Raw genomic sequence first — 52,055 nt, 5'->3', positions numbered from 1 at the left:
ATGTGGGAAATGTCGGGCCTGTTCGAGAACATCGGCACGGTGCAGGACGGCATCGCCTCGATCTCGCTGCCGCGCCTTGTCGAGGACAGGCCGGACGCGAAGGAGATCAGCGTTTCCAGGGGTGAGATCCGCTTCGAGGACATCCGCTTCCACTACGGCAAGCAGAAGGGTGTGATCGAAGGCTTGTCACTGGCGGTGAAGCCGGGCGAAAAGGTCGGCATCGTCGGCCGTTCCGGCGCCGGCAAGTCGACGCTGGTCAACCTGTTGCTACGCTTCTATGACCTCGAAGCCGGCCGGATTCTGATCGATGGCCAGGAGATCGCCGGTGTGAAGCAGGATTCGCTGCGTGCGCAGATCGGCATGGTCACGCAGGACACCTCGCTGCTGCATCGTTCGGTGCGCGAGAACATCCTGTATGGCCGGCCCGATGCCTCGGAAGAGCTGCTTGTCGAGGCAGCGGGGCGCGCCGAGGCGCTGGACTTCATATCAGGGCTTTCGGATGCCAGTGGCCGGAAGGGCTTCGATGCCCATGTCGGCGACCGCGGGGTCAAATTGTCCGGCGGCCAGCGTCAACGCATCGCCATTGCTCGCGTTATGTTGAAGGATGCGCCAATACTTATCCTTGACGAAGCGACCTCGGCGCTTGATTCCGAAGCCGAGGCGGCGATTCAGGAGAACCTCTACAAGCTCATGCAAGGCAAGACCGTCATCGCCATCGCGCACCGGCTCTCAACCATCGCGGCGATGGACAGGCTGGTGGTGATGGACAAAGGCCGTGTCATCGAGGAAGGTTCGCACGAGGAACTCGTCGCCCGAGGCGGGCTTTACGCCCAGCTCTGGCAGCGCCAGTCGGGCGGGTTCCTGCTTGAGGGCGGTCCCGCCGACCCCGCCAACGATGCACTTGCAAAGGGGCAAGCCGCAGAATGATGGCCGCCGCATGATGACTGCCGTCTATCGCTGGTTCGAGAACTGGGTCTATCCGTTCAGGGAGCCAGCGAATCTTCGGCCACCGACCAGCGTCGGCGGTTTCCTCTGGCACTATGTCGGCCAGGCGAAGTTCGCCTTCTTCGCCATGCTGGTCATCGGCGGCATCGCGCCGCTGGTCGAGGCCGGCCTGTTCTACTTCGTCGGGCGGCTCGTCGATATTCTCGACCAGCTTCCCGCCGAGCGCAGCTGGCACGCACTGTGGGCCGCCGCCGGTCCTGAACTGGTTTTCATGGCCGTGGTGGTGCTGGTCATCCGCACCGTCGTCGTCGGCCTGTCGGCGCTGGTCGATGAACAGACCATCACGCCGGGCTTCTACAATCTGGTGCGCTGGCAGGCACACCGGCATGTCTCGCGCCAGTCCTACGCCTTTTTCCAGAACGATTTCGCCGGCCGCATCGCGACAAAGGTCTGGCAGGCGGGGCAAGCCACCGGCGACCTGATGGAAAGCTTCATCGAAGTCGTCTGGTTCATGATCGTCTACACGGTGACGACGCTGGCGCTGGTCGCAGGCCTCGATCTCAGGCTGGCGGTGCTGGTGGTGATCTGGATTTCCGCTTTCGCTTGGCTGGCCAAGCTCTACTTGCCGGCAATCCGCAAGCATGCCGAGGAAACCGCCGAGGCCGGCTCGATGATCACCGGCCGCATCGTCGATTCCTATTCCAACGTGCAGACGCTGAAACTGTTCTCGGCCGACGGCGACGACCGCTACATCAGGAACGGTTTCGACATCTACCTCGACGCATTGCGCCCGTTCACCCGCCGGCTGACCGGCGTGCGCATGGCGCTGACGACGCTGTCGGGCATCATGATCACGGCGATCGGCTGCTTTGCTGTCTATCTCTGGGTCGAGGGCTCGATCACCGTCGGCGCGGTCGCCTTCACGCTGTCGCTGGTGCTGCGGCTCAACATGCTGCTCGGCCGGCTGATGATGCAGCTCAACAGCATCTTGCGAAACCTCGGCGTGCTGGAAAATTCCAAGGCACTGATTTCGCAGCCGCTCGGCCTCACCGATGCCCCCGACGCCAAGGAACTTGTGGTGGCAGGCGGGCGTATCGAGGTGAAGAACGTCGAGTTCCATTACGGCAAAGGGTTCGGCGTGCTGAACGGCATCGACCTTGTCGTCAAGCCGGGCGAGAAGGTCGGGCTGGTCGGACCGTCGGGCGCCGGCAAGACGACGCTCGCGAACCTGATCCTGCGGCTCTACGATCTGGAGGGCGGCTCCATCATGATCGATGGCCAGGACGTCTCCGATGTCACGCAAAATTCGCTGCGCGCCAATATCGGCGTCGTCAGCCAGGACACGGCGCTGTTCCACCGTTCACTGCGCGACAACATCAAGCTCGGCATGCCAGATGCGACCGATGCGGAGGTGATCGCGGCGGCGAAAAAGGCCGAGGCGCACGAGTTCATCCTGACCTTGCGCGACAACAGGGACCGCGCCGGCTACGAAGCCTTTGTCGGCGAGCGCGGCGTCAAACTGTCGGGCGGCCAGCGCCAGCGCGTGGCGATCGCCCGCGTGTTTCTCAAGGATGCGCCGATCCTGATCCTCGACGAAGCGACCTCCGCACTCGATTCCGACATCGAGGCGGCGATCCAGGAGAATCTGATGCGGCTGATGGAAAACAAGACGGTCATCGCCATCGCCCACCGGCTGTCGACGATCGCGGCACTCGACCGACTGGTGGTGCTCGACGGCGGCCGCATCGTCGAACAGGGCATGCATGACGAGTTGGTAGCACTCGATGGGCTCTATGCGCGGCTGTGGAAGCGGCAGTCCGGCGGTTTTCTCTATCACGAGGACAGCGTGCTCGAAGAGACACGCCCGGCGGAGTAGCTCCATGGGTGGATCAACAGGCGCCATCTCAGAGGTCGGCTACGTGCTCAAGCGGCTCCGGCCGACCATGCCGGCTTTCGACACGCTGAAGGAAGAGAGCCGGCAGGAAGGCTACTGGATGCTGGTGCGCCTGGCGGATGGCTGGGCAAGTGGCCGCAACAAGTTCCTGAAACGGGGCGAGGCGCTGTACGGAGCCTGGGATGGAAGGGAACTCGCCGGCGTGTGCGGGTTGAACATCGATCCCTATTTCGAGGCCAGGGACCACGGCCGGGTCCGGCACCTGTTCGTCAGTGCGCGTCACCGTCGCGCCGGCCTTGGCCGGATGCTGATCGAAACCGTTATCGACAGGGCACGTCACCATTTCGCCGCGCTGAACACCCGCGCGCCGCAAGAGGCTTTTGGTTTTTACGCACGGCTTGGATTTACGCACGTGGAAGGCGAAGAATTCGTCACTCACCGCATGATTTTCGGGAAAGGAGGCTGAAATGTCCTTGCGTCCGCCGTCCCATCTTGCCGGCGCCTCGGCCGCTGAAGCCGCCTTCGACGCGCTCGGCCATGAAATATTGGCGGAAAAGGCGGCAGCACTTGGCCGCGCCGGCCAGCGGGTAGAGGAAACGCTGGCCAGGCTGCGCGACAATGCCGACGAGCAACTGCGCCCCCGGCTGCTCAAGGATGCCGCCGAGGCGGTGCATGGCTATTTCATCCAGCGCGAGCTGTGCGGCTTGCGCAAGCACGATGCCGTCATTCGTGAATACAACATCCCGAAAGCGGTGCTGGCCAGGCTCGGCGCGAAATAGAGATCACTCCAGCCATTCGGTGATGAAGCTGCCGTTCTCGTGGATGTCGGTCGTCTCCAGCGGGCCTGGGCCGAGATTGGTGAATTTGTGCGGCGTGTTGGGCGGCACGATCAGGATCTGGCCGGCGGATGCCTCGATCTCCTGGTCGCCGACAGTGAACAGGCCGGTGCCCTGGCGGATGATGAAGATCTCCGCGTAGGGATGCGTGTGCAGGCGGGGGCCGCCGCCGACGCCAGGCAAATAGTTGAAGATCAGGCAGGAGTTGGAGCCGTAGGCGCCACATTGCAATTCGCCCTTCCAATGGTCGGAGCGAACAGACCAGGTGTCGCGGTCTATGACGTGTGCCATGATGGCAAGGATAGACCCGGCTGGCGCCTTGTGTCGAGCCGAACAGGGGCGTCGGATTTGCGGTTGTTTCCCGGTTGTTTAGCGATGTTTGGCGGCTATCCGGCGTCGCGTTGAGCGGTGGCGGATTTTGTCCCCGCGACAATCTGCCCTTGTGCCTTCACCCGTCTGGACAAAAACGGGCTTCACGCATAAACCGAAGTCCAAATGCCGGAGGAATTCGCAAGCCTGTTCGCCATGCGCTGTCGGGTTGGCGTAATTGAGCGGGGACAAGGCTCAGCCACCGGCACGGAAGAGGCGAAAGGATCAGGCACCCGTGAGCGCAACCGACACCCAGGATCCCAACCGTCGTGATTTTCTCTACGTCGCCACCGGCATGGCCGCAGTGGTCGGCGCGGGTGCCTTCGCGTGGCCGTTCATCGACCAGATGCGCCCCGATGCCTCGACGCTGGCGCTCGCTTCCGTCGAAGTCGACGTCGCCTCGCTGACGCCGGGCATGTCGCTGATCGTCAAATGGCGCGGCAAGCCGGTCGTGGTCCGCAACCGCACCGAACAGGAAATGAAGGACGGCGAGGCCGTCAAGCTGGCCGATCTCAAGGACCCGATCGCCCGCAACGCCAATCTGCCGGCCGATGCACCGGCGACCGACGCCAACCGCACCACACCCGGCAAGGAAGCCTGGATGGTGATGGTTCAGGTCTGCACCCATCTCGGCTGCATTCCGCTCGGCCAGGAAGGCGATTTCGGCGGCTGGTTCTGCCCATGCCACGGCTCGGTCTACGACACGGCCGGACGCATCCGCCAAGGCCCGGCGCCTGAGAACATGGCGGTGCCGGTGTTCAAGTTCATTTCCGATACCAAGATCCTTATCGGTTGAGGCAGGGGACATTTCGATGAGCGAGGGACACTCGACCTATACGCCCAAAACCGGTCTCGGACGCTGGTTCGACGCCCGTATGCCGCTGCCGCGGCTGGTCTATGACAGCTTCGTCGCCTATCCGGTGCCGCGCAACCTCAACTACGCTTGGACGTTTGGCGGCATCCTGTCGATCATGCTGGTGGCGCAGATGCTGACCGGCATCGTGCTGGCCATGCACTACACGGCCGACACCAATCTCGCCTTCGGCTCGGTCGAGAAGATCATGCGCGACGTGAATTCGGGCTGGCTGCTGCGCTACATGCATTCGAACGGCGCCTCGTTCTTCTTCGTCGCCGTCTACATCCACATCTTCCGTGGCCTCTATTACGGCTCCTACAAGGCGCCGCGCGAGCTGCTGTGGATCCTCGGCTGCATCATCTATCTCCTGATGATGGCGACCGGCTTCATGGGCTACGTGCTGCCATGGGGCCAGATGAGCTTCTGGGGTGCCACCGTCATCACGGGTTTCTTCAGCGCCATTCCGCTGGTCGGCGACTGGATCCAGCAGCTGCTGCTCGGCGGCTTTGCCGTCGACAACCCGACGCTGAACCGCTTCTTTGCGCTGCACTATCTGTTGCCGTTCATGATTGCCGGCGTCGTCGTTTTGCACATCTGGGCGCTGCATGTCGTGGGCCAGTCGAACCCGACGGGTATCGAGGTCAAGTCGAAGACCGACACTGTCGCCTTCACCCCCTACGCGACCATCAAGGACGCGTTCGGCATGATCGTGTTTCTGTTCTTCTTCGCCTATTTCGTCTTCTACCTGCCGAACTATCTCGGCCATCCCGACAACTACATCGTCGCCAACCCGCTGAAGACGCCGGCCCACATCGTGCCCGAATGGTACTTCCTGCCGTTCTACGCGATCCTGCGCGCCATCACCTTCAATGTCGGGCCGATCAACTCCAAGCTCGGCGGCGTGCTGTGCATGTTCGGCGCCATCGTCATGTTGTTCCTGGTGCCGTGGCTCGACACTTCGAAGGTACGCTCGGCCGTTTACCGGCCCTGGTACAAGCTGTTCTTCTGGCTGTTCGTGGCCGATGCCATCCTGCTTGGCTGGCTGGGCTCGCAGCCGGCCGAAGGCAGCTATGTGTTCATGGCGCAGATGGCGACATTGTTCTACTTCGCCTTCTTCCTGATCGCGCTGCCGGTGCTCGGCCTGATTGAGACGCCGCGACGGCTGCCGAACTCGATCACCGAGGCGGTCCTCGAGAAGAACAAGGGCGGCAGCGGACATCCGGCGGGCGCTACGGCGGCGCCGGAAACCAAAGGCTGAGCGGGTAGAGAATCTAAGGGGATTTGGCATGAAAAAGATTCTCACCTCGCTGGCGCTGGTCGGCCTCGTGGCCGTCGGCATCGGGTCGGCGGGCACTTGGGCGATCGCCGCCGAAGAATCGCACAACGCCGCCGCGCCGACGCATTTCCCGATCCACGAGCCGAAGGAAATGGACTGGAGCTTCACCGGCCCGTTTGGCACCTATGACAAGGCGCAGCTGCAGCGCGGCCTCAAGGTCTACAAGGAAGTCTGCGCGGCCTGCCATTCGATGAACATGGTGGCGTTCCGCACGCTGTCGGACCTCGGCTATTCCGATGCGCAGATCAAGACGCTGTCGGCCGAGTACACGATCCATGACGGTCCCAACGATGCCGGCGACATGTTCGACCGTCCCGGCAAGCCGTCCGACCACTTCCCGCCACCGTTCGCAAACGACGAAGCGGCCGCCGCTTCCAATGGTGGTGCTGCTCCGCCCGACATGTCGCTGCTGGCCAAGGCGCGCGGCGTCGAGCGCGGCTTTCCGCAATTCGTCTTCGACATCTTCACCCAGTATGACGCGGGCGGGCCCGACTATATCCACTCGCTGCTGACAGGCTATAACGAGACACCGCCTGCCGGCATGGTCATCCCGGAAGGCACCCACTACAACCCCTATTTCATGTCGGGCGTGTCGCTGAAGATGCCCAACCCGCTGTCCGACGGCCAGGTGACCTATGATGACGGCGCGCCGCAGACAGTCGACCAGTACTCCCGCGACGTTTCCGCCTTCCTGATGTGGGCGGCCGAGCCGCATATGGAAGACCGCAAGAAGACCGGTTTTCGCGTGCTGGTGTTCCTGCTTCTGTTCGGCGCGCTGGTCTATCTCACCAAGCGCAAGGTGTGGGAAGGCGCGGCGCATTGAGCCACACAATCAAGTGATCGCGAAGGGCGCCGAGAGGCGCCCTTTTGCATTTCCGGAGGCTGGTCATGTCACATGGCCGTCACCGCATCCGGCGATCCTGTGCTGCTCTCATCAAAGGATCGCATTCATGAAAAGATACGCATCGCTCGCGGCAGGCCTGTTGCTGCTCATCGTCGGCTCGGCCGCGCAAGCGGAAGACGCCCAGCCCTTCATCACCAACAAGGATGTCGACCTGACGATGATCCTGCCGCCGCCGCCGGCAAACGATTCGGCACAAACCAAGGCCGAACTCGGCGAGGTGCTGACTTTGCAGGTCACGCGCACCCCGGAGATGGTCGCCAGCGCGGTGGCCGATGCCGAGGAGAATGTCTGGCGCTTTGCCGACGTGATGGGGCCGAAATTCAACAAGGAAACGCTGCCGAAATTCAGCGCCTTCTTCGATCGCGTGGTGGCTACCGAAGGCGCTGTCGTCGATCCGGCCAAGGATGTCTGGAAGCGCCCGCGCCCGCATCAGCTCAGCGATCTCGTCAAGCCTGCGGTCAAGCTGTCGAACTCCGGTTCCTGGCCTTCCGGACACGCCACCGTCGGCACGATGATGGGCATCATTCTGTCCGACATGGTTCCGGAAAAGCGCGCCGAGATCATGGCACGCGCGAGCAAATACGCTCACAACCGCGTGGTTGGCGGCATCCATTTTGCGTCCGATGTCACGATGGGCAGGATTTCCGGCAGCGTCATTGCCGCGGTCCTGCTCAACCGGGACGACTTCAAGGCTGAATATGAAGTGGCCAGGGCCGAGCTTCGTTCCGATCTCGGCATGTAATCCTCGTCAGCCGGATTTAGACGGGAAGGGGCGCTCAAGGCGCTCCTTTCTTGTCTGCGCCATTGCTTAGGCGGAAGTTCGGCAATTAGTCCGTTGGCATGGCGGCATGAGGTTGATATTCGACGCATCGAACGGTGGCGAGAAGCTCGTCCCGCCATGGCTTTTGGATTTCGATGATGCGGCTCAGCGACTGTCACAACTTTTCCGATTTCCGCCACATGGCGCAGCGGCGGCTGCCGGGGCCGATCTTCAATTACATCGACGGCGCGGCGGACGACGAGGTCACCTACCGCCGCAACACCGAAAGCTTCGAGACCTGCGATCTGGTTCCCAATGTGCTGCGCGGGGTGAGCGAGGTCGACATGTCGGTGACGGTCATGGGCCAGAAGCTGGCGATGCCGTTCTATTGCTCGCCGACCGCCTTGCAGCGCCTGTTCCACCATCAGGGCGAGCGCGCGGTCGCCAAGGCCGCGGCCAAGTATGGCACCATGTTCGGCGTCTCGTCGCTTGGCACCGTCAGCCTCGAGGAGGCGCGCAGCATCAGCAGCAGCCCGCAGGTCTACCAGTTCTATTTCCATCGGGACCGCGGTCTTAACCGGGCGATGATGCAGCGCGCCAAGGCGGTCGGCGTCGAGGTGATGATGCTGACCGTCGACAGCATCACCGGAGGAAATCGCGAGCGCGACAAACGCACCGGCTTTGCCATTCCCTTCAAGCTCAACCTTGCCGGAATGGCGCAGTTCGCGCTCAAGCCAGCCTGGGCGATCAATTATTTCACGCATGAGGGGTTCAAGCTGCCGCAGCTCGACGAGCATGTCGACATGGGCGGCGGCACGATGTCGATCAGCCGCTACTTCACCGAGATGCTAGACCCGTCGATGACGTGGGACGATGTCGCCGAGATGGTCAAGCTTTGGTCGGGTCCGTTCTGTCTCAAGGGCGTTATGTCGGTGGAGGACGCAAGACGCGCCGTCGACATCGGCTGCAGCGGCATCGTGCTGTCGAACCATGGCGGGCGGCAGCTGGATGGCTCGCGGGCGGCGTTCGACCAGCTTGCCGAGATCGTCGATGCCGTTGGCGACAGGATCGACGTCATCATGGATGGCGGCGTGCAGCGCGGCACGCATGTGCTGAAGGCGCTGTCGCTCGGTGCCAAGGCCGTCGGCGTCGGACGCTACTATCTGTTCCCGCTCGCGGCGGCGGGCCAGCCCGGCGTCGAACGGGCCCTTGAGCAGATGCGGGTCGAGATCGAACGCGGCATGAAGCTGATGGGCTGCAGTTCGATCGAACAATTGTCGCGCAAGAACCTCCGTTTCAGGTAATCTCGACCCATGAAATCCTCCCTCGAAGACACATTGCTCGCCGCCATCCGTACCATTCCGGACTATCCCAAGCCAGGCATCCTGTTTCGCGACATCACCACGCTGCTCGGCAATGCGCGCGCCTTCCGCCGCGCCATCGACGAACTGGTGCATCCCTACGCCGGCCAGAAGATCGACAAGATCGCCGGCATCGAGGCACGCGGGTTCATCCTTGGCGGCGCCGTCGCCCATCAGCTCTCGGCCGGCTTCGTGCCGATCCGCAAGAAAGGCAAGCTGCCCTACGAGACGGTGCGCGTCGCCTATAGTCTGGAATATGGGCTGGACGAGATGGAGATGCACAAGGACGGCGTTGCTCCGGGCGAGAAGGTGATCCTTGTCGACGATCTGATCGCCACCGGCGGCACCGCGGAAGCGGCGGTCAAGCTGCTGCGCCAGATCGGCGCCGACATCCTCGCCGCCTGTTTTGTCATCGACCTACCGGACCTCGGCGGTCGCGCCAAGCTCGAAGCCCTCGGTGTGCCGGTCAGGACGCTGATAGGATTCGAAGGGCATTGAGGAGCGCTTGCTCCTTCTCCCCCTGTGGGAGAAGGTGGCCTCGCGAAGCGAGGTCGCATGAGGGGTGTTCCAGGGAAAGCCAACGCCTCACTTCGCTGGAGCACCCCTCATCCGTCTTGCCGCTTCGCGGCAATCCACCTTCTCCCACAGGGGGAGAAGGAAGGGCGCTCACTCCACCTTCACCAGCACGGCGCTTTCGAACTCGAGCACCTTGTCGCCGGTGGAATCGAAAGCTTCCGAACGCAGCGCCAGAAGCCGCCAGCCGGGGCGTGAGGCAATCGGGCGGTGCGACAGCGCGGTGCGCGTGAAGGTGATGGCTTGCCCGGCATAGACCGGCTTCAGCCATTTCAGGTTCTTGAAGCCGGGCGAGGGGCCGAATTCCGGCACCGGACCGGGACCGCTCCACGCAGCGATCTCGGCGTCCATACGGTTTTCCAGATTGAGTTTCATCCAGGTCGCGGCCGTGTGCCAGCCAGACGCGCAGAGGCCGCCGAGCACGCTTTTCTTCGCGGCCTCCTCGTCGATATGGAAGATTTGCGGGTCGTATTTGCGGGCGAAGGCCTTGATCGCCTCGGGCTCGAATGTGTGCGAGCCGAGCGTGACGGTAGTGCCGATACGGAAGAACTCGTCCAGTGTCATGCTTGGCTCCCCGCGGCATCGCGCGTGAGGAACATGACGGAGTTCTCGAGCTCGAAGACGCTTTCGCCACGCTGGTTGAACAACTCGCTGCGCATGGTGACGAAGCCGAGTTGCGGCTTCGATTTCGACAGGCGCTTGGCAACAACCATCAGGGTGCCGGTCAGTTGGTCGCCGGCCAGGACCGGTTTCTTCCATTTGACCTGATCGACGCCGGGCGCGCCCTGGCAGGTCGAGTCCAGCAGGAACGCATCGCAGAGCATGCGCATGAACATGGCGCAGGTGTGCCAGCCCGACGCGGCCAGCCCGCCGAGGATGCTGGCCTTGCCGGCTTCCTCGTCGAGATGCATTGGCTGCGGGTCGAATTCTCCGGCAAATTCGACGATCTCGGCGGCACTCACGAGCTTCGAGCCGAGGTCGATCGATGCGCCCTCGATGAAGTCCTCATAGGCCCATGTTTTTATCTCTGCAGTCATGGTCTGGAATCCGGCTTGTCGACCCACGATCCCCAGGATCGGGGCTTCCGGATGCAGGCCGGCGTTCATTTGGTCAAGCGATTTTTACTGCGCCAGCCTGTGGCAGCCGATCGACAAGGCCACTCAGAGCCAGCCGCGGCGGCGGAAGTACCAGAAGGGCAGGATCGCCGACAGCACCATCATGGCGATGGCGAAGGGATAGCCAAGTTGCCATTTCAACTCGGGGATGATGTCGAAATTCATGCCGTAGATCGAGGCGACCAAAGTCGGCGGCAGGAAGATGACGGCGGCGACCGAGAAGATCTTGATGATGGCGTTCTGCTCGATCGAGATCATGCCGAGCGTGGCGTCTAGCAGGAAGGAGATCTTCAGCGACAGGAAGGTGGCGTGGTCGGCGAGCGACAGCACGTCGCGAGACAGCGTCTTGATGCGCGCCTTGGTGTCCTTGCTCATCTTGGTGCGGGTCGAGGCATGGGCGAAGAAGCCTGCCAGGCGCTGCAGCGAGATCAGGCTGTCGCGGATCGAGGAGGCAATGTCCTCCTTGCGGCCGATGGCTTTCAGCAACTCCTGGAAATCACGGTTGCGCTTGGAAACCTTGGTCGACCGCGCCTCGAAGATATCGCGCGAGATCGCCTCGATGTCGCGGCCGGCGCGTTCCAGAATGTCGGCGAGACGGTCGACGATCGCCTCCAGCAAGCCGATCAGGATGGTGTCGCCGCTGGTGCAGCCGGTCGCCACCTTCTCGGCGCGCTGCGGAAAGGTCTTGAAGGCCTTCGGCTCGTGGTAGCGCACCGTGATCAGCCTTGTGCCGGCCAGCACGAAGGTAACTGGCGACATCAAGGGATCGTCGATTTCGGTCTGGGCGGGCAGGGTGGCGGTCATGAAATAGGCGCCGTCCTCGACATAGAGGCGGCTCGAAATCTCGATCTCCTCCATCTCCTCGCGCGTCGGAATGGCAACGCCGAGCCAGCTCTCGATCGTCGCTTCCTCTTCCTTGGTCGGGTTGAACAGGTCCGCCCAGACGATGGTCTCGCTGTTTGCCAGGAGATCGTCGACGACGCGCAGGCGGTCATTGTCCACGACGAAGGCCTTGATCATCGCCTGGTATCCCTTGCTGGGGCCAAAGGGTGCGTTCGGATTGACGCGTCGTGTTGGATTGCACGGGTTCTCGACGTCAGCGCCGACCGTGCGTCTGCCGCTTAGACCTGTGACGTGACAAAATCAAGACAAGTGGCGACCCCGTGGATCACCACCGGCCGGATCGGAAAAATTCGCGTAGCAGTCGGTATTAGGAGAACTGAGCCTATTTCCGTCAAGCTAGGCGTGATACAGCGAGCTACAAGCCTCGTTGTGAACAAATTCCTATCGTAGAATTTAGAAAGACGTTACAATGTCTATGCCACTCTTCCATCAACACGGAAGGTGATGTGATGGCCGAAACATCAATCGAATGGACAGATGCAACCTGGAACCCAGTCGCCGGCTGCACAATCCTTACCGCCGGATGCACAAATTGTTACGCGATGAGGATGGCTGCTCGACTGGAGGCTATGGGAGTCGACAAGTATAGGGGGGTAACACGCAAGAGCGGCGGCAGAGCGAAATGGTCGGGAAAGATTAAGCTCGACCGCTCATCGCTTTCCATTCCGCGAGAATGGAAGAAGCCTAGGCGTGTCTTCGTAAACTCAATGTCTGATCTCTTTCATACGGAAGTGCCAACCGCCTTCATCGGTGAGATATGGCAGGTCATGGCATCCACGCCTCACCACACCTATCAGGTTCTGACAAAGCGGCCCGATAGAATGTCGGAGGTACTTTCGTCCCCCGGGTTCAATGTGCTTCCAAATGTCTGGCTCGGTACCAGTGTCGAAGATAGTCGGGTACTGTACAGGCTGGATGATCTCCGTAAGGTTCCTGCGGCCGTGAGATTTGTCTCATTCGAACCTCTAATTGGCTCCGTGGCTGGCGCGAATCTTCAAAGCATCCATTGGGCAATCGTCGGCGGCGAAAGTGGGCCACAGGCTAGGCCGCTAGATACGCGATGGGTGGACGAGATTTTCGACCAGTGCACCGACGCGGACACAGCGTTCTTCTTCAAACAGTGGGGCGGCAAGAACAAGAAGGTGACAGGCCGCACTTATCGCGATCGGCTTTGGGACAATCTTCCCGATCTGAGAATATGAGAGGCCATCTTTGTCGCTAGTGCGACGGCAGCCGGACTGGTGTTTGACACAGCGAAAAACAGTGAAGCCAGCGGTGCGCCTCCTTTGTGATGAAGGCGAACTGGGTCCAAAACAGCCCCTTTGAAGACTGTGCGCAGGCGCTCCTTCACGTAGGATTCGATAGCGTTCACATCCGCTCGCCGAACTGCTTGTCCGTTCGTTTCGAATAGGTCTTGGCGAGTACTTTCGTGGCTGTACCAACGCTCGCGCCAATCGGTTGCTCCTAGAACGCGATCCAGGCTTGCCTGCTTGCTCGGATCGAGCTTTGCCGGGTCATGGGGAGCATTTCGGTAGAGGCCTGATAGCGGAAAGAAATACCAGCAGTCCAAGGCTTCTGTAGCTGCGATGGCCTTTACCGTCTCCCAGGAGACCTCCATGCCATAAGGGTCGAGGAAGACAACGCCACGAATTCCACGACCGACTGTTTCCGGCCCACGCCAATTTGTGCGGTTGCAAAGGCGTTGGACAAGGTCGTTAGCATCCCCGTTCCGAGCAATTATCTTGCGATTGGGATACTCGGAGATCAGTTGCTCAAGCTGCGCAAAACGGGAGCTATCCTGTTCGATTAGCACGATAGAATGCATCGGTGGGTCGACTTCGATTGCAATCCTAGCCGACCCCTGTGTGGTTACTTCTTCGGGTTCTGCCACTTCTGAACCGAAGAGAGGAAGACCGGGGCGAACTTCTGTACGGGTCCCGGAACCGGCAAAAGCATCGATGTAAACGCAAGCGAATTCCTGATCGCGCAAAGCGATTGCAAAGGCTCTGAGATATTCCTGTAAGCAACGGAGCTTCTTCGGGGTGTCTGGCCCCCCAAAGACGTGTGTCACCATCGTCGCCATCCTCCACCCCGGTACATCGATACGCAGAATGAGTGGGGTGTCTAGGAGGATTTATGTCATAGCGATGTATTTATCACGCAACAGATGCTGAGTGATTCTGTCGACCTCAGATATCGGTCGCATTGCGATACGCTTTACAGTATCGAGGCTGCCATCTCGTGCCCGCTGCGGCCATGCAAACGCTGCCTTCGCCTACATGGCAGCGCTGCCATGCGCGTCGTGCTTCGAGAAATCAGGTGTTGAACTTGAACAACAGCACGTCGCCGTCCTGGACGACATATTCCTTGCCTTCGTCGCGCGCCTTGCCGGCTTCCTTGGCCGCCACTTCGCCGCCCAGTGTGACGAAGTCGTTGTAGGAGATGGTCTGGGCGCGGATGAAGCCGCGTTCGAAATCGGTGTGGATGACACCGGCGGCTTGGGGGGCCTTGTCGCCCTTATGAATGGTCCAGGCGCGCGTCTCCTTCGGCCCGGCGGTGAAATAGGTGATGAGATGCAACAGGTCGTAGCCGGCGCGGATGACCTTGTTGAGGCCGGGCTCGTCGAGGCCAAGCGAGGACAGGAATTCCATCTCTTCCTCGTCCGAGAGCTGCGCGACCTCGGCTTCGATCGCCGCCGAGATGACGACGGTGCCGGCGCCCTGGGCGGTGGCCATCTTTTCCACGGCCCTGGTGTGCTCGTTGCCGGTGGCGGCGTCGGCCTCGGCGACATTGCAGACATAGAGCACGGGATGCGAGGTCAGAAGGTTCAGGCCCTGCAGGATGCGCAGATCTTCGGCCGAAATACCCTTGAGCAGAATGCGGGTCGGTTTGCCGGCCTGCAGCAGTTCGAGCGCTGCCTCCATCAAAGGCAACACGGTCGTTGCTTCCTTGTCCTTGCTGCCGGCGCGCTTGCGGAATTGCACGATGCGGCGCTCGAGGCTGTCGAGGTCGGCGAGCATCAGCTCGGTCTCGACCGTCTCGGCATCGGCGACGGGGTCGATGCGGCCCTCGACATGGGTGATGTCGTCATCCTCGAAGCAGCGCAACACATGCACGATGGCGTCGACCTCGCGGATGTTGGCGAGGAACTGGTTGCCCAGCCCTTCGCCTTTCGAGGCACCGCGCACCAGGCCGGCAATGTCGACGAAGGATATGCGGGTCGGGATGATCTCCTTCGACCTGGCGATCGCCGCGATCTTCTGCAGGCGCGGATCTGGCACCGCCACTTCGCCGGTGTTCGGTTCGATGGTGCAGAATGGATAGTTGGCGGCTTGCGCCGCAGCCGTTCTGGTCAACGCGTTGAAAAGCGTCGACTTGCCGACGTTGGGCAAGCCAACGATGCCGCATTTGAAACCCATTTTTGTTCGGTCCTATCGGGAAAATAGAAATTTGATCAGGGCTATGGGCGATAGGGGTGATCAACGTCAAGCCCTTCGGTCCCCTTGATGCTCAGTCCTTGCCGCCGAACAGCTTCTTCAGCATGGCGGCCATTGGACCGCTTTCCGGCAGCTTGACCACCGGCTGTTGAGGCCGTGCTTGGCGGACATGACTTTGCTGCTTCTGCGCCGACTGCTTCTGCGCTGGCTTTTCGGGCTCCGGCCCGGCCTTGCCCTGGACGGCGAGACTGGCCTTATTCATGAAGCCGGATTCGTCGCCCTTGACGATCATGGCGGCATTGTCGGCGATCGCGTCGAGCAGCGGGTCGAGCCATTCGCGGTCGGCTTTGGCGAAATTGCCGAGCACATGGTGCTGGACCATTTCCTTGACGCCGGGATGGCCGACGCCGATGCGCACGCGGCGATAGCCATTGCCGATATGGCCGTCGATCGACCGGATGCCGTTGTGGCCGCCGGCGCCGCCACCGGTCTTGATGCGCAGCTTGCCTTCGGCAAGGTCGATCTCGTCATAGAAGACGGTGAGCGCGGAAAGCTCGAGCTTGTAGAAGCGCAGTGCTTCGCCGACCGACTGGCCGGACAGGTTCATGAAGGTCTGCGGCTTGATCAGGACGATTTTTTCGCCGCCGAGCGTGCCCTCGGAAATGAGGCCCTGGAATTTCTTCGACCAGGGCGAAAAGGAATGGCGGCGGGCGATTGCGTCCGCCGCCATGAAACCGACATTGTGGCGGTTGTCAGCGTATTTCGCGCCCGGATTGCCGAGACCTGCAAACAGCAGCATCGCCTGCTCCGGGCGTGAAAGAGTTACTTCTCGTCGGCGGCAGGAGCCGCTTCAGGTGCAGCTGCTTCAGCCGTCTCTTCCGTCTCCGGCTTCATCGCCGACGAACCGGCAATGGTCGCGATGGTGAAGTCGCGGTCGGAGATCACAGGCTTGACGCCAGCCGGCAGCTTGACCGCCGAGATGTGGATCGAGTCGCCGATGTTGGCGCCGGTGAGATCGACGGTGATGAACTCCGGGATCGCATTGGCCGGGCAGTGGAACTCGACTTCGTGACGCACGATGTTGAGCACACCGCCGCGCTTGATGCCGGGCGACTTGTCCTCGTTGATGAAGTGGACAGGCACGTCGACATTGACTTCGGTGTCCTTGCCGATGCGCAGGAAGTCGACATGGACAGGGAAATCCTTGACCGGGTCGAGCTGGAAGTCCTTCGGCAGGACCTGGATCTTCTTGCCGTCGACATCGATCGTGGCGATCGTGGTCAGAAACCCACCGCCATGGATCTTGTAGTAGATATCCTTGTAGGTGAGCGCGATAGCCAGGGGAGGCTGCTTGTCACCATAGATTACTGCAGGCACTTTACCGTTGCGGCGAACTGCACGGGCGGACCCCTTACCGACCTGTTCGCGTGCTTCGGCCTTGAGCTCGTAAGTGTCGTGGCTCATGGCATTTCCTTTCGGTTTGTTCTGGAGCGCTCACGGTGGGCAGAGTGCCTGGACCGTAAACGTCGAAAGCCGATATACCCATGCATGATCTGGTCCGAAAACTGGAATCCACTTTTCGGGATCATGCGGGAAGGCGGCCTTCCGCCGCGTTGCCTCCAAGGGTGTCTACGCGGGTGGCGGCTCTATAGCGGAAGGCGGCCGGAGGTGCAAGCCAAAGGCACGCCCAGGCTGGTGCAGTCCAGGCGGTCGCTATCCGCGCTTTTCGATGACGGCATAAAGCACGTTGCGGTTCTCGCCGAAGAACACCCGCGCCTCGACGGTGTTGCGGTCGACGCTGGCATTGACGATGTTCCACATATCGACCTCCGATCGCAGCAGCAACACCCAGTCCATGAATGTCTCCCGGTAGCCGGCGTCAGGCGTGCCCTCGGCGTAGTTGGCAAACAGGAACGTCCCGTTCGGCTTCAGCATCTGCAGGCATGTCTTCGTGAGTTTCACCGCGACGTTGTGGGCGAGGTAGTCGTAAAGGCCGGAGGCATAGATGAAATCGAACTTGCCGAGCTTGTGACCCCGCGTGAGCACGGTTCGCACCGAGCCGTCGATGGCTTCGACCGCAGTGCCCTGGAAGTCGCGCGCGATCAGCCCAACGCTCTGGGGATCCTGATCGAGCGCAACCCAGCGCTTGAGACGGCCCTCCGTCAAGGCGACCGAGCGATTGGCCTCCCGCAAATGGCCGGCCGCGATCGCCAGGACCTCGGTTTGGGGCCCATTCTTGACCGCAATCTCGTCGACATATCGGGTCAGGAGGTCGCGTCGTTCCCGTGCCGCGACGCATGAGGGTACGTTCTGGGTATGGCTATAGAGCGCCTTGCCGATCTCCGAGGCATTGGCCACGCTCTCTGCCACGTGTGGGTCGCAATAGATGTAATCAAGCAACTGCGCGTCGCCGGAATAGCCCCTGGGCTTGGTGAAGGACCAGTGCGTCAGCGGATCCTCGAGAAAATACTTCAGGATCGGATGGTTCTGCGCCACCGGTATCAACGCATGCCAGACGTCGGGATGAACCTTGGAATGCAGACCATTCAGGAAGGACAGCAAGCGACCGACGATCTCGGCGGGGTTCTTGTCCTGTTCGATCTGCTGCTGTGTCGCGTGAAGAATGAGCGCCAGCTCCGCGCGCGCGGTTTCGAACGCTTCCCCATGATGCTCGAGCTTTCCCCGAGGCAGCGTGCCGGCGAGCATCGCGGCAGTAATCAAGCTTTTGCCATCAAGAACGGTCTGCACGCCATCACTCCATAGTTAACAGTCGGTTAACTTATTGCGTAGAATGCTCCATTTGCCAATGTCGGGCTGACGGCATTTTATCGTTATGATTAATTTCCCGCCAACCATGTTCCTCTTTAGACGGCTTCCGGCCCGAATTCCGGGTTCGAGTTAACGGAAACTTGTCTTGCGCGATTGCATTTGTTTGCCCGGCGTCGCAATCGCCGTCGCGTCCCAAAGGAGCCGGCCCGCGTGGGGGCAGAAGCTGGAAATGAGTTCGGAAAACAAAATCCCTTTCAAACGGGGTCTATTGTGATGAACGAACACCTGTCCTCCGTATTGGTCGATACGGTTGATGCGGAGCCGTACGAGCCGCGCTATGAACTGAGCGCCGACGAGCTCCGCACCCTTTACCGCACCGAAGCGCAGGCGACGCGAAGAGGAGAAGCCAGGCCAGGGCTCTGGATTGCGGTTGCGATCTATCTCTTGTTTTCGGCAACGGATCTGCTGCTGATCCCGGATGTTGCCGCCTACACGATCACGGCGCGCTTCGCAGTCGGCTTGAGCGCGCTTTTGATCCTCGAAGCACAGCTTCGCCGGGGGATTGGAACGGAATGGCTCGACGTGACCTGCGCCGGAGCCATCATCTTCGGCTATGTTGGTTGGTTGTGCCCAGCGGTTCTTGGCGCGGACAAGGAAAGCGTCTCTTACTACATGGTCTTTGGGACCATATTCATGATGAGCGCAAATCTTTTCTTTACGTTCAATTTCAAGCTTTCTATCGTAACCTCGGCAATAATATTGTGTATACTTTACATCGTGAATTATTTCGTTCCTTCAACCCTTACATACAAAATGGTATTCGGGGCTTTCTATATATCCTGTTTCACGTTCACCTCGTATGTGAACTGGAAACTGAATGAGGAACGCTACAACGTCTTTCTGAATGCCCTGGAAGCCAAGATCCAGCACAATGAGGCGACCGAACGCGGCAAGGCCCTGCTGAGGTTGTCGCGGACCGATCCGCTGACGGGTCTGGAGAACCGGCGCGCGATCGACGAGAAGCTGCGGGACTACTGGAGCGATTGGCAAAAGGTCGGTACCAGCTTCGGGGCGATCCTCATCGACGTGGACTTCTTCAAGAAATTCAACGACTGCTACGGCCATCAGGAAGGCGACCGCTGCCTGATCCATGTCGCCAATGCCCTTAGCGACATGATCAAGCAGTATAATGGCTCCATCGGCCGCTATGGCGGTGAAGAGTTCATCGTCCTGGCTCGCATGGAGAAAAAAGAGCAGATCCTGGATATAGCGGAAGCCATTTGCAGCACGGTCGAGAACCTGGCGCTGACGCACGAACTGCGGCGCGACGGCGTCTCGATCGTAACGGTGAGCGTTGGCGCCGCATTCACCAGGACGCAGACCGGCGCCAAGCTGGAGAAGATCATCCACGAGGCCGATCGCGCTCTCTATCTGGCAAAAGCCGGCGGCCGAAATTGTGCCCGGCTGTTCGATCCAACCGATCCGCAAAGCAGCGACGAGAGCGAGAACATCGCGGCCTTGCTGAAGATCGCGATCGGCCAGAATCTCGTTTCACTGGTTTATCAGCCTATCCAGGATGTCAAATCGGACCGGGTTGAAGCGGTGGAGGCTCTGATGCGCCTCAAAATGCTGGACGGCACATCGGTTCCGCCGAGCCTGTTCATTCCCGTCGCCGAGCGAACCGGCGCGATCCTGGAACTCGGGCGCTGGGCGATAAGGACGGTGTGCGCCGAACTCCTGGCTGACGACCACGTCCGTGTCGTCAGCGTCAACGTCTCCCCGATCCAGCTTAAGACACCTGGCTTCGCAACGTCTGTCGCGACCATTCTGGGCGAAACCGGCGTCGCCGGCAGCAGGCTGGCCTTCGAGATCACCGAAGGGCTGGAGATGGAGATGCACTCGGACATTCTGCGCTGCATCAGCGACCTGAAGCTGCTCGGGATCAAGATATGGCTTGATGATTTCGGGACGGGCTTTGCGGGCCTTTCGTGGCTTCGCCTGATCGATTTCGACACGGTGAAGATCGACCGATCGTTTCTGCACGACTGCAGCTCCCTGAGCGGCAAGGCGATGCTGCAGGACATCATCACCCTGGTTCGAAATCGCGGCCACAAGATCCTGGTCGAAGGGGTGGAAACCGACGAACAGATGGCTTTGATGCGCGAATTCGGCATAGACAAGATCCAGGGCTTCCATGTCGGCCGCCCCGCTCCCGCCGCCAGTTTCCAGGCAAAGCGGGCCATGCGCAAACGGTCATTTGCCGTGCTTAAGTCCGCATGATGGTGGCCTCTTTCCGACGTTTGGCTTAGCCGCCCTCAAAAGCCGTACTGATTGCAATCAACCCATGACTGGGCCAAGCGGCTACGTAGGGGCTACCGGTCGCCGGTCAACGCGTTGCGTAGCGCCTGGATCTGCCGGTTCAAGGCATCGAGCTCGGCCAGCGTCATGCCCGAGCGTTCGACCAAGGTCTCGTTCAGACAGTTGCACTGGACCAGCAGCGCGCGTCCGGCTGATGTCAGGTCGACCTGCACCTGGCGTTCGTCGGTCTGGCTGCGCTGGCGGGTCACCAGCCCGGCTTGCTCCATTCGCTTCACCAGCGGCGTGACGGTGCTCGATTCCAAAGCCAACCGGTTGGCGATGGTGCCGACCGACATCCCATCGGCCTCTCCAAGCGCGTTCAGCACCAGGTACTGCGGATAGGTGATGCCCATTTCGTCCAGCATCGGCTTGTAGGTGCGGTTTATCGCCATGCTGGTGGCATAGAGCGTGAAACAGAGCTGATTGTCCAACGGGAGAGGCACGGCGCATTCCTTTTGCCAATATGGGCATCAATTCGATACCACGAAAAATGATATCGCGATATATATTTTTGTGGACAAGGGTTTTGTGCCGCGCTAGCTATATGGTTATCGCGATATTGTTTATCGCGGAAATAACCACAAGGAGATTGAGATGACCTCGCAAACCAAGCCCAGCTCCGGCAGCGGTACGATCACCACCAAGGACGGAACGCAGATTTACTACAAGGACTGGGGGACCGGGCAGCCTGTCGTCTTCCATCATGGCTGGCCGTTGAGCAGCGACGATTGGGACGCCCAGATGCTGTTCTTCTTGGCACAAGGCTACCGTGTCATTGCCCATGATCGGCGTGGCCATGGGCGCTCGACCCAGACGGATATCGGCAACGAAATGGACACCTATGCCGCCGATGTCGCGGAACTCGCCGCTTATCTCGACCTCAAGAATGCCATTCACGTCGGACATTCGACCGGCGGCGGCGAAGTGGCCCGCTATGTTGCCAACTATGGCGCCGGCGGCCGTGTCGCCAAGGCGGTGCTGATCGGCGCGGTGCCGCCAATCATGCTCAAGACTGCCGCCAATCCCGGCGGCCTGCCGATCGAAGTGTTCGACGGCTTCCGCTCCGCCCAGGCAGCCAATCGCGCCCAGTTCTTCCGCGACGTTCCATCAGGTCCGTTCTACGGGTTCAACCGTCCGGGCGCGGACATCTCGCAGGGCGTCATCGACAATTGGTGGCGCCAGGGCATGATGGGCGGCACCAAGGCGCATTATGATTGTATCAAGGCCTTCTCGGAAACCGACTTCACCGAGGATCTGAAGGCAATCGACGTGCCTGTCCTGGTCATGCACGGAGACGACGACCAGATCGTTCCGATCGCCGATTCGGCGCTGCTGACGATCAAGCTGCTCAAGAAGGGCGAGCTCAAGGTCTACAAGGGCTTCCCGCACGGCATGGCCACGACCCATGCAGACATCATCAACGCCGACCTGCTGGCCTTCTTCAAGGCTTAAGGCCATGGCCCACAAAAATGCACCCGTCATCAGGCGGGTGCATTTTTGTGACAGCGGCAGACCCGCCTGATCTAGGCGGCCGCCTGCGCTTTGCGCGCTTCCTTCATGTTTGGCAGGAACACGGTGAGCAATCCAAGAAACGGCAAATACGAGCAGATCTGGAAGACGAAATCGATGCCCTTCATATCGGCGACGATACCGAGCACGGCCGCCGCGATGCCGCCCATGCCGAAAGCGAAGCCGAAGAAGATGCCGGCGATCATGCCGACGCGGCCCGGCACGAGTTCCTGCGCAAAGACGACGATGTTCGAGAAGGCAGAGGACAGGATCAGGCCGATCAGCACCGTCAGCACCATCGTCCATTCCAGATTGGCGTAGGGCAAGGCGAGCGTGAAGGGCAGCACGCCGACGATGGAGAACCAGATCATCGCCTTCTGCCCGTAGCGGTCGCCGAACGGGCCGCCGAGCAGGATGCCCAGCGCCGAGGCACCGAGGAACAGGAACAGCATGACTTGGCTCATCTGCACCGAAACGCCGAACTTATGCATGGAATAGAAGGTGTAGTAGCTGGCGAGGCTGGCGATGTAGGCATTCTTGCTCAGCACCAGCAGGGTCAGCACGATCAATGCGTTCATCACCTTGCGGCGCGGGAAGGGCGAAACGAAGCTCGCCGCCTTGCGGGTGCCCTGTGCGGCACGCAGCCGGCTGTACCAGCCGCCGACCTGCCACAAAACGATGATGCCGATCAGCGAGCCGACGGCGAACCAGGAAATGCTGGTCTGGCCGAACGGCACGACGATGAAGGCTGCCAGCAGCGGCCCCATGGACTGTCCGAAATTGCCGCCAACCTGGAACAGCGACTGCGCCAGGCCGAAGCGGCCGCCGGAGGCGAAGCGGGCGATGCGCGAGGATTCCGGATGGAAGATCGCCGAGCCGATGCCGATCAGCGAGGCGCCGATCAGGAGCAGCGAATAGTGCCCGGCATAGGCGAGCACAATCAGGCCGATCAGCGATGACGCCATGCCGTAGGGCAGCGAATAGGGCATCGGCCGTTTGTCGGTGATCATGCCGATCACAGGCTGCAGCAACGACGCGGTCACCTGGAAGGTGAAGGTCAACAAGCCGATCTGCCAGAAATCGAGGCCATAATTCTCTTTCAGGAGCGGGTAAATGGCCGACAGCAGCGACTGCATGATGTCGTTGATGCAGTGGCAGAAGCTCACCGCCAGGATGACGGTGAAGGCCGTCGCCTGGGCTGAAGCGTGACTGGTGGTCGCCGGTGGGGCGACGCTGGCGGCTATCGTATCGGTCAAGGTAGGCTCCGTGGTCTTTTTGGCGGGCAGGCCCGCAGGCAGTTGACGGACGCACCTGCGGCCGCCTTGTCGGACGCTCCTGTGGAGCGCTTGGGACCGGTGCCTTATAAGCTGCTTGCGGGATGACTTCTTTCGTGGTTTGGTCCAATAGTTTCGCAAGTGGGCCATATCGGATGCCGCACGGCAAAGAAGTCTTTCACGCTGGCAACGCCAATCTCGGCCAGTTGCACGAGAGCCGCTGGCAGTGGCTTGAGCAAGTGGCAGGGCCGGCGGTGGCATTGCCGACCGAATATCCCGATGGCTACCGTGTGCCGCAGCACCGCCACAGCCGCAGCCAGCTCTTGCATGCGCTTGTCGGCGTGGTGCTGGTGACGACGCGCTACGGACGCTGGATGGTGCCGCCCGACCACGCGATGTGGATTCCAGCCGGCACCGAGCATTCCGTCGAGATGCTGGGCGATGTCTCGATGCGTTCGGTCTATGTCATGCCACAGGCGATCCCCGGGCTGCCCGAAGGCTTGCGCGTCGTCGGCGTCACCGACCTGATGCACAGCCTGATCGTGGAATCGGAAAAGCTGCCGCAAGGCGGCGTTCTGGAAGGACGTGGTGGGCTGATCATGAACCTTTTGCTGCACGAAATCCCGACCTTGCCGGAACGGCCGCTCGGCCTGCCATTCCCGTCCGATCCAAGGCTGTCGGCGCTCTGCCGGCGCTTCGTCGCGGCACCGTCGCCGCATGCGACGATCGATGAATGGGCGGATGCCGCCGGCATGAGCCGCCGCTCCTTCACCCGCGCCTTCCAGCGCCAGACCGGCCTGTCGCTGTCGACATGGCGCCAGCAGGCCTGCCTGTTCGCGGCGCTGCCCAGGCTGGCGGACGGCGAGCCGATCACCAGGGTGGCGCTCGATCTCGGCTATGACAGCGTGCCGGCCTTCATCACCATGTTCAAGCGCATGCTGGGGACCTCGCCGCGCGGCTATATGCGCGGCGCACGAGAAAGCGTCGAGGTCGCTCGTCGCCTGGTCGGCCCGGTTCGGTTGGAAAGCCCTGCGCCGTAACGGCAGGTGCTGTTCTAGAGCATTTCACCGTAAAACGGCGATCTGCTCTAACTCTTTGTTTTGACGTAATTCTCTAGGGAAAGCGCTACGCGCTTTTCCCGGGAAAACCGCTTCACACTTTTCCTAGAATTGCTCTAGCTAGAATTGCTCTAGTCGAACAGGCTCGACACCGATTCCTCGGTCGCGGTGCGCGAAATGGCTTCGCCCATGAGGTCGGCGATCGAGATGACGCGGATGTTGGGCGCGTCGAGCACGCCCTGGGTGGGCTGGATGGAATCGGTGATCACCAGTTCCTGCAGCTTCGAGCCGCTGATGCGGGCAACCGCACCGCCCGACAGCACACCGTGGGTGATATAGGCGGTGACACTGGTGGCGCCGTTGGCCAGCAGTGCATCGGCGGCGTTGCACAGCGTGCCGCCGGAATCGACGATGTCGTCGATCAGCAGGCAATCCTTGCCGGCGACCGCGCCGATGATGTTCATGACTTCCGATTCGCCGGGCCGTTCGCGGCGCTTGTCGACGATGGCCAGTTGCGCATCGAAGCGCTTGGCCAGCGCACGGGCGCGGACCACGCCGCCAATGTCGGGCGAGACCACCACGACGTTGCCGAGTTGCTTGTATTTGGCCTTCACGTCGCGGGCCATCACCGGCACGGAAAACAGATTGTCGGTCGGAATATCGAAGAAGCCCTGGATCTGGCCGGCATGCAGGTCAAGTGTCAGAACGCGGTCGACACCGGCGCGGGTGATCATGTTGGCGACCAGCTTGGCCGAGATCGGCGTGCGGCCGGAGGCGCGGCGGTCCTGCCTGGCGTAGCCGAAATAGGGGATGACCGCCGTGATGCGCTTGGCCGAGGAACGCATGAAGGCATCGATCATGATGAGCAATTCCATCAAATGATCGTTGGTCGGGAACGAGGTCGATTGCAGGATGAAGACATCCTCGCCGCGCACGTTTTCCTGGATTTCGACGAAGATTTCCTGGTCGGCGAAGCGCCTGACCGTGGCTTTGCCCAGCGGGACGTTGAGGTACCGGGCGACCGCTTCGGCCAGCACCCTGTTGGAATTGCCCGCGAAGAGTTTCATGCACGGTTCCTGGTGGAGGATGATGAGACCTGACGGACTCGCTTGCGCCCTTTAACCGGGCTTTTAGCGGCCCGCGCCGGTATTGCAAGCGCCGAGATCGGGAATCCGCCGGCTAAACTCAAGAAAGCTCCGCGCCATCGCCGGGCTGCAACAGGGAGCAGCGGACTTGCGCTGCTCCTTCTTCTCGTTGGGCATCGGATTTTCCCAAAACCGTCTCCACTTTTTGGGTCCGATGCCTCTAGCCCGCCTTGCCGCCGAGCCAGGCCGCGAATTGGTCGATAGTCTGGTCGGCGATCGTCTGCATGGTGGCCGGCGAGACCCCCTTCCAGCTGTCGCCGCCCGCGCTGGCGCCGGAATTGACCGACGGAGCCTTCTGCTGACCATTGATGCGGTGCAGCCGGTTGCCGGCGGGGTCATAGACATCCCAGACATAGATGACGGTGGTGTCGGCGCCTTCCGACATCGTCGAGAAATAGCCCTTCAGCACATGTGTCACGGTCTGGTCGGCGCTGCCGGCGAGCGTGATACCGCGCTGCCTGGCGCGGGTCTGCAACTCCGCCGTCAGAGGTGTCGCGGCTTCCACCGAAGCGCCGACGATCGGCGCGATCTGCAGGCGGGTCTTCGACAGGATGGCAGCGCTTTGGGCTGATGTGACCGGTGCGGCGGTGGTTGCGGGAGCGCCCGCCGTGCTGGTGGCGGGCAGCGTCTGGGTCGACGTCGCCGGCGGAGTGATCGCCGACGGTTCGAGCACGTCCTTTGCGTTGGTGCAGGCGGCAAGAGCCAATGCCACAAGCAATGACACGGTCGTCACATGCGATCGTCTCATTTGCCTTCTAACTCCTTGGCGAAGAACGCCTCCCATTGTGGATTCACTGTACGATCAAGTCGAGATCATGGCGGGACAGCGGCTTGGGCTGGGATTCGGTGGTCAGGTAGGTGCGGCCCAGCGTCATCGCCGTCTCGGTATCGGAGTCCATGATGATCATATGGGCGAACAGCGTCATGTTGGGCGCGATCGGTTCGGGATTGCCCTGGTAGAACATCGGCATGTCCATCCAGGACGGAGTGAAGCGGGCGCCGACCGAATAGCCGCAGGCGTTCAGCCGGTGCTTGGTCAGGCCGTGCGCCTCCATGGTGCGGGCATGCGCATCGAAGACGTCGCCGAAGCTGTTGCCCGGCGTCATCGCCTTTTCGACAGCCAGGAGTGCCGCGCGGGCGGCGTCGAACAGTTCCTGATGGCGCTTCGACACCTTGCCGGTCAGCACCGTGCGCATCATCGGTGCGTGGTAGTGGTTGAAGACGCCGGCCCATTCGAGCGTCAGCTGGTCATTTTTGGTGAGCTTGCGGCGGCCGGCCTTGTAGCGGCACAGCAGCGCATCGACGCCGGAGCCGATGATGAATTCGTTGGCCGGATAGTCGCCGCCGCCGGCAAAGATCGCACCCTGCATGGCGGCCAGGATCAGGGCTTCGTCGCCGCCTTGCTTGATCAGCGGCAGCGCCGCGTCGAGCGCATCGTCGGAGAGATTGGCGGCCTTCTCGGCCTTGGCGATCTCGGCCGGGCTCTTGAACAGGCGCAGGCGGCCGACAATGCCGGACGCATCGGCGATCTGGCCGAAGGTCTGCAACTGTTCGTCGAGCCGTCGGCCATTGAACGCGGTCAGGCCATGGGTGTCGTATTCGACACCGATGCGGGCTCCGAGCAGGTCGAGTTCGTTGAGCAGATTACGCAGGTCTACCGCCGGATTGGCGTCATTACGGTCCGTCCACAAGACGATGTTGTCGATAATCGAGGTCTGACGCGCCTGGCGCAGGTCGGCCGAGCGGGTCAGCAGCACCATCGAACCGTCGGCTTTCACCACCAGGCACTGGAAGAAGCAGAAGCCGAACGTGTCGTAGCCGGTCAGCCAGTACATGCTTTCCTGCGCGAACAGCAGGATGGCGTCGAGCTTCTTTTCGGCCATCTCGATGATCAGCCGGTCGCGCCGCGCGTCAAATTCAGATCGTTCAAAATGCAGCGCCATTATTCCCTCTCCAAGACGATTGCCGAAACCTGCCGGCCGTAATCGGGCTCCTTGCGATGCGTGGTGCGCCGGTAGGAGTAGAACAGGCCTTCCTCGGCGTAAGTGCAGCGGTCGAGGCCCTCAGCCGTCACGCCGGCCTCGGCCAGCCGGTCAACCGTGTAGCGGTTGAGGTCGAACATGGCATGGCCGGCATTGGCGGACGGCGCGAAATAGAGGATGTTTTCGGCGTCGGCATCGACAAAGCGGGCGACGAATTCCGGGCCGACCTCGTAGTTATCAGGGCCGATGGAGGGGCCCAGCACGGCGACGATGTTTTGACGCCGGGCACCGAGGCTTTCCATTGCCAGGATGGTGTTTTCGAGCACGCCGGTGAACGCGCCTTTCCAGCCGGCATGCGCGGCGCCGATGATGCGCGCCTCAGCATCCGCGAACAGCACGGGACCGCAATCGGCGGTCGAAGCGCCGATGGCGATGCCCGGCCGGTCGGTGACGATGGCGTCTGCCTTGGGCCGCTCGCCGGCAAAGGGCTCCCTGGCGATGATGACGTCGGGCGAATGGATTTGCCAGGCGGTCAACAGATGGTTCGCCGGCACGCCCATCCAGGCGGCGACGCGGCCGCGGTTCTCTGCGACCAGCGCCTGGTCGTCATTCGATCCGGTGCCGATGTTGAGGCCCTGGTAGATGCCGCCGGAGACACCGCCGATGCGGGTGAAATAGCCGTGGCGGATGCCTTGTGCCTGCGCCTTGTCCAGCAGCGGCGACCGAACGGGATCCGGTTTGGTCTGATTCAGCATGCGGGCGTTGTTGTCCGTGTGGGCGGTTTCGTCAAGAAGAAGGTGCTTGGTCGAGAACAGGCGCTGCAAAGCGCGGACGAGAGATTGGGAGGGGCGGCGGTAAAAAGTCAATCCGCCCCGGCGAAGGGCCGAACCGCCACGCCGCGAGGCAGTACCGCAAGCACCTTGAACAGCTCGCCCATGGCTTGCGGCCCTGCGAGGCGCTCGACGTCGCCGGCGATCCTTTCGCGCGCCGCCTGGCCGGCATCGGCGCCAAGCCGGCCGGCGCGCTCGAGGATGCCCATGCCGAGCAGGAAGTCGCCCTGTGTCGTCAGATGGGCTTCGAGGCCATGTGCACGCACGATCGCGGCCAGGGCGGCGAAATCGACATGGGAGGTGAGGTCGGCCTCACCGGGATTGGCCAGCACATCTTCGTGATCGTGGCTGCGCAAGGCCTGCAGCGTGTCCCCGACACCCGGCTGGAGATGGCCATAGTCGAGAAACAGGCCAGCGCCGCCATGCCTGGATATGCGCTCGGCGATCGTTGCCATGAGCGCGGTCCGGGCAGGCGCCACTTCGGCGATCGAACCTTGCGGCGCTTGGGTGGCATCGGCGGGCAGCAGCGTCGGGTCGACCGAGCCGGCGCCGGCGAAGAAGCAAAGGTCGTTGGTCTCGTCGAGGCCGACCACGCGCTCGCGCCAGCCGGCGCCGGCGCGGAGGAACTGGCGGATGGGCACGGCGTCGAACAGTTCGTTGCCGACGATGAACAGCGGTTGCTGCGGCAAGGTCTCGATGGTTTCATGCCAGCCAACCGCGAAGGGTGTGGCGCCAAGCGTCTGCTTTTGCACCTCGGTCAGGCGCGGGCTGGTCTCGATCATGGCGAAGGTGGCGCCGCTGGCCAGATCAGGATCGAGCCGCGACAGCGTACGCAGCATGTCCTTCATCAGCGTGCCGCGGCCGGGGCCGATCTCGGCGATGGTGGCCGGCAGCGGCCGGCCGCTCGCCTGCCACGCCTGGTACATCCACACGGCGACCAATTCGCCGAACATTTGGCTGATCTCCGGCGCGGTGATGAAGTCGCCGGCCGCACCAAAAGGCTCGCGCGTCGTGTAGTAGCCGTCCGCCGGGTCGAACAGGCACAGCGCCATATATTCGTTGATCGGTATCGGCCCCAGGGCCTCGATCAGGTCGACGATGCGGGTCTTCAGCCGTGTCATGCCGGCTGCGGCTGCGTCACCGGCTTGGCGGTCAGCATCGCCCAGATGCCGGCCAGCACCATCGGCGTCGACAGGATCATGCCCATGGTCAGCCAGTTGGTGCCGAGGAGATAGCCGAGCTGCTGGTCGGGCTCGCGGAAGAACTCGACGAAGATGCGCGACAGGCCGTAGCCGCAGATGAAGGCGCCGCCGACGAAGCGCGGCGTCGTCAGCTTGAGGCGCGAATGGGTGAGAATGCGCAGCACGAGGAACAGCACCACGCCTTCGAGAAGCGCCTCGTAGAGCTGGCTCGGGTGACGGGCAAACGGCCCGCCATTGGGGAATTCGAAAGCCCAGGGCACGTCGGTTGGGCGCCCCCACAGCTCGGAGTTGATGAAGTTGGCGACGCGCACCAGGCCAAGGCCGACCGGCACGCCGGCCGCCACGACGTCAAACAGCGACCAGGTGCGGATGCCGCGCTTGATGGAAAACAGCGTCATGGCGAGGATGACGCCAAGCAGGCCGCCATGGAACGACATACCGCCTTGCCAGACCGCCAAGATATCGAGCGGGTGGGCGATGTAGCGTGGCAGATCATAGAACAGCACATAGCCGGTGCGGCCGCCGAGCACGACGCCGATGGCCGCCCAGACGATGAAGTCGTCGAGATCCTCCGGCTTCATCGGCAGGACGCCGTTCGGCCACAGCCTGGCATTGCTGGCAAGCCGCTTGGCATACCACCAGGCGAACAGGATACCGACGATATAGCCGACGCCATACCAGTGCACCGCCAGCGGCCCGATCTGGATGAGGATCGGGTTGATGTTGGGGAAGGGCAAGGAGGCCAGCGGCAGCAGGAAATATTCGTTCAACGGGGAACTCTCATTGCGAAACGCGTTTGCGCGCGGACCATGCGGCAGGGTTTTGGCAGGGTCAAGGCAAGGTGGGCGCCCTCGACTTGATGCCGCAGCGCGGCGCAACATGCTTGCATTCGACGCGCAGCGCCACTACGTCAATTTGTGCAAGCGCGAGGATTTGCCATGTCGACCGGACCGAACCGCATTCTCGATGAATTCGCCAAGCTGATGACCGACGCCGCCGGCGCCGCCCAGGGCGTGCGCCGGGAGGTGGAGACGGCCTTCAAGGGGCAGGCCGAACGCATTCTCAACACCATGGACGTGGTGCAGCGCGAAGAGTTCGAAGCCGCGCGCGAGATGGCCGCCAAGGCGCGGGAAGAAAACACTCGCCTTGCCGCCCGCATCGAGGCGCTCGAGGCGAAGCTTGCCGAACTGGCCGGCGACGCCACACCAGCGACGGCGGCCAAGCCGCGCACAAAAAAAAATAATCGTTAAACTTTTCCACATAGCCCGATCCTGAAAAGCGCTTTGCCGTGAATCGCTTAACGGCATTGCATGAATCTTTGTGACAGCGGCTTTCCACATGCGAATGACGCAGTGCGAAAAATTGGGCTGTTCACGCGACTCCCGATCAATAGACTGAATTTGTTGCATGATTCGGAGCAGGGTCATGCGACCGGGCGGTGGGGTCCGGTCTGGGGTCTTTGCGTCGAGAAGGTAGTCTTTTGCGCGAAGAAAGTCCTGGCCGTCCGAGTTCTAGACAAGATTGTTCGTTGTGTGTGCCCTCCCGCGGAGCGTGTGGCGGCGCTCGTACAGAACGACAGGAAGCATTCCATGGAACTTCTCGAACTCGAATTCTCCCGCGAAATCCATCCGGTGGATGTTATCGAGCAGGTGGCCCACAACAACGACTGGTCCTTTGAGCGGGCCGGCGACGACGAGATTTCGATCTCGGTTGCCGGAAGCTGGACCGACTATCACGTCTCCTTCTCGTGGATGGAGGATTTCGAGGCGCTGCACCTGGCCTGCGCCTTCGACATCAAGGTGCCGGAGACCCGCGCGCTGGAAGTGATGCGGCTCTTGTCGCTGATCAACGAGCAGATGCTGTTTGGCCATTTCGACCTCTGGGAGCAGGAGGGCGCGATCATGTTCCGCCAGTCGCTGCTGCTGGCCGGCGGGGTCGAGCCGTCGAGCCAGCAGGTCGAGGTGTTGCTGTCGTCGGCGCTGGAAGCCTGCGAATGCTATTTCCAGGCGTTCCAGTTCGTCGTCTGGTCGGGAACCTCGGCCAAGGACGCCCTGGCCGGCGTGCTGTTCGAGACCTACGGCAACGCCTGAGTCCCCGCAAGGCAGACAAGAACCAAGATGAGTTCGAACAGCGAGCGCAAGCCCGAGATCAGTTTTGCCGATTTCGATCGTGTCGACATCCGCGCCGGCACGATCGTCGAGGCCGAGCCGTTTCCCGAGGCGCGCAAGCCCGCATTCAAGCTGAAGATCGATTTCGGCGCCGGCATCGGCATCAAGAAATCGTCGGCGCAGATCACCAAATATTATACACCGGAGACGCTGATCGGCCGACAGGTGTTCGCGGTGGTCAATTTCCCGCCGCGCCAGATCGGTCCATTCATGTCGGAAGTGCTGACGCTCGGCTTTCCCGACGAAGAGGGCGCGGTGGTGCTCGGCGCGATCGAGCGCAAGGTGCCGGATGGCGGCAGGTTGTTTTAGGCCGCCAGCTTGCGCGTCGTTCCCAGCGCTTCCTCGACCGTGTCGAGGAACATCTCTGCACAAGCCTTCCAGCTGTAGCGCATGGCGCGTTCGCGTGCTTCGGCACGGTCTACATTGAGCGCGGCAAGCGAGGCCTCGCGCAGATCGTTGGAGACCGCGCCGCCACAGCCGTCGCCGACAATGTCGATCGGCCCGGTCACCGGATAGGCGGCAACCGGCGTGCCGCTGGCCAATGCCTCGATGATGACGTTGCCGAACGTGTCGGTGCGGCTCGGGAAGACGAAGACATCAGCCGAGGCATAGATCTCGGCCAGTTCATCGTTGGGGCGATGGCCGAGGAAATGCGCTTGCGGATATTTTGCCTTCAGCCTGGCAAGCTCGGGGCCTTCGCCGACGATCACCTTGCTGCCCGGCAGGTCGAGGTCGAGGAAGGCGGAGAGGTTCTTTTCGATGGCGACCCGGCCGACGCAGAGGAAGACAGGACCGGGAAAGCCGAGATCCTTCTTCTTGTCGGGCCGGAAATGGTCGGTGTCGACGCCGCGCGTCCACGGCCGCAGCTTGGTGAAGCCGCGCGCCGAGAGGTCGTCGGCGAGCGACTGGGTGGCGACCAGCGTGCCTTGGCCGGAATTGTGGAAATCGCGCAGCCAGCGATAGGCCCAGCTTTCCGGCACCGGCAGCCGTGCGCTGAGATATTCGGGGAAGCGCGTGTGATAGCTGGTGGTGAACGGCCGGCCGGCATTGCGGCAATAGCGCCGCGCCATGATGCCGAGCGGTCCTTCGGTGACGATGTGGATGTGGTCGGCCTTGCCTGCGTCGATCAGGCGCGCGACATGGCCGGGCGTGGTCAGCGCCAGCCTGATGTCGGGATATGTCGGCAAGGGCAGGGTGCGAAAGATGTTCGGCGTCAGGAAATCCACGGCGACATCGAAAGATTTCAGCGTCTCGGTGAGCCGCTCCAGCGTGTGGACAACGCCGTTAACCTGCGGCCGCCAGGCATCGGTGACCATCAATATGCGCATGGCGGCCCTTTGCAGGAAAGGTCGACGGTTGCCTTGAGACGATGCCGGAACGGCGACCAGCCCGCTGCTCTCGCTTCGCTCCAGCGCACCCGGACGGGCACGGGGTCGAAGTGAGGCGGCAAGGCCGAATCAATTGAGGTCGCGCGCTTCATGCGCGTTCTTGATCATGGTTTCATGACGGGCGGATGAAGCCGGTTTCCACTTTTCGGTATCGTGCCGGTTATGCGGGAACCTTGATGATAGCGCGCAGTCCGCCGAGCGGGCTGTCTTCAAGGGTGATGTCGCCGCCATGGGAACGGGCGATGTCGCGGGCGATCGACAGGCCGAGCCCGGTGCCGCTGGCATCGAGGTTGCGGGCCTCGTCGAGCCGCACGAAGGGTTTGAACACGTCTTCGCGTCGGTCGGCGGGGATGCCCGGACCATCGTCGTCGATGGTGACCAGCAGCGAGCCGCGGCCATGGGTGGCGTTGACCTCCACCGTCTTGGCATAGCGGAAGGCGTTGCCGATGACGTTGGACATCAATCGGGCAAAGGCGTTCGGCCGCACATGCACATCGGGGTCTCCGGCAAGCGTCGTCGACAGCTTGCGCTTGCGCAGCCTAGCTTCCTCGCCGAGCTTTTCGAAATAGGCCTCGAGATCGAACCGTCCGGCGTCTTCCGAAGCCTCGCCGCGGGCAAAGGCGAGATAGCCTTCGAGCATCGACTGCATGTCGTCGATGTCCTGGTCGAGCGCGGCCTTGGTCTCGGCCTTGCCGCCGGAAAGCGCCAACTGCAGCTTGAAGCGGGTGAGGATGGTTCGCAGGTCATGGCTGACACCGGTCAGCATGGCGGTGCGCTGCTCGATCTGGCGCTCGATGCGCTCGCGCATCTGCATGAAGGCAAAGCCGGCGCGGCGAACCTCCTCGGCGCCGCGCGGCCGGAAGTCACGCGGCATCGGCCGGCCCTTGCCGAAGCTTTCGGCGGCTTCGGCAAGCATCAGGATCGGCCGGATCTGGTTGCGCAGGAAGGGAATGGCGATCATCAGGAGCACCAGCGAGGTGCCGACCATCCAGATCAGGAAGATGTGGGTGTTGGAGGCATAGGCCTGGCTGCGGCGCACGAAGACGCGCAGCACCTTGCCCTCGAGCTGCACGCGCACCTCGACGATGTTGGAGTTGCCGACCGTGTCGATCCAGAACGGGCGGTTAATCTGGCGGGTGATCTCCGACGAGAGAACATCATCCAAAATCGAGAAAAACGGTTTTGGGCCAGGCGCGGGCAGCGGGTCGGGCGGCAAGAGGTCGACCTTCAACTGCATGCGGTCCTGGGCGATGCGTATGATGTTGGTGTAGTCGGCATCGCGCGGATAGGTTTCGATCAGGTCGATGATGGCGGCGATGTCGCGCACGGTGGCCTGCGACAGGCGCTGCGTCACGGTTGCCCAATGACGTTCCATGAAGACGAAGGCGACGACCGATTGCAGCAGGATCATCGGCGCGATGACTATGATCAGCGAGCGAGCATAGAGCCGCTTGGGCATATACAGCGAGACGAGGCGCCAGAAGCGGTTCCAGGCGCGCGGCACCGCCTTCAGCGTCCGCGCGGCGCGTACGCTCAAGCCGCCATTGCCCGGCTGTTCCAGTTCCGTGGTTGCCATTCGCTCATTTCGCTTGCCCGCAGCCGCTCAGCAGGCCGCAGGCGGCATTCTATTCCACGCTGAGCCGATACCCAATACCGCGCACGGTCTGCAGCCAGACCGGGTTGGACGGATCGCGCTCGATCTTGCGGCGCAGCCGGTTGATCTGGACGTCGATGGTGCGCTCGCCGACCTCCGAATCGTCACCGACAAGCTCGTGGCGGGGTATCGTCTCGCCGGCCCTTGCCGCGAAGATCGCCAGGATCTCCTGCTCGCGATCGGTCAGCTTCAGCGCCTCGCCGCCACGCTTCAACTCGCGCCGGGCGATCTGGAAGGTGTAGGGGCCGAAGACCAACTGCTCGACCTTGGGCGTGGTCGCCGGGCCACCACGGCGAAGGATGTTGTTGATGCGCAGGATCAGCTCGCGCGGATCGAACGGCTTCGGCAGGTAGTCGTCGGCGCCGGCCTCAAGCCCTGAGATGCGGCTGTCGGTCTCCGACAGGGCCGTCAGCATCAGGATCGGTACGTTCTTTTCGGCTCGCAGCGACTTGGTCAGGTCGACGCCCGTTTCACCGGGCATCATGACGTCCAGCACCAGAAGGTCGAAGTCGAGGCCGGCAAGCTTGCGCCTGGCTTCGCCGGCATTGCCGGCGACGGTGACGCGAAAGCCGTTTTCGGTCAGATACTGCTTGAGAAGATTGCGGATGCGGGTGTCGTCGTCGACGACAAGCAGATGCGGCGCGTCGTCGTCCGGCGCGGCCGCGTGATCGACCCGTTCAGTGCTCTCCATGGCTTTTCCCTGACATTTTTGCGGACCCAACGTCGATCTGCGCCCTCAGTTCCGGATTGACCATCGCTTCGAGGAACCGTTCCACCAAGGTCCGTTCGGTTACTCCGGAATCCCCCAATGCAGCATGGATGCGGCGCGACTGTGGCCGCGCCAGCGCCAGCGCCAGCGCACGGCCTTTGGCGGTCGGATAAAGTTCGCGCTGTCGGCGGTCGCGCGGACCTTGCAACTGCACGACATGGTCGGTGTCGATCAACTGCTTGAGCACACGGGCCAAGCTCTGTTTGGTGATCTTCAGCACGTCGAGCAGTTCGGCTACCGTCAGGCCCGGCCTGCGGTTGACGAAATGCAGCACCCGGTGGTGGGCCCGGCCAAAGCCGTAGTCGGCCAGGATCTGGTCCGGATCGGAGGTGAAGTCACGATAGGCAAAGAAGAGCAGCTCGATAATGGCGAAGTCGATGCCGTCCTCGACCGACATCGCGGTCCTGATCGGTTTTCCTGCGGCTGGGCTTCGATCCGTCATTATTTCTCCGTGGGAAAGAGAGATTATGTCAGTACTATTGACGTAATTTCCCTGCAATGGTAATTTTTGACAAGCTTTTGGGCGGATTGCGAACGAAAAGGCAAGGGAAGCCGGTTTTTCCGGAATTTCCTAAGTTTGCCAGAGCGCAATTATCCGCCTACGCTCCACCATAAAAGCCGCTTTGGGCGGCCGACACGAAACACACAACGATACAACTATCCGGGCTGCCGCCCGTGGGAGGTTACCATGGCATCCGTTCCCTTCGATCAACTCGATGGCTCCATCTGGATGAACGGCGAATTCGTCCAATGGGGTGACGCCAAGATCCATGTGCTGACGCACGGGCTGCATTACGCCAGCGCCGTTTTCGAGGGAGAGCGCGCCTATGGCGGCGAGATCTTCAAGCTCAACGAACACACCGAGCGCCTGCATGAATCGGCACGCCTGCTCGGTTTCAATATCCCCTATACGGTGGCCGAGCTCAACGACGCCTCATCCACGCTTCTCAAGAAGCAGGGTTTCCAGGACGCCTATGTCCGGCCGATTGCCTGGCGCGGCAGTGAGCAGATGGGCGTCTCGGCGCAGAACAACCGCATCAACTGTGCCATCGCCATCTGGCAATGGCCGAGCTATTTCGATCCTGCACAGAAGCTGAAAGGCATCCGTCTCGATGTGGCGGAATGGCGACGGCCCGACCCGCGCACCGCGCCTTCCAGGTCGAAGGCCGCCGGCCTCTACATGATCTGCACCATGTCCAAGCACGCCGCCGAGGCCAAGGGCTATGCCGACGCCATGATGCTCGACTGGCGTGGCCAGGTCGCCGAAGCGACCGGAGCCAACATCTTCTTCGTCAAGGAGGGCAAGATCCACACACCAAAGCCCGACTGCTTCCTCGACGGCATCACCCGCCGCACGGTCATTGGGCTGGCCAAGGATCGCGGCCTGGAGGTGATTGAACGCGCCATCCTGCCGGAAGAGCTGGAAAGCTTCGAGCAGTGCTTCCTGACCGGGACGGCGGCGGAAGTGACGCCGGTTTCCGAGATCGGGCCTTACCGATTCGAGGTCGGCGAAATAGCCAAGAATCTTATGAATGACTATTCTGCGGCCGTTCAGCCCAAGCACGCGATCGCCGCAGAATAACGAAAGTCACAGCTTTTTTAGGAAGTAGGGGCGGTTTTCGGGCCGCCCCTTTTATTTCAGCGTTTCTGCATTTGACTTTCGTCCAATTCGGCGTCTCATGATGGTGTCGGCCCGGGAGGCTGACAGCTATGGAGGGACTAATCATATGGACATGAACACGCTTCTTCCGATCATCATACAGGTGATTACTGGCGTCATCGGTGGTCAGGCGGTCGGTGCGGCGCTCAAGACGGCGGCGATGGGTCAGCTTCCCAAAATCCTGGGCGGAGCCATTGGCGGCGTCGGCGGTGCGGCGATCCTCGGCAGCCTGCTGGGTGGCGGTGCGGTCGATCCGGCGGCTGCGGCAGCAGCAACGAGCGGTCTCGGCAGCGCGCTGAACCTGCAGAACATCGTCGGCGGCGCCGGCGGCGGCGCGATCCTGACCGCCATTCTCGGCGCGGTCATGGGCGCCATGAAGAAGTAGGCGGGCCGTTTCGGTCTTTTCAAATGGGCGGCTTCGGCCGCCCATTTCCGTTTTCGGAGCTACCGATTGTTCGTCTTTCGAGGGTGGACGCCCTTTGTCCGCGCCTCTACATCACCCGTGAACATCGAAAGGACGATCATGGGTCAGCTCAATGCCGGCATCGTGCCGGTCACACCGTTCCAGCAGAATTGCACCATCCTGTTCGACATGGATGACAAGCATGGCGTCGTCGTCGATCCTGGCGGCGATATCGACAAGGTGCTGGCGGTGCTGAAGGACAATGCGATCTCAGCCGGGGCGATCTGGATAACGCATGGCCACATCGACCATGCCGGCGGCGCAATGGAGTTGAAGGAGGCGCTCGGCGTCGAGATCATCGGTCCGCATGAGGCCGACAAGTCGCTGCTCGACAATCTGGAAAACCAGGGCAAGCGCTACGGCATCGCCGGAGCGCGCAACTGCGTGCCCGACCGGTTCCTGTCCGAAGGCGAGACCGTGTCGTTCGGCGGCCATGTGTTCGAGGTGCTGCACTGCCCCGGCCATGCACCAGGTCACGTCGTCTATTACAACCGCGCGGCCAAGTTCGCCCATGTCGGCGACGTGCTGTTCCGCGGCTCGGTCGGCCGCACCGACCTGCCGGGTGGCGACCATGCGGCACTGATCGCTTCGATCAAGGACAAACTCCTGCCGCTCGGCGACGACATCGGCTTCATCTGCGGCCACGGTCCCGGCGGACGTTTTGGCGAGGAGAGGCGGACCAATCCTTTTCTCGTTTAGAGCAATTCACCATTTCACGGAAACGGCGGGGCTGCTCTGACCCTTTGTTCTGACTCAATTCCCAAGGGAAAACGCTTTGCGCTTTTCCCGGGAAAACGTTTCACACTTTTCCTGGAATTGCTGTAGGGCGTGCCGATATTCGCCTGCCCCAATCCTGTGATGCTCCAAACAAAAAAGCGCTGGCCTTGCGGTCAGCGCTTTTCTGTTGGGGCAGGGAAGCCCTGGTTTAGTTCGCCGTGCAGAAATGCTGTTCGCCGTCATTGCCGGTGAACGTGCCGGTGCGGGAATTGAAGGTGCGGTAGCGGTCCGAGCAGTATTCGTACCAATCACGCGTCCACGGCTCGGCATAACGATCAGCGTAGACCACCCGCGGCTCCGCATAGTAGCGGCGGACCGGGGCCGGGCGCACCACCACGTCACGATCGTAGTAACCGTCATCGTAGTAGCGGTCAGCGTCGGGCGGCGGGCGGTCATTGGCCAATGCGCCGCCGATCAGCGCACCGGCCGCGAGGCCGAGCACGCCGGCGGCAATGGCATCGCCGTTGCCATGATGGCCATGATGACGGCGCCAATCACGTGCGTTGGCGGCGGGCAAGGCCGAAAGCGTGGTGGCGACCACGGCAGCGGCCAGGACGGCGGTCTTGAAAATTCGGTTCATCTCGGTCTCCTTCGTGCCGGCCCGTGTAGTTTCGGGGATGCGGTCCGGCTTTACCAAAGACTAATATGCAACCGTGGCTGAACGGGGGCTGAACGGATTTCGACGAACTTATTCAAAACAGGCGTCAAAGGTCACACGCCCTCCAGGGAGCGAAAACCATCGCCGGTCCAGCCGGCTCAGCCGACCGACAGGTTGACGGCCTTGGGTCCCTTGCCGCGCTTGTCCGGCTCGGTGTCGAACGACACTTTCTGGCCATCCTCCAGGCCGGGAAGGCCGGACGCCTGCACGGCTGAAATATGGACGAAAACATCCTTCGCGCCATCATCGGGCGTGATGAAGCCGAAGCCCTTGGCATGGTTGAAGAATTTGACGGTGCCGGTCTGCGGCATGGGAAGCTCCTTTGTCCCATAAACTCCAGTCTCGGGCCGGCAAATGCCCGAGTGGAAATTTGTCCTTTATTTTAGCGTCATCGGCAAGAGAAAGTTTTGCGGGCGTCTAAAGCACGTTGCGGCACGCTTTGGGTCTTTGTTTTATGCAAGTCGTTGCCCAGAACCTGGCGGCTTGGGCGACATCACCGGCCCGCGCCTTCGATAAGGAAAAGGCGCGACGAAGATCGCCGCGCCTTTCAAATTCAGATCCCTCTCCAGGCCAGGTGCAGGCATGGAGCCTCCGTCGCACGTCCGAGTGACATGCGGCGCGCCGATGGCTCAGGCTGCGCGGAGGTTGACGGCCTTGGGGCCCTTGCCCATGCGGTCCGGCTCGACGTCGAAGGTGACCTTCTGGCCGTCGACGAGCGTGCGCAAGCCGGAGGCTTCGATCGCGGAGATATGGACGAACACATCCTTGGCGCCACCATCGGGCGTGATGAAACCGAAGCCTTTGGTCGCGTTGAAGAATTTAACGGTGCCGGTCTGGGCCATTGGGGAAACTCCTTCACCCGTTCAGTCTTTGGTGGTCCCGCCCGCCGCCTGGCGCAAAGGGCAGTTCCCGGTGGTTGCTTCGGCAGTCATGCATTGGCGCATGGTCAAACCCCCCGCCGAAAACGGGGCCGTCAGAGATTCACAGTATCGGGGAAAGGTCGTCCAAAACGTTCCGCTCTCCGGGTCGCAAATGCCCGAACACGGAATTTATCGCACGGAAACGTGATGGTTGCAAGATACCGCCGCGGGCCGCCGTACTGGCGCATCCCGACGCATCAATCGACTGACCTGAGCATCGATGGGCTCGGCATAGGCTTGCTTGCCGGCCGGGTCATCGGCCAGAGCCGGGCCACGAATGGGCCAGACATCGCGGCGCGCGGACCTCCCTTTCGGTCCAGGCGCCGTTGTCGGTTGCCGAGCTCAAACGGGGGTTGCATTTGGCAAGGGAATGGCGAGGATCGGTAACCGGGGACCGATCGTGGGAGATCATCATGAAATTTCTGGCGGCAATCTTTTCGCGGCAGGGTTTTGTCATCTTGTTGCTGTCGGCAATTCTTGCCGCCTGCACCGTTGTCGTCGATGAGGGACCAGGGCCACGCCCGCGTCCGCCACGGCCCGAGCCGCAATATTGCAGCAAGCAGTACGAGCCGGTCTGTGCCCGGCGCGGCGGCGACCGCCAGACCTTCGCCAATTCCTGTCTCGCCGACCGGGCTGGCTACCGCATCGTGCGCGACGGTCCGTGCCGCGACAGCGGCGGTGGCGGTGGCGGTGGCGGTGGCGGGGAAGAGCAGACGTTCTGCACCCGCGAATATGCTCCGGTCTGCGGCCGCCGGCATGGCGAGATGCGCACCTTCCCCAATTCCTGCGAAGCCCGCGCCGCGGACTATCGCGTCGTTGGCGACGGGCCGTGCTGAGAACGCTGCGCCTTGTTGAGGACGACAGGCGTCAAGCCGTCGGCTTCACCTGGCGACAGTAGGCGATGAACTCGGACGCAGGCATGGGTCTGGCGAAAAGCCAGCCCTGGCCGTAGTCGACGTCGCGCTCGGCGAGATAGTCAGCCTGCGCCTGCGTCTCCACGCCTTCGGCAACGATCTTCAGCTTCAGTGTCTTGGCCATGTCGATGATATGCGGGGTGACGGAACTGGTGGCGGAATTCGTGCTGATCGTATCGATGAACGATTTGTCGATCTTGAGCGCATCGAGCGGCAGCCCCTCGAGATAGGACAGGCTGGAATAGCCGGTGCCGAAGTCGTCGATTGCCACTGCGTGCCCCAGTTCGCGGGCACGAATGAGCGTCGAACGCGCCGAGTTGATATCGACGAAACCTCGCTCCGTGGCCTCGAGCCAGATTTGCTGGGGCCGGATTCCGGTGTGCTGCAACGCCTTTTCGATAATAGGCAGGACCCGCGCGGTGCCGACATCGGTTGCGCTGAGATTGATGGCGATGTGAAGCGAGCGATCGGCGACCAGGAGCCTGTTCAGGTCGAACACAACCATCGCAATGACCTGATCGGTGATCGCCGTGATCAGGCCGCTCTCTTCCGCCAGCGGAATGAAAAGATCGGGCCGGACCAGGGAGCCATTCGGCCGCTTCCAGCGCACCAGCGCTTCCGCGCCGATGCAATTGCCGGTCCTGAGCTCGACGATCGGCTGATAGTGGACGATGAATTCGTGCTTGCGCACGGCGATCTGCAATTCTCCCAAGGGCGAAAGCCGCCTTCGTGACAGCCACACAACCACGCCGATGATGAAGGCAGCCATGAAGGCACCGAGCGGGAGCAGCATGAATTGCTGCTTGCGAACGCTGCCCAGGATCTGGCTTGTCGGTTCGGTGGCGACAGCAATCCAGTCCGTCCCGCGCGCCGTGGCAAACAAGAGATCGTCATCGATGCCTTCGCCGGGACCGGCGATGATCTTCTCGATACGAGCAGGATTCGGGCCGTTCAATGCGCCAAGCAGGATGCCCGTTTGCGTCGTCAAGGCGAGCTGGACACCAGGATCGACGATGACGTCGACAAAGCGTACCGGATCGACAAGGACGTTGTGATCCCTGTATCGCAGCGCCATCAGAAAATGGTCATCGCTCATCACCGGCTGCATGCGGGCGGTCCCTGGTGGTGAAGTCAGGGGTGGATTGCGCAACGCACCCTTCGGTTGGTCCCCAGGAAGAGCATTTGAGCAGGCCGTTTTCGAAATAGCCCATTTCTTCGATCGGGCGCGTGTTGATGGTGAGTTGCCGCATACGGGCTATATGGTCCGCCGAACAGCGGATGCCGGTGAACTGGTCGATCTGCCGCAAGGCGGCGGTCGCATCGTTGAGCGAGATGTCGGCCCTAGCGATGGCGCGGCTGGCGAACAGCTGCAGCCGCCCATGTTCCTTTTGGACGGCCTGAATCCAAGCGAGATGAAACATAGCCGCTATCGGCACGATGGCGCCCAGCATGGCCAACACCACCGCCGTCACGATGATGCGCGACCTGTCCATGCGCCTCCTGCTTTCGAGTATGAGCGGCGATCGTGGGTGGTCGCCCGCAACGTCTCGGCCACCAATCGCGGCAGCGGCCCGGTTCAGGCGGATATTAGGGCCTCGATCTTACGTGAACTTTAATGGAGTCGTGGGGCAGCACCGCTGCTCTAAACCGGATAGGCGCCGTCGGCCGGGCCGGCATAGAGCTCGCTGCCACTGTCGTCGCATGTGCGCAGGCGATCGGGGATTTGCGGCATCGCCAGCGTGTGGAACAGCGCGGTGGCGTCCTGCAGCGCGGCGCGCAGGTTCGGCGCCTCCAGCGATACCTTGTCGAGAGTGGCTTCGTCGGCGTCGCGCAACCGGTAGAACTCGATGACGAAATTCAAGCGCGCCTCCGTGGCAGAGCATTGCGCAGGCCTGTCCAGTCACCTCACAGAGGACGACGGAAAGGGCGCACGAGGCGCGCCCTCCAGTTTGTCAGCCTTTCGACTTCGGCTTCAAGCTGCTCTCCGCCTGCTTGACCGACGAACCGAACGGGGAGGCGGGCTTTGCCACGACCTTGTCCTTCTTCGGCTTGCGTGTCTCGCGGTTGCTACGCTGTTGACCTTTGGACATGTCGTGCTCCTGCTTCAGTGTTGGCTTGGCGGTGGGGTCTCAGACGAGCGGGTTGCTGGCAGCAACAGGGTTGTCGGCAACAACCGGATCTGCCGGTTCGAGATTGTCTTCGGTGGTGACCCGCTCATAGGTCTCCTGCTCGCTGCGGATGCGGTATTGCGGCGAACCATCCTTGACCGGCAGCCTGCTCTTGATCTGGAACAGTTCGGCGGTCTTCTGGACGAGGCCGGTGCGGCTCTTCATGCGCACGGTCTGACCGATTGCAAACTGGTGCGCGGGCGTGTCGGTGCGCGGGCGCGCATTCTGCTGGAAACGGATCATGCTGCATTCTCCCTGTCGCGCTTCAGCGCTGTTTCGAGTTCGAGGTAATCGATGGCGACAAGCTGGCTGGTGGGCGGGTTTTTCGCTGCCCTTGCCGGCAGATGGATGAAAGTGGCGACGCGGCGCCAGGCAAGCCGCGACATGCCCTCGATCAGCTCTTCGTCGTGGTCGATGTCGTAGTCGCCGGCCGGCAGCTGCCCTTCAAGTCCGCCGAGCACGAAAGGTGCGGTGAAGTGCGCGATGGAGTGGGTGGTGCGGTCCGGCATTGTCTTACCTATGCAAAGCAGCGGTCCTGAAAACAAAAAAGCAGGGACGAGCCCCGCTTTCCTATTTCCGGCAGTCGCTGGAAATAAGCCTCTTTCGAGAGCTGCCAGTACATCCGTGGTCAGCGTTCATCGAATTCGGCCGGATCAGATCAATTGCAAATTGGCGGCCGACTCGCGGCCCTTGGTGTCACGCTCCAACTCGAACTGCAGCTTCTGGCCTTCGGCGAGGCCGGGGAAGCCGGCGCGCTCCAGTGCGCTGACATGGACAAAGACGTCCTTGCCGCCATCGGTCGGCTGAATGAAGTCGGTCCGGCCATTGTAGAACTTCACGGTTCCGGTGTTCATGTCGGTCTTTCGAAGAATGAGAATGGTCGCGCGGAGCGAACATGCCGCGCGCCCGGTATCGATGATTTGGAATGAGATTGGCGGGTCGAGAACCTCTGACGCCGCGAGATGCCAATTCTGGCCCAAAGCGATCCTGTACAGATAGGCCTTTGTTGTAATTTAATCAAGGCGTTTTAAAATAAAATTGGGCTTCATTCAAAAAATTGCGCGCTGTAACTATCAGAAAAATGATGATACAAATTCATAAAATTCAAAAACTGTTTGAAGCTTAGCGGGAATAATTCTCCCGGTATTTTCATTTTTCTTGTGATTTGAAGAAGGAGACCTCGAGATGTCCGTAAAGACGCCAACAGGCACCCCCGTAACGATCACGCCGGTCGCAAAGCCGGTAATGGCAAAGCCGATGGTTGTCCTGTCGCCGCGGCTGACTGTCAGAAGTGACGAGGCGGCAAAGCGAAGGATCGCCGACACCGATGGAACGGTTCGGCGTGCCAGGCAGGTTGCCGAGACCAATCGCCTGATTTGATCTTTCCGCACGACGAAAGGACGAGACAGCAAGCGAAGCCTTGAACCTGGCGCGCCAATGGCCTAGATCGCCACAGGCGGATAAAACACGGCAGGTTTCCCATCAACAGAGATCAAAGACGAGCGGCGGGTGCGGGAGCCAGGTCTGGCGCAGGCGGACAGCCGCCGCTGGGCCTCGACCAGTATGTGCAGCAGGCGTTGCAACTGCATCAGGCGGGGCGCCGGCAAGAGGCTGAGACGATCTACCGGCAGGTGCTGGCGCGTCAGCCCAAGCATGCGGCCGCGGCGCATTTCCTGGGACTGCTGCTGCACCAGACCAGGCGCAGCGAAGAAGGGCTGGATCTCATCGAACGGTCGGTGAGCCTGCAGCCGACGAATCCCGATTTCCTCAACAATTTCGGTACGGTGATGCGCGACCTCGGCCGCCCTGCTGCGGCCATCGATTTCTTCCGCGGTGCGGTGGATCTGCGGCCGGACCAGCTCGCGGCGCGCGACAATCTCGGCTCATCGCTGAAGCAGGTCGGCCAGTTCGAAGAGGCCGAAGAGATTTATCGCGGCACGGTTGCACGCAACCCATTTCACGTGCGCGCCCGCATCGGGCTTGCCGAAACCCTGCAGGAAGCAGGGCGGCTGGATGAGGCGCTCGCCGTCTTCCGCGAAGCGCTGGCGATACGCCCCAAGGATGCCGACCTGCTGCACGGGCTCGGCGTCGGGCTGATGGAAAAGGGCAAGCTCGACGAGGCGGCCGACCTGTTCCGGCAGGCGTTGGCGATCAACCCCGCCATGGCCACAGCCTGGCTGATGCTGACGCAGGTCAAGCGCCAGAAGGAGCGCGACAGCGAGCTTGGGGGCATGGAAGCCCAGCATGCCAAGGCGCCGCAGGACAGCCTGGCACGCATGCAGCTGTCCTTCGGACTCGGCAAGGCGAATGACGATCTCAGGGATTATGGCCGGGCCTTCGACTATTTCGCCGAAGGCAATGCGATCCGCCGCAAAGGCATCAACTACGACCAGGCCAGGACGCGGGCCGAGTTCGAGGCGATGAAGGCCACCTTCGATGCCGGCTTCTTCGAGAAGCACAGGCCCAGCTCAATCAGCGACGACACGCCGATCTTCATTGTCGGCATGCCGCGTTCGGGCACGACGCTGGTCGAGCAGATCATAGCCAGCCATCCGCAGGTCTACGGCGCAGGCGAGCTCAGCATCTTGAAGAAGGCGGTCGGCAAGCAGTTCCCGGCGACCATGCCGGGTGGCTTCCCATGGGGCGTATCGGATATGGGCGATGCGGATTTTGCCGAGGCAGGCCAAGCCTATCTCGACATGCTGCATGCCCGCTATCCGAACATGCGTCACGTCACCGACAAAATGCCAGGCAACTTCCTGCTTGTCGGCTTCATCCACATGATGATGCCGAAGGCCAGGATCATCCACTGCGCGCGCGATGCGGCGGCCACCTGCCTGTCGATCTACAAGGTGCATTTCCGCGGCGACAGCCATCGCTATGGCTACGATCTCGGCGAACTCGCCGACTTCCACAATCTCTACACCGACATCATGAAACATTGGCACACGGTGCTGCCGGGCGTCGTGCATGATGTACGCTACGAGGATTTTGTCGCCGACCAGGAAGGACAGACGCGGGCATTGATCGCTCATCTCGGCCTGCCCTGGGACGACGCGGCTCTATCGTTCCACGAGACCGACCGACCGGTTCGCACGGCTTCAGCCGCACAGGTGCGCCAGCCGATGTATCAAGGGTCGGTCGATCTGTGGAAGCGCTATGGAGACCGGCTGAAGCCGCTGCTCGACAAGCTGGATTAGCGCAACGCTATCTAGCTGATCGTGGCCTTAGCGATGGCCTAAGCACCCGCGTCGTCATCCTAGGGTCTTCGCGACGGAGCTTCGCTCCTGCTTCGCCTAGGATGACGAAGCTGAGAGGCTTCTTCTAATCTGCTACCGGCTGCTCAAAGCTCAATGAATGGCTTGAAGCCACCGAAGATCATGCGCTTGCCGTCGAACGGCATGTCCGCCCAATCGGCCTTCAAGCGGGGATCTGCCATCACCTTGGCCATGACGGCATCGCGGCTCTCCCGCGACTCATAGACGGCCCAGGCGAAGACGACGATCTCGTCGTCCTTGGCCTGCACGGCACGCGGGAAGGACGTGACCTCGCCATAGGGCACGTCGTCGCCGATGCATTCGACATAGGCGAGCGCGCCATGTTCCCTCCAGATAGGCCCTGCGAGGTTGGCCAGCTTCTTGTAGTCATCGAGTTTTGCCTTGGATACGGCAAGTACGAAACCATCGACATAGGACATTTTGGATCTCCTCCTGGAAGTTCACAGGGCCTCACCGGCGCCGGCCGGTGAGGGGCTCGGGCCATCGGCGGCAGATCAGGCTTTCTTCACCGGCGCGTTCATCGCCCATTCGACCCCGAACGGGTCGCGCATATTGCCCCACTGATCGCCCCAGAACATGACTTGGAGCGGCACGGCGACTTCGCAGCCGGCATCGACGGCGCGCTTCCACCAGGCTTCGATGTCGTCGCTGCCGAGGTGAAGCTGCATGGTGTAACCCTGCGGCTTGATGGCGGGCATTCCGTTTTCCGGATAGAAATCGGAGAGCATGAGGGTCGAGCCATTGATGTGGAGGTGAATGTGCATGGTGCGGCCTTTTTCGTCCGCCGGGTAGGCAAAGACCTGCTCCGCGCCGAAGGCCTTCTTGTAGAATTCGGCAGCCTTTAAGGCGCCATCCAGCTGCAGATAAGGGGTCAATCCGCCGAGCACTTTGGCCGCGGGCTGAACGGGGGTCTGATCAGTCATTTGTTGTTCCTCTTTGCGTTTGGCCTTGCGAGCCATAGGACGGATCGGACGGCGGCGATCCTACATGGCGGCGAAATTTTTTTGGCGGTCGGCCCTTGATAATCCCGGACAGCCGCGGGCTCGAGCGAGAGGCGTGAAACGAACTTGCGTCGTCGGCCCCCAATCAGAGCGCAATTCTCTCGGCTCGCAGGCTAGAACAGATGGATCACGCGAACGCCTCTTCAACCCCGGGACGACAATGATCCTCTACTATCAGACCCACTCACCCTTCGCGCGCAAGGCGCTCGTCTTTGCCCATGAGGCCGGCATTGCCGATCGGCTGGAGGTCATTCATCACGAGACCAGTCCGACCCTGCGCAACGCCGATGTCTACGCCGAAAATCCGCTTGGCAAGGTGCCGGTGCTGTTGCGGCCAAATGCGTCGCCGATCTTCGATTCCGATGTCATCTGCGCCTATCTCGACACACTGCATGACGGCCGCAAGCTGCTGCCGCAGGACGGCGAGGCGCGCTGGCAGGCGTTGCGGCTTCAGTCGGTCGCCCAGGGCCTCGCGCAGACAGGCATCGCTTTGCGCTGGGAGACGGAAAGGAGACCCGAAAAGCTGCGCTATGGTGCTCTCGCCGACGGATACCGGGAAAAGATCGAGGCGAGCTACGACTGGATCGAAAGCACGCTGGACGACGAGGCACCGCTCCATGTCGGCCACATCGCCTTGGCCACCACGCTGTCCTGGATGGCGTTCCGCCACCTGCCGCCTTTTCGCTCGCGGGCGCGGCTGACGCACTGGTTCGAGGCTTTCGAAAAACGCGTATCGATGCAGGCGACACCGCTTTCAGGTGATACGCATGACTGACTGGCGCCTCGCGAGGTCAGGGGCGGCGGCCGTTCTGCGCGTCGAAGACGTCCGGAAAGCCGATATCCTTGCGCAGCGAGGCCGGCAGCGAAAGCAGGATGCGCTCGCTGCGGTGACGAGCGCGCGCTGCCGCATACCGGGTTGCGACGCGACCGATGGATGAAAGAACCGACATGATAATTCTCCCTGGGTTGGCGCCGGCATCATCGTGTCGGCATCCCAAGGACGCGACGGGCTGAGGCTATCCGACAGACCGTCGAGATTTTTTTATCGCGGCGTCTGATGGTCTGTCCGAATGCTGCCGTGCGGACCTCCTGAGCGTAGGGATCGCTGAAACATCAACTTCACGCTCTGCGTGCCAAGCATCGAAAGCCGCTTGCATTCGAAGCCAGATCGCGGCGCCGTCGCCGAACAGCTTCCCGAGGCGAGCGGCCACAGCCGGCGAAACCGGCTTCTTTTCGCGGATGATGTCATAGAGCTGCTGCCGGGAGATCCCGAGCAGATTTGCAATTTCCACCTTGGTCTTTCCAGTTGCAGGGATAATGTCCTCAAGCAGCGCTCCCGGGTGGGAGGGACAACGCTCAATAGGACGCGTGGGCTCGTGCACGGTCATAAGTCGAACTTCTCCAGTCTGGCCGCCTCAGTGATATTGCTCGAAATCGACGCGGGCAGCGTCCTTGCCGTCGAACTCGAATGTGATGCACCACGGACCGTTGACGTGGACCGTGTAGCGGATTGGATCGAAGCCTTTCAGCGGGTGGAAATCGAAGCCGGGAAGGTTCATTTCCTCCGGCTTCTCCGAAGCTTCCAGGCGGTCAAGCCGGACAAGAATGCGCTTGTGCATCTTGGCGTCGATCTTGCCGGTCTTTCCAGTTTGAAAGAGGTCCGACAGCGCCTTGTTCTTGAAGGACTTGATCATCGATATATGTAAACAGATTGCTTACAAAAAACAAGGTCTGTAAGCAAATAATTTACATGCCAGTCGACCTCCGTTGGCCTCATCCTGCCGTTTCGGCCACTGAGCGGAAGAACTCCTCGGGGTCCTCGACTTCGGTCAGCTTTCGTTTGTCGATCAGCCAGAAGCGGTTGCCGATGGCGCGGATGAAGGAGCGGTCGTGCGAGGCGAGCAAGCAGCTTGCCTGATGTGCCAGCAGTTCCGCTTCCAGTGCTTCCTGGCCGTCGATGTCGAGATGGTTGGTCGGCTCGTCGAGCAGATAGAAGTTGGGATCGGCGAGCCTGAGCGCCAGCATCATCAGACGCGCCTTCTGGCCACCGGACAGCACGCCGATCTTTTTCTCCTGCATCTCGATGACCACGCCAGCACCGGCCAGCAACGACCGTGCGCGCTGCTCGCCGACATCGTAGCGCCGCGAGACCATCGCCAGCGGCGTGTCGTCGCCGCTGATGCCCGACAGCGCCTGGTCGCTGTAGCCGAGCACCGTCGACGGCGTCACCTTCACATTCCGCACCGTGTCCGGTTCGACAATGGCATTGCGGATCAGGGTGACGAAGCGCGACTTGCCGACGCCGTTGCGGCCTAGCAGCACGATGCGGTCGCCCTGGCAAATGTGGCGCTTGCCGGTCCGAAACAGCAGCGTGCCATCGGGTGTTTCGACAGCCGCGTCATCGAGCGTGATCAGCACTTTGGCGTGGGTGCCGCGATTGGCCAGTTTTATGGCACCCGCCGACTTCTCGCGATGCGCCGGGTTCGCCGCTTCCTCCAGTTTTTCGGCCCGCTGGCTGAGTTGCCTGGTCTTGACCGTCAGCAGGTCGCTGCCTGAATTGATGCCGATGTTGTTGAGCTTGGCCGCCTGCCGGCGCAATTGCTGCGCCACCTTCATGTCGCGCTGGAACTTGCGCTCGGTCGAGGCGTCGACCTCGTCGAGCGCCCGCCTGGCGCGGGAATAGGGCAAGGCAAACACAGGCGACTGTTCAGGGCGCAGGAACAGCGTCCGGTTGGTGGTGGCGTCGAGGAAGGCCCGGTCGTGACTAGCGATGACGACCGGCACCTCGCGCGGCAGCGTGTTCAGCCAGGTTTCGAGCTGGCTGATGCGGGCCAGATCGAGATGGTTGGTTGGTTCGTCGAGCAGCAGCACGTCCGGATCGGTGACCCAGACGCGGGCGATCAGCGCCAGCCTCTGCCAGCCACCGCTCAGCGCCTGCATTTGCCGCTCGCGCATAGGCTCCGGCACATCGAGCGAATCGAGAACCACGTCGACACGCCACATCTCGCTGTCGGCCTGCTCGGCCGGCAAGGCATCCGCCACCACCTGGTGGAACGTCCGGCTGAGGAGGGCCGGGGCAACCGACTGTTCGACATGACCGACGCGTAGGCCGCGCGTGCGGGTGATGTCACCGGAGGTCGGCTCCATCTCGCCGGTCAGGCATTTCAGCAAGGTCGACTTGCCGCGACCATTGGCGGCGACAATGCCGAGCCGGTCGCCGGAGCCGATGGTGAGGTCGAGATTGGCAAACAGCGGCGCACTCATGGTGACGCCGAGGGATTTGAGGCTGATCAGGGCCATTTTGATTTCTCTGGTCTTGCCGGAGACATCTCCGGTCCACTTTGACGGTGCGCGTGCTGGCCATCAGGCTCGGCGTTGCAACACCACGAAGGGCAGACCAAAAAATCGAAGCGGGAAAAACCCGGACCGTCCCTGGTCAGCCCTGCAAGCAAGCTCGCAGGGCAGAAATCGGGCCACGCTGACGATGGTGACGATGAAACGTAAACACGTGAGCCCTCCTTTCAAGACAAGACGTTGAGTGTGCGCAGCGATTACACCAAGGGCGGGGCGGATGGCAAGTAGATGCTCTGCGGGCAGGCCTTAATCTTGCGGGCGGATTACCCAGTCACCCTTAGTTCGCTGGATTTCCTGCGGTGTCAGGAAGTGAAACTCCATCAGGATCGGTTCTTCCGGTCCCTTGAAGAAATGAAGCTCGGCGTGGGGGAGCACGAGCCGGCGGACAGTTTCAGATACGCTTTCCACCTTATATTCCTCGGCTTGCAGTCCTAGACCTGCGAGGAGCGTCCTGGCGGCCGAAATCGTCATTGCCGGGCCAAAGCCATCGAGATCGATTTGGCTGTTGCCGCTCCATTTCAAAGGCAAAGGCTTGGGGACATCAGGCATGTGCCAAAGTTTGATGCTGATGCGATGGACGCGTGCTCGATTGCGCCTGGTCAAAATGTCGATTTCCAGATCGCCATAACCTAGAAGAAAGCCGCACGGCTGATCCTGATAGACATATAGCCATTTAGGAAAGCCAAGATGTTTCTGGACCCGACCGAGATCAGCTCCGGCCCGCAAAGGCGTGTCCTTGCTGCCTAAGATCAGGGGGAGGATATGGAGTTTGCCTCGCTGTCGCATCGATCAAACCTTGGTTGGCTGGATATCCCGTCGCGGGAGCATATTCCGCCTGCCCTGACCATTGTGCTACCCAGCTGATTGGGCCCAGCGGATTAATTGAGCTTCACAGGTCAATGGGCCGGATCAGACAGGTCTCAAGTAACCGCCGCTCAGTCCATATTCTTTATTGAGATCGAGTAGGAAATGCCCGAACACCGCGCTTGTGCCGAGATCGATGACGATCACGAGAAGGGCGTTGAACCTGCCGGTGCCAATCAAAACTTGATCGAACCGATTTTGGGCATCTCGGTATAATGGACGTCGTTCAAATAGGGCACGCCGACTTCGTCCAGATTTAACGCGTCGACATAGGGCCATATGTCTACGACAGCATTCGCCGTCGCGGTGATATTCGTCATCAGCTCGGCAAAGCAAGCCTTGAACTCTTCTTCATCAAGTCTGCGAACGACGACCATCACCTATTCTAAGCGGCGACATCTGAAATCCGCAACCAATCGCAGACTCGAAGCTGCAGCTTCCTACTTCCCCGGCCGTCCCGTCTTGCCCGGCCGGCGTTTTTCACGGCGGGCGTCGCCTAGGTCTTCGTAAGAACCGATGCCGGCGCGCTGACGAACAACTGGTTTGGCGGAATCGTCGCGTTCCTTCGCGTCCCCCTCTGCCCTGCCGGGCATCTCCCCCACT

The 52,055-nt window shown here is 61.6% G+C and carries 62 protein-coding genes and 2 pseudogenes (1 of these 64 running past the window's edge); 23 read left to right on the top strand and 41 right to left on the bottom strand.

Going from position 1 to position 52,055, the window contains the following annotated elements; translation table 11 throughout:
* The 4 genes in view from EOB49_RS07105 to EOB49_RS07090 are tightly spaced (at most 10 nt apart) and all read left to right on the top strand, a layout consistent with a single transcriptional unit that may run on beyond the window.
* Positions 1-927, top strand: the final stretch of a protein-coding gene (locus tag EOB49_RS07105) for an ABC transporter ATP-binding protein (RefSeq protein ID WP_127380580.1). The gene continues 960 nt to the left of window position 1, outside the view; only the last 927 of its 1,887 coding nucleotides appear in the window; its start codon lies off the left edge, out of view; it ends in the stop codon at positions 925-927.
* A 10-nt stretch (positions 928-937) separates the two neighbouring features.
* Complete coding sequence (locus EOB49_RS07100) at positions 938-2,821, top strand: ABC transporter ATP-binding protein (protein WP_127380579.1); 1,884 nt, start codon at positions 938-940, stop codon at positions 2,819-2,821.
* 4 nt (positions 2,822-2,825) lie between these two features.
* On the top strand, positions 2,826-3,305 hold the full coding sequence (locus EOB49_RS07095; protein ID WP_127380578.1) for a GNAT family N-acetyltransferase: 480 nt from the start codon (positions 2,826-2,828) through the stop codon (positions 3,303-3,305).
* Between the two features lies 1 nt (position 3,306).
* Complete coding sequence (locus EOB49_RS07090; RefSeq protein ID WP_127322756.1) at positions 3,307-3,618, top strand: DUF6665 family protein; 312 nt, start codon at positions 3,307-3,309, stop codon at positions 3,616-3,618.
* Between the two features lie 3 nt (positions 3,619-3,621).
* On the opposite strand, the gene EOB49_RS07085 is transcribed toward EOB49_RS07090, so the two are convergent.
* Positions 3,622-3,966 carry a cupin domain-containing protein gene (locus EOB49_RS07085; RefSeq protein ID WP_127270961.1) on the bottom strand — a complete coding sequence of 115 codons (345 nt, stop codon included), beginning with the start codon at positions 3,964-3,966 and terminating at the stop codon, positions 3,622-3,624.
* Positions 3,967-4,279: 313 nt separating this feature from the next.
* Here EOB49_RS07085 and petA point away from each other — a divergent pair, with 313 nt between their 5' ends.
* From petA to EOB49_RS07055, 6 genes are all read left to right on the top strand, one after another.
* Positions 4,280-4,840 (top strand): ubiquinol-cytochrome c reductase iron-sulfur subunit, encoded by a 561-nt coding sequence (gene petA / locus EOB49_RS07080; protein ID WP_127270959.1) that lies wholly within the window; start codon positions 4,280-4,282, stop codon positions 4,838-4,840.
* A gap of 16 nt (positions 4,841-4,856) precedes the next feature.
* Positions 4,857-6,158: a cytochrome b N-terminal domain-containing protein gene (locus tag EOB49_RS07075; protein ID WP_127326789.1), complete on the top strand. Its 1,302-nt coding sequence runs from the start codon at positions 4,857-4,859 to the stop codon at positions 6,156-6,158.
* A gap of 28 nt (positions 6,159-6,186) precedes the next feature.
* Positions 6,187-7,059: a cytochrome c1 gene (locus EOB49_RS07070; RefSeq protein WP_127380577.1), complete on the top strand. Its 873-nt coding sequence runs from the start codon at positions 6,187-6,189 to the stop codon at positions 7,057-7,059.
* A 127-nt stretch (positions 7,060-7,186) separates the two neighbouring features.
* Entirely contained in the window at positions 7,187-7,882 is a 696-nt protein-coding gene (locus EOB49_RS07065; protein ID WP_127380576.1) for a phosphatase PAP2 family protein, read from the top strand.
* A 176-nt stretch (positions 7,883-8,058) separates the two neighbouring features.
* Positions 8,059-9,204, top strand: a complete 1,146-nt coding sequence (locus EOB49_RS07060) for an alpha-hydroxy acid oxidase (RefSeq protein ID WP_164781611.1) — start codon at positions 8,059-8,061, stop codon at positions 9,202-9,204.
* 9 nt (positions 9,205-9,213) lie between these two features.
* Complete coding sequence (locus EOB49_RS07055; RefSeq protein WP_013529989.1) at positions 9,214-9,759, top strand: adenine phosphoribosyltransferase; 546 nt, start codon at positions 9,214-9,216, stop codon at positions 9,757-9,759.
* 168 nt (positions 9,760-9,927) lie between these two features.
* Here the strand turns inward: EOB49_RS07055 and EOB49_RS07050 are convergent, their stop codons facing one another.
* From EOB49_RS07050 to corA, 3 genes are all read right to left on the bottom strand, one after another.
* Positions 9,928-10,398: a MaoC family dehydratase gene (locus tag EOB49_RS07050; RefSeq protein ID WP_127380574.1), complete on the bottom strand. Its 471-nt coding sequence runs from the start codon at positions 10,396-10,398 to the stop codon at positions 9,928-9,930.
* Positions 10,395-10,871 carry a MaoC family dehydratase gene (locus EOB49_RS07045; protein ID WP_127269625.1) on the bottom strand — a complete coding sequence of 159 codons (477 nt, stop codon included), beginning with the start codon at positions 10,869-10,871 and terminating at the stop codon, positions 10,395-10,397. The genes EOB49_RS07050 and EOB49_RS07045 overlap by 4 nt, the downstream gene beginning before the upstream one ends.
* A gap of 123 nt (positions 10,872-10,994) precedes the next feature.
* A complete protein-coding gene (gene corA / locus EOB49_RS07040; protein ID WP_127380573.1) occupies positions 10,995-11,969 on the bottom strand; it encodes a magnesium/cobalt transporter CorA in 975 nt (324 codons plus the stop codon).
* Between the two features lie 332 nt (positions 11,970-12,301).
* On the opposite strand from corA, the gene EOB49_RS07035 reads away from it, so the two are divergent.
* A complete protein-coding gene (locus tag EOB49_RS07035; protein ID WP_127380572.1) occupies positions 12,302-13,054 on the top strand; it encodes a DUF5131 family protein in 753 nt (250 codons plus the stop codon).
* Here the strand turns inward: EOB49_RS07035 and EOB49_RS07030 are convergent.
* From EOB49_RS07030 to EOB49_RS07010, 5 genes are all read right to left on the bottom strand, one after another.
* Positions 13,009-13,926, bottom strand: coding sequence for a three-Cys-motif partner protein TcmP (locus EOB49_RS07030; RefSeq protein WP_164781610.1), 918 nt, complete (start codon positions 13,924-13,926; stop codon positions 13,009-13,011). The two genes, EOB49_RS07035 and EOB49_RS07030, sit on opposite strands and share 46 nt — an antisense overlap.
* 241 nt (positions 13,927-14,167) lie before the next feature.
* The gene (gene ychF / locus EOB49_RS07025; RefSeq protein WP_127380570.1) at positions 14,168-15,271 is read right to left on the bottom strand and encodes a redox-regulated ATPase YchF; all 1,104 of its coding nucleotides are present in this window, start codon (positions 15,269-15,271) and stop codon (positions 14,168-14,170) included.
* Between the two features lie 91 nt (positions 15,272-15,362).
* Entirely contained in the window at positions 15,363-16,088 is a 726-nt protein-coding gene (pth, locus tag EOB49_RS07020) for an aminoacyl-tRNA hydrolase (RefSeq protein WP_127380569.1), read from the bottom strand.
* A gap of 23 nt (positions 16,089-16,111) precedes the next feature.
* Complete coding sequence (locus EOB49_RS07015) at positions 16,112-16,753, bottom strand: 50S ribosomal protein L25/general stress protein Ctc (RefSeq protein ID WP_127270548.1); 642 nt, start codon at positions 16,751-16,753, stop codon at positions 16,112-16,114.
* A 249-nt stretch (positions 16,754-17,002) separates the two neighbouring features.
* Positions 17,003-18,037 carry a class I SAM-dependent methyltransferase gene (locus EOB49_RS07010; RefSeq protein WP_127380568.1) on the bottom strand — a complete coding sequence of 345 codons (1,035 nt, stop codon included), beginning with the start codon at positions 18,035-18,037 and terminating at the stop codon, positions 17,003-17,005.
* 294 nt (positions 18,038-18,331) lie between these two features.
* Here EOB49_RS07010 and EOB49_RS07005 point away from each other — a divergent pair, with 294 nt between their 5' ends.
* Positions 18,332-20,338, top strand: coding sequence for an EAL domain-containing protein (locus EOB49_RS07005; RefSeq protein ID WP_127267870.1), 2,007 nt, complete (start codon positions 18,332-18,334; stop codon positions 20,336-20,338).
* 92 nt (positions 20,339-20,430) lie between these two features.
* Here the strand turns inward: EOB49_RS07005 and EOB49_RS07000 are convergent, their stop codons facing one another.
* Positions 20,431-20,859 (bottom strand): MarR family transcriptional regulator, encoded by a 429-nt coding sequence (locus EOB49_RS07000; protein ID WP_127326794.1) that lies wholly within the window; start codon positions 20,857-20,859, stop codon positions 20,431-20,433.
* Between the two features lie 151 nt (positions 20,860-21,010).
* Here EOB49_RS07000 and EOB49_RS06995 point away from each other — a divergent pair, with 151 nt between their 5' ends.
* Positions 21,011-21,868 (top strand): alpha/beta hydrolase, encoded by an 858-nt coding sequence (locus EOB49_RS06995; protein WP_127326795.1) that lies wholly within the window; start codon positions 21,011-21,013, stop codon positions 21,866-21,868.
* A gap of 71 nt (positions 21,869-21,939) precedes the next feature.
* Here EOB49_RS06995 and EOB49_RS06990 read toward each other — a convergent pair whose 3' ends face one another.
* The gene (locus EOB49_RS06990; protein WP_164781609.1) at positions 21,940-23,181 is read right to left on the bottom strand and encodes an MFS transporter; all 1,242 of its coding nucleotides are present in this window, start codon (positions 23,179-23,181) and stop codon (positions 21,940-21,942) included.
* A gap of 173 nt (positions 23,182-23,354) precedes the next feature.
* Between EOB49_RS06990 and EOB49_RS06985 the strand changes: the two genes are divergently transcribed.
* Positions 23,355-24,239 (top strand): helix-turn-helix transcriptional regulator, encoded by an 885-nt coding sequence (locus EOB49_RS06985; protein WP_127326796.1) that lies wholly within the window; start codon positions 23,355-23,357, stop codon positions 24,237-24,239.
* A 149-nt stretch (positions 24,240-24,388) separates the two neighbouring features.
* On the opposite strand, the gene EOB49_RS06980 is transcribed toward EOB49_RS06985, so the two are convergent.
* The 7 genes from EOB49_RS06980 to lgt form a co-directional block, all read right to left on the bottom strand.
* Complete coding sequence (locus EOB49_RS06980) at positions 24,389-25,324, bottom strand: ribose-phosphate pyrophosphokinase (protein WP_013530002.1); 936 nt, start codon at positions 25,322-25,324, stop codon at positions 24,389-24,391.
* A gap of 63 nt (positions 25,325-25,387) precedes the next feature.
* On the bottom strand, positions 25,388-25,519 hold the full coding sequence (locus tag EOB49_RS38620) for a hypothetical protein (RefSeq protein ID WP_256747485.1): 132 nt from the start codon (positions 25,517-25,519) through the stop codon (positions 25,388-25,390).
* 43 nt (positions 25,520-25,562) lie between these two features.
* Positions 25,563-26,150 carry a hypothetical protein gene (locus EOB49_RS06975; protein ID WP_127321245.1) on the bottom strand — a complete coding sequence of 196 codons (588 nt, stop codon included), beginning with the start codon at positions 26,148-26,150 and terminating at the stop codon, positions 25,563-25,565.
* 43 nt (positions 26,151-26,193) lie between these two features.
* Positions 26,194-27,345 (bottom strand): Xaa-Pro peptidase family protein, encoded by a 1,152-nt coding sequence (locus tag EOB49_RS06970; RefSeq protein ID WP_127380567.1) that lies wholly within the window; start codon positions 27,343-27,345, stop codon positions 26,194-26,196.
* Positions 27,345-28,139, bottom strand: coding sequence for a peptidoglycan editing factor PgeF (gene pgeF, locus EOB49_RS06965; protein WP_127380566.1), 795 nt, complete (start codon positions 28,137-28,139; stop codon positions 27,345-27,347). The genes EOB49_RS06970 and pgeF overlap by 1 nt, the downstream gene beginning before the upstream one ends.
* A gap of 107 nt (positions 28,140-28,246) precedes the next feature.
* Positions 28,247-29,335: a class I SAM-dependent methyltransferase gene (locus tag EOB49_RS06960; RefSeq protein WP_127380565.1), complete on the bottom strand. Its 1,089-nt coding sequence runs from the start codon at positions 29,333-29,335 to the stop codon at positions 28,247-28,249.
* On the bottom strand, positions 29,332-30,186 hold the full coding sequence (gene lgt, locus EOB49_RS06955) for a prolipoprotein diacylglyceryl transferase (protein ID WP_127326800.1): 855 nt from the start codon (positions 30,184-30,186) through the stop codon (positions 29,332-29,334). The genes EOB49_RS06960 and lgt overlap by 4 nt, the downstream gene beginning before the upstream one ends.
* Before the next feature lie 168 nt (positions 30,187-30,354).
* On the opposite strand from lgt, the gene EOB49_RS06950 reads away from it, so the two are divergent.
* From EOB49_RS06950 to EOB49_RS06940, 3 genes are all read left to right on the top strand, one after another.
* Positions 30,355-30,666 (top strand): accessory factor UbiK family protein, encoded by a 312-nt coding sequence (locus EOB49_RS06950; protein WP_127380564.1) that lies wholly within the window; start codon positions 30,355-30,357, stop codon positions 30,664-30,666.
* A gap of 339 nt (positions 30,667-31,005) precedes the next feature.
* A complete protein-coding gene (locus EOB49_RS06945) occupies positions 31,006-31,506 on the top strand; it encodes a YbjN domain-containing protein (RefSeq protein ID WP_013893499.1) in 501 nt (166 codons plus the stop codon).
* 27 nt (positions 31,507-31,533) lie between these two features.
* Entirely contained in the window at positions 31,534-31,893 is a 360-nt protein-coding gene (locus EOB49_RS06940) for a tRNA-binding protein (protein ID WP_127261686.1), read from the top strand.
* Here EOB49_RS06940 and EOB49_RS06935 read toward each other — a convergent pair.
* From EOB49_RS06935 to EOB49_RS06920, 4 genes are all read right to left on the bottom strand, one after another.
* Positions 31,890-32,912, bottom strand: coding sequence for a glycosyltransferase family 1 protein (locus tag EOB49_RS06935; RefSeq protein WP_127380563.1), 1,023 nt, complete (start codon positions 32,910-32,912; stop codon positions 31,890-31,892). The genes EOB49_RS06940 and EOB49_RS06935 overlap by 4 nt on opposite strands.
* 220 nt (positions 32,913-33,132) lie before the next feature.
* Complete coding sequence (locus EOB49_RS06930) at positions 33,133-34,548, bottom strand: ATP-binding protein (protein WP_127268417.1); 1,416 nt, start codon at positions 34,546-34,548, stop codon at positions 33,133-33,135.
* Between the two features lie 49 nt (positions 34,549-34,597).
* Complete coding sequence (locus EOB49_RS06925; protein WP_013530014.1) at positions 34,598-35,317, bottom strand: response regulator transcription factor; 720 nt, start codon at positions 35,315-35,317, stop codon at positions 34,598-34,600.
* Positions 35,304-35,837, bottom strand: coding sequence for a MarR family transcriptional regulator (locus EOB49_RS06920; protein WP_027039379.1), 534 nt, complete (start codon positions 35,835-35,837; stop codon positions 35,304-35,306). The genes EOB49_RS06925 and EOB49_RS06920 overlap by 14 nt, the downstream gene beginning before the upstream one ends.
* A gap of 246 nt (positions 35,838-36,083) precedes the next feature.
* Here EOB49_RS06920 and EOB49_RS06915 point away from each other — a divergent pair, with 246 nt between their 5' ends.
* The 3 genes from EOB49_RS06915 (at position 36,084) to EOB49_RS06905 (ending at position 38,217) form a co-directional block, all read left to right on the top strand.
* Entirely contained in the window at positions 36,084-36,977 is an 894-nt protein-coding gene (locus tag EOB49_RS06915) for a branched-chain amino acid aminotransferase (RefSeq protein ID WP_127268418.1), read from the top strand.
* 145 nt (positions 36,978-37,122) lie between these two features.
* Positions 37,123-37,440, top strand: a complete 318-nt coding sequence (locus EOB49_RS06910; RefSeq protein WP_023809804.1) for a hypothetical protein — start codon at positions 37,123-37,125, stop codon at positions 37,438-37,440.
* Positions 37,441-37,578: 138 nt separating this feature from the next.
* Positions 37,579-38,217: an MBL fold metallo-hydrolase gene (locus tag EOB49_RS06905; protein ID WP_127268419.1), complete on the top strand. Its 639-nt coding sequence runs from the start codon at positions 37,579-37,581 to the stop codon at positions 38,215-38,217.
* A 226-nt stretch (positions 38,218-38,443) separates the two neighbouring features.
* On the opposite strand, the gene EOB49_RS06900 is transcribed toward EOB49_RS06905, so the two are convergent.
* The 3 genes from EOB49_RS06900 to EOB49_RS06890 form a co-directional block, all read right to left on the bottom strand.
* Positions 38,444-38,875: a BA14K family protein gene (locus tag EOB49_RS06900; protein WP_127268420.1), complete on the bottom strand. Its 432-nt coding sequence runs from the start codon at positions 38,873-38,875 to the stop codon at positions 38,444-38,446.
* Positions 38,876-39,051: 176 nt separating this feature from the next.
* A complete protein-coding gene (locus EOB49_RS06895) occupies positions 39,052-39,264 on the bottom strand; it encodes a cold-shock protein (RefSeq protein WP_013530020.1) in 213 nt (70 codons plus the stop codon).
* A gap of 318 nt (positions 39,265-39,582) precedes the next feature.
* On the bottom strand, positions 39,583-39,795 hold the full coding sequence (locus tag EOB49_RS06890; protein ID WP_006202520.1) for a cold-shock protein: 213 nt from the start codon (positions 39,793-39,795) through the stop codon (positions 39,583-39,585).
* A 491-nt stretch (positions 39,796-40,286) separates the two neighbouring features.
* Here EOB49_RS06890 and EOB49_RS06885 point away from each other — a divergent pair, with 491 nt between their 5' ends.
* The gene (locus EOB49_RS06885; RefSeq protein WP_127320974.1) at positions 40,287-40,709 is read left to right on the top strand and encodes a Kazal-type serine protease inhibitor domain-containing protein; all 423 of its coding nucleotides are present in this window, start codon (positions 40,287-40,289) and stop codon (positions 40,707-40,709) included.
* 31 nt (positions 40,710-40,740) lie between these two features.
* Here the strand turns inward: EOB49_RS06885 and EOB49_RS37425 are convergent, their stop codons facing one another.
* The 8 genes and pseudogenes from EOB49_RS37425 to EOB49_RS36380 form a co-directional block, all read right to left on the bottom strand.
* On the bottom strand, positions 40,741-41,556 hold the full coding sequence (locus tag EOB49_RS37425) for an EAL domain-containing protein (RefSeq protein ID WP_245472565.1): 816 nt from the start codon (positions 41,554-41,556) through the stop codon (positions 40,741-40,743).
* A gap of 90 nt (positions 41,557-41,646) precedes the next feature.
* Positions 41,647-42,208 (bottom strand): annotated as a pseudogene (locus tag EOB49_RS37420) (CSS-motif domain-containing protein); the annotation flags it as partial.
* A gap of 221 nt (positions 42,209-42,429) precedes the next feature.
* Positions 42,430-42,648, bottom strand: a complete 219-nt coding sequence (locus EOB49_RS06875) for a hypothetical protein (protein WP_127380562.1) — start codon at positions 42,646-42,648, stop codon at positions 42,430-42,432.
* A 91-nt stretch (positions 42,649-42,739) separates the two neighbouring features.
* On the bottom strand, positions 42,740-42,877 hold the full coding sequence (locus tag EOB49_RS36385; RefSeq protein WP_164482279.1) for a hypothetical protein: 138 nt from the start codon (positions 42,875-42,877) through the stop codon (positions 42,740-42,742).
* A gap of 39 nt (positions 42,878-42,916) precedes the next feature.
* Positions 42,917-43,198: a hypothetical protein gene (locus EOB49_RS06870; RefSeq protein ID WP_127380561.1), complete on the bottom strand. Its 282-nt coding sequence runs from the start codon at positions 43,196-43,198 to the stop codon at positions 42,917-42,919.
* The gene (locus tag EOB49_RS06865; protein WP_023809798.1) at positions 43,195-43,464 is read right to left on the bottom strand and encodes a hypothetical protein; all 270 of its coding nucleotides are present in this window, start codon (positions 43,462-43,464) and stop codon (positions 43,195-43,197) included. The genes EOB49_RS06870 and EOB49_RS06865 overlap by 4 nt, the downstream gene beginning before the upstream one ends.
* A 144-nt stretch (positions 43,465-43,608) precedes the next feature.
* Positions 43,609-43,809 (bottom strand): cold shock domain-containing protein, encoded by a 201-nt coding sequence (locus EOB49_RS06860; protein WP_127380560.1) that lies wholly within the window; start codon positions 43,807-43,809, stop codon positions 43,609-43,611.
* 219 nt (positions 43,810-44,028) lie between these two features.
* A complete protein-coding gene (locus EOB49_RS36380) occupies positions 44,029-44,280 on the bottom strand; it encodes a hypothetical protein (RefSeq protein ID WP_164781608.1) in 252 nt (83 codons plus the stop codon).
* 252 nt (positions 44,281-44,532) lie between these two features.
* Here EOB49_RS36380 and EOB49_RS06850 point away from each other — a divergent pair, with 252 nt between their 5' ends.
* Complete coding sequence (locus EOB49_RS06850) at positions 44,533-46,155, top strand: sulfotransferase (RefSeq protein ID WP_245472562.1); 1,623 nt, start codon at positions 44,533-44,535, stop codon at positions 46,153-46,155.
* A gap of 143 nt (positions 46,156-46,298) precedes the next feature.
* Here EOB49_RS06850 and EOB49_RS06845 read toward each other — a convergent pair whose 3' ends face one another.
* Together EOB49_RS06845 and EOB49_RS06840 are read right to left on the bottom strand one after the other, a co-directional pair.
* On the bottom strand, positions 46,299-46,652 hold the full coding sequence (locus EOB49_RS06845) for a DUF1428 family protein (protein ID WP_023809794.1): 354 nt from the start codon (positions 46,650-46,652) through the stop codon (positions 46,299-46,301).
* Between the two features lie 75 nt (positions 46,653-46,727).
* Positions 46,728-47,156 carry a glyoxalase/bleomycin resistance/extradiol dioxygenase family protein gene (locus tag EOB49_RS06840; protein WP_127380604.1) on the bottom strand — a complete coding sequence of 143 codons (429 nt, stop codon included), beginning with the start codon at positions 47,154-47,156 and terminating at the stop codon, positions 46,728-46,730.
* 238 nt (positions 47,157-47,394) lie between these two features.
* Between EOB49_RS06840 and EOB49_RS06835 the strand changes: the two genes are divergently transcribed.
* A complete protein-coding gene (locus EOB49_RS06835) occupies positions 47,395-48,009 on the top strand; it encodes a glutathione S-transferase family protein (RefSeq protein WP_127380558.1) in 615 nt (204 codons plus the stop codon).
* 16 nt (positions 48,010-48,025) lie between these two features.
* Here EOB49_RS06835 and EOB49_RS06830 read toward each other — a convergent pair whose 3' ends face one another.
* The 6 genes and pseudogenes from EOB49_RS06830 to EOB49_RS36375 form a co-directional block, all read right to left on the bottom strand.
* Positions 48,026-48,184, bottom strand: a complete 159-nt coding sequence (locus EOB49_RS06830; protein WP_127268662.1) for a hypothetical protein — start codon at positions 48,182-48,184, stop codon at positions 48,026-48,028.
* Positions 48,185-48,316: 132 nt separating this feature from the next.
* Positions 48,317-48,622 (bottom strand): annotated as a pseudogene (locus EOB49_RS06825) (HigA family addiction module antitoxin); the annotation flags it as partial.
* 27 nt (positions 48,623-48,649) lie between these two features.
* Entirely contained in the window at positions 48,650-48,928 is a 279-nt protein-coding gene (locus EOB49_RS06820) for a type II toxin-antitoxin system RelE/ParE family toxin (RefSeq protein ID WP_023809788.1), read from the bottom strand.
* 79 nt (positions 48,929-49,007) lie between these two features.
* Complete coding sequence (locus EOB49_RS06815) at positions 49,008-50,534, bottom strand: ABC-F family ATP-binding cassette domain-containing protein (RefSeq protein WP_127380557.1); 1,527 nt, start codon at positions 50,532-50,534, stop codon at positions 49,008-49,010.
* 300 nt (positions 50,535-50,834) lie between these two features.
* Positions 50,835-51,374 (bottom strand): hypothetical protein, encoded by a 540-nt coding sequence (locus EOB49_RS06810; RefSeq protein ID WP_127380556.1) that lies wholly within the window; start codon positions 51,372-51,374, stop codon positions 50,835-50,837.
* A 254-nt stretch (positions 51,375-51,628) separates the two neighbouring features.
* Positions 51,629-51,829: a hypothetical protein gene (locus tag EOB49_RS36375; protein ID WP_164781607.1), complete on the bottom strand. Its 201-nt coding sequence runs from the start codon at positions 51,827-51,829 to the stop codon at positions 51,629-51,631.
* Positions 51,830-52,055: the final 226 nt, after the last annotated feature.

The sequence above is a fragment of the Mesorhizobium sp. M7A.F.Ca.MR.148.00.0.0 genome, from assembly GCF_003997735.1.
Taxonomy (GTDB): domain Bacteria; phylum Pseudomonadota; class Alphaproteobacteria; order Rhizobiales; family Rhizobiaceae; genus Mesorhizobium.
The sequence above is the reverse complement of the archived record's forward strand: the minus strand, read 5'-3'. Positions and strand labels throughout refer to the sequence as shown.

What these genes read in the sequence shown, in the direction of transcription:
- EOB49_RS07100 (WP_127380579.1), top strand. Translation starts at nt 938, where the DNA reads ATGATGACTGCCGTCTATCGCTGGTTCGAGAACTGGGTCTATCCGTTC.
- EOB49_RS07095 (WP_127380578.1), top strand. Translation starts at nt 2,826, where the DNA reads ATGGGTGGATCAACAGGCGCCATCTCAGAGGTCGGCTACGTGCTCAAG.
- EOB49_RS07090 (WP_127322756.1), top strand. Translation starts at nt 3,307, where the DNA reads ATGTCCTTGCGTCCGCCGTCCCATCTTGCCGGCGCCTCGGCCGCTGAA.
- EOB49_RS07085 (WP_127270961.1), bottom strand. Translation starts at nt 3,966, where the DNA reads ATGGCACACGTCATAGACCGCGACACCTGGTCTGTTCGCTCCGACCAT.
- EOB49_RS07075 (WP_127326789.1), top strand. Translation starts at nt 4,857, where the DNA reads ATGAGCGAGGGACACTCGACCTATACGCCCAAAACCGGTCTCGGACGC.
- EOB49_RS07070 (WP_127380577.1), top strand. Translation starts at nt 6,187, where the DNA reads ATGAAAAAGATTCTCACCTCGCTGGCGCTGGTCGGCCTCGTGGCCGTC.
- EOB49_RS07065 (WP_127380576.1), top strand. Translation starts at nt 7,187, where the DNA reads ATGAAAAGATACGCATCGCTCGCGGCAGGCCTGTTGCTGCTCATCGTC.
- EOB49_RS07060 (WP_164781611.1), top strand. Translation starts at nt 8,059, where the DNA reads ATGCGGCTCAGCGACTGTCACAACTTTTCCGATTTCCGCCACATGGCG.
- EOB49_RS07055 (WP_013529989.1), top strand. Translation starts at nt 9,214, where the DNA reads ATGAAATCCTCCCTCGAAGACACATTGCTCGCCGCCATCCGTACCATT.
- EOB49_RS07050 (WP_127380574.1), bottom strand. Translation starts at nt 10,398, where the DNA reads ATGACACTGGACGAGTTCTTCCGTATCGGCACTACCGTCACGCTCGGC.
- EOB49_RS07045 (WP_127269625.1), bottom strand. Translation starts at nt 10,871, where the DNA reads ATGACTGCAGAGATAAAAACATGGGCCTATGAGGACTTCATCGAGGGC.
- corA (WP_127380573.1), bottom strand. Translation starts at nt 11,969, where the DNA reads ATGATCAAGGCCTTCGTCGTGGACAATGACCGCCTGCGCGTCGTCGAC.
- EOB49_RS07035 (WP_127380572.1), top strand. Translation starts at nt 12,302, where the DNA reads ATGGCCGAAACATCAATCGAATGGACAGATGCAACCTGGAACCCAGTC.
- EOB49_RS07030 (WP_164781610.1), bottom strand. Translation starts at nt 13,926, where the DNA reads ATGGTGACACACGTCTTTGGGGGGCCAGACACCCCGAAGAAGCTCCGT.
- ychF (WP_127380570.1), bottom strand. Translation starts at nt 15,271, where the DNA reads ATGGGTTTCAAATGCGGCATCGTTGGCTTGCCCAACGTCGGCAAGTCG.
- pth (WP_127380569.1), bottom strand. Translation starts at nt 16,088, where the DNA reads ATGCTGCTGTTTGCAGGTCTCGGCAATCCGGGCGCGAAATACGCTGAC.
- EOB49_RS07015 (WP_127270548.1), bottom strand. Translation starts at nt 16,753, where the DNA reads ATGAGCCACGACACTTACGAGCTCAAGGCCGAAGCACGCGAACAGGTC.
- EOB49_RS07005 (WP_127267870.1), top strand. Translation starts at nt 18,332, where the DNA reads ATGAACGAACACCTGTCCTCCGTATTGGTCGATACGGTTGATGCGGAG.
- EOB49_RS06995 (WP_127326795.1), top strand. Translation starts at nt 21,011, where the DNA reads ATGACCTCGCAAACCAAGCCCAGCTCCGGCAGCGGTACGATCACCACC.
- EOB49_RS06985 (WP_127326796.1), top strand. Translation starts at nt 23,355, where the DNA reads ATGCCGCACGGCAAAGAAGTCTTTCACGCTGGCAACGCCAATCTCGGC.
- EOB49_RS06980 (WP_013530002.1), bottom strand. Translation starts at nt 25,324, where the DNA reads ATGAAACTCTTCGCGGGCAATTCCAACAGGGTGCTGGCCGAAGCGGTC.
- EOB49_RS38620 (WP_256747485.1), bottom strand. Translation starts at nt 25,519, where the DNA reads ATGCCCAACGAGAAGAAGGAGCAGCGCAAGTCCGCTGCTCCCTGTTGC.
- EOB49_RS06975 (WP_127321245.1), bottom strand. Translation starts at nt 26,150, where the DNA reads ATGAGACGATCGCATGTGACGACCGTGTCATTGCTTGTGGCATTGGCT.
- EOB49_RS06970 (WP_127380567.1), bottom strand. Translation starts at nt 27,345, where the DNA reads ATGGCGCTGCATTTTGAACGATCTGAATTTGACGCGCGGCGCGACCGG.
- pgeF (WP_127380566.1), bottom strand. Translation starts at nt 28,139, where the DNA reads ATGCTGAATCAGACCAAACCGGATCCCGTTCGGTCGCCGCTGCTGGAC.
- EOB49_RS06960 (WP_127380565.1), bottom strand. Translation starts at nt 29,335, where the DNA reads ATGACACGGCTGAAGACCCGCATCGTCGACCTGATCGAGGCCCTGGGG.
- EOB49_RS06950 (WP_127380564.1), top strand. Translation starts at nt 30,355, where the DNA reads ATGTCGACCGGACCGAACCGCATTCTCGATGAATTCGCCAAGCTGATG.
- EOB49_RS06945 (WP_013893499.1), top strand. Translation starts at nt 31,006, where the DNA reads ATGGAACTTCTCGAACTCGAATTCTCCCGCGAAATCCATCCGGTGGAT.
- EOB49_RS06940 (WP_127261686.1), top strand. Translation starts at nt 31,534, where the DNA reads ATGAGTTCGAACAGCGAGCGCAAGCCCGAGATCAGTTTTGCCGATTTC.
- EOB49_RS06935 (WP_127380563.1), bottom strand. Translation starts at nt 32,912, where the DNA reads ATGCGCATATTGATGGTCACCGATGCCTGGCGGCCGCAGGTTAACGGC.
- EOB49_RS06930 (WP_127268417.1), bottom strand. Translation starts at nt 34,548, where the DNA reads ATGGCAACCACGGAACTGGAACAGCCGGGCAATGGCGGCTTGAGCGTA.
- EOB49_RS06925 (WP_013530014.1), bottom strand. Translation starts at nt 35,317, where the DNA reads ATGGAGAGCACTGAACGGGTCGATCACGCGGCCGCGCCGGACGACGAC.
- EOB49_RS06920 (WP_027039379.1), bottom strand. Translation starts at nt 35,837, where the DNA reads ATGACGGATCGAAGCCCAGCCGCAGGAAAACCGATCAGGACCGCGATG.
- EOB49_RS06915 (WP_127268418.1), top strand. Translation starts at nt 36,084, where the DNA reads ATGGCATCCGTTCCCTTCGATCAACTCGATGGCTCCATCTGGATGAAC.
- EOB49_RS06910 (WP_023809804.1), top strand. Translation starts at nt 37,123, where the DNA reads ATGGACATGAACACGCTTCTTCCGATCATCATACAGGTGATTACTGGC.
- EOB49_RS06905 (WP_127268419.1), top strand. Translation starts at nt 37,579, where the DNA reads ATGGGTCAGCTCAATGCCGGCATCGTGCCGGTCACACCGTTCCAGCAG.
- EOB49_RS06900 (WP_127268420.1), bottom strand. Translation starts at nt 38,875, where the DNA reads ATGAACCGAATTTTCAAGACCGCCGTCCTGGCCGCTGCCGTGGTCGCC.
- EOB49_RS06895 (WP_013530020.1), bottom strand. Translation starts at nt 39,264, where the DNA reads ATGCCGCAGACCGGCACCGTCAAATTCTTCAACCATGCCAAGGGCTTC.
- EOB49_RS06890 (WP_006202520.1), bottom strand. Translation starts at nt 39,795, where the DNA reads ATGGCCCAGACCGGCACCGTTAAATTCTTCAACGCGACCAAAGGCTTC.
- EOB49_RS06885 (WP_127320974.1), top strand. Translation starts at nt 40,287, where the DNA reads ATGAAATTTCTGGCGGCAATCTTTTCGCGGCAGGGTTTTGTCATCTTG.
- EOB49_RS37425 (WP_245472565.1), bottom strand. Translation starts at nt 41,556, where the DNA reads ATGGCTGCCTTCATCATCGGCGTGGTTGTGTGGCTGTCACGAAGGCGG.
- EOB49_RS36385 (WP_164482279.1), bottom strand. Translation starts at nt 42,877, where the DNA reads ATGTCCAAAGGTCAACAGCGTAGCAACCGCGAGACACGCAAGCCGAAG.
- EOB49_RS06870 (WP_127380561.1), bottom strand. Translation starts at nt 43,198, where the DNA reads ATGATCCGTTTCCAGCAGAATGCGCGCCCGCGCACCGACACGCCCGCG.
- EOB49_RS06865 (WP_023809798.1), bottom strand. Translation starts at nt 43,464, where the DNA reads ATGCCGGACCGCACCACCCACTCCATCGCGCACTTCACCGCACCTTTC.
- EOB49_RS06860 (WP_127380560.1), bottom strand. Translation starts at nt 43,809, where the DNA reads ATGAACACCGGAACCGTGAAGTTCTACAATGGCCGGACCGACTTCATT.
- EOB49_RS06845 (WP_023809794.1), bottom strand. Translation starts at nt 46,652, where the DNA reads ATGTCCTATGTCGATGGTTTCGTACTTGCCGTATCCAAGGCAAAACTC.
- EOB49_RS06840 (WP_127380604.1), bottom strand. Translation starts at nt 47,156, where the DNA reads ATGACTGATCAGACCCCCGTTCAGCCCGCGGCCAAAGTGCTCGGCGGA.
- EOB49_RS06835 (WP_127380558.1), top strand. Translation starts at nt 47,395, where the DNA reads ATGATCCTCTACTATCAGACCCACTCACCCTTCGCGCGCAAGGCGCTC.
- EOB49_RS06830 (WP_127268662.1), bottom strand. Translation starts at nt 48,184, where the DNA reads ATGTCGGTTCTTTCATCCATCGGTCGCGTCGCAACCCGGTATGCGGCA.
- EOB49_RS06820 (WP_023809788.1), bottom strand. Translation starts at nt 48,928, where the DNA reads ATGATCAAGTCCTTCAAGAACAAGGCGCTGTCGGACCTCTTTCAAACT.
- EOB49_RS06815 (WP_127380557.1), bottom strand. Translation starts at nt 50,534, where the DNA reads ATGGCCCTGATCAGCCTCAAATCCCTCGGCGTCACCATGAGTGCGCCG.
- EOB49_RS06810 (WP_127380556.1), bottom strand. Translation starts at nt 51,374, where the DNA reads ATGCGACAGCGAGGCAAACTCCATATCCTCCCCCTGATCTTAGGCAGC.
- EOB49_RS36375 (WP_164781607.1), bottom strand. Translation starts at nt 51,829, where the DNA reads ATGGTCGTCGTTCGCAGACTTGATGAAGAAGAGTTCAAGGCTTGCTTT.